This is a genomic window from Pseudomonas sp. GD03862 (assembly GCF_029840855.1).
Taxonomy (GTDB): Bacteria; Pseudomonadota; Gammaproteobacteria; order Pseudomonadales; family Pseudomonadaceae; genus Aquipseudomonas; species Aquipseudomonas alloputida.
Genome location: NZ_JAOCDI010000047.1, coordinates 1 through 46,506 on the forward strand (window position 1 = coordinate 1; position 46,506 = coordinate 46,506).

Consider the following 46,506-nt stretch of genomic DNA (forward strand, 5'->3'; position numbering starts at 1 on the left):
CCTATCCGCTGTTCCTGCCGAGCTCCCCGTAGGAGCGGGTTTACCCGCGAAGAGGCCGGCCCTGCTGGCCATTTACCACCCGCCGTTCACCGTTGCCGCCGCTACCGTATTCGCGGGTAAACCCGCTCCTACCACACTGATCGGTGATGGCCACACAATCAGGGGTTGGCCACAGGCCGCGTGTAGGAGCGGGTTCACCCGCGAAAGGGCCGGGCCTGCTGGCCAATTTCCACCAGGCGTTCACCGTTGCCGCCGCTACCGTATTCGCGGGTAAACCCGCTCCTACGCAGATTGGTGGTGGACATACATCGGAGGTTGGACACGGCCCGCCGTAGGAGCGGGTTTACCCGCGAAGAGGCCCGCCCAGGAAAACACTGACGTCAATTTTTTGTTTTGCCGCTTTTGCCGCCCATCAATTGCCGCTTTTGTCACCTCAGGCGGAAGGCCTTTGCCGCTTTTCTGGCATCAATCTGACAGTACCGCGCCGCAAAACCCCATAAATACGGGCTTTCCAGTGGTTGGCACAGCCCTTGCTATACCTTGCTCAACGAAATTCCGGTCAACCTCTGAAGGTTTCCCTGACATGAGCATCAGCTTCGACAAGGCGCTTGGTATTCACGAAAAGGCACTGGGCTTCCGCGCCCAGCGCGCTGAAGTGCTGGCCAACAACATCGCCAACGCCGACACGCCCAACTACAAGGCCCGTGACATGGACTTCGCCTCGGTGCTCGCAGCCGAAAGCGACAAGCAGCAGAGCGGCGGCCGCTTCAACCTTGACCGGACCAACAGCCGGCACATCGAAGCTGAGGGCCTGGCCATGGCCGATGAAACCCTCAAGTACCGCACGCCGCTGCAGCCGTCGATCGACCAGAACACCGTGGATGCGCAGATCGAGCAATCGAACTACACGGAAAACGCGATTGGCTTCCAGGCCAGCTTCACCTTGCTCAACAGTAAATTCAAAGGGCTGGTTTCCGCCCTGCGGGGAGAATGACCATGTCCCTTTCCAGTGTCTTCAATATTGCCGGTAGCGGCATGAGCGCACAGAACACGCGTCTGAACACCGTGGCGTCCAACATCGCCAACGCCGAGACCGTGTCTTCGAGCATCGACCAGACGTACCGCGCCCGCCACCCGGTGTTCGCCACCACCTTCCAGAATGCGCAGGCCGGCAGCAGCCAGTCGCTGTTCGAAGACCAGGGCGAGGCAGGGCAGGGCGTGCAGGTAAAAGGCATCGTCGAAGACCAGAGCACCCTTGAAGCACGCTACGAGCCGAACCACCCGGCGGCGAACAAGGACGGCTACGTCTACTACCCGAACGTCAATGTGGTCGAGGAGATGGCTGACATGATCTCCGCCAGCCGCGCGTTTCAGACCAACGCTGAACTGATGAACACGGCCAAGAACATGATGCAGAAAGTGCTGACCCTGGGGCAGTGATAGGAAGCCGACATGACCACCACCAATTCCACTACAGACGTCGGCAGCGCATACCTGACCTCGCTGCAGAAGCAGACGTCCAAGACTGACAGCTCTACCGGCGCCGCCGGCAGCGCGCTGGGCAAGGACGCGTTCCTGCAGTTGCTGGTCACCCAGATGCAGAACCAGAACCCGCTCGACCCGCAGGAAAACGGCGAGTTCGTGGCCCAGTTGGCGCAGTTCAGCAGCCTGGAAAGCATGCAGTCGCTGAACGACGCTGTGACCTACATCGCGGCCGGGCTGCAATCTTCCCAGGCCTTGCAGGCCTCCTCGCTGGTCGGGCGCAATGTCATTGTCCAGACCGACAAGGCCGTGGTCGATACCAGCAAGGACATGAAGGGCTCGGTCAACCTGACGTCGTCCAGTACCTCCACCTCGGTGGGGATCTACGACAAGGACGACAAGCTGGTGCGCACCATCGAACTCGGTACCCAGAAGTCTGGCAGCATCGACTTTACCTGGGATGGCCTGAACGATGACGGTGAAGTCGCGGCCGCCGGGACCTACACCTTCAAGGCCACCGCCTCGATCGATGGCAAGGCCACGGCCATGACCACCAACCTGCCGGCCTCGGTTACCAGTGTGACCATGGGTAGCAACGGTTCGGAGATGACGCTCAACCTGGCCGGGCTGGGCAGTGTTGCGCTTTCCAAAATCCAAAGCATCGGCATCTAGGGCCTGAGCAAAACGACAGGAGTTACACATGTCTTTCAATATCGGCCTTAGCGGCCTCTATGCAGCAAACAAGGCCCTGAACGTTACCGGCAACAACATTGCCAACGTTGCCACCACCGGCTTCAAGTCGTCGCGTGCCGAGTTCGCTGACCAGTACTCCAACTCCATTCGCGGCACCAGCGCGGGCAAGACCGTGATCGGCACCGGGGTAAAGACTGCCGCGGTTTCGCAGCTGTTCACGCCAGGCAATATCAACGCCACCGGCCAGGCGCTGGACATGGCTATCGATGGCAACGGCTTCTTTGCCCTGAACGACAACGGCTCGAAGATCTATACCCGTGCGGGCGCTTTCTACAGCGACAAGGCCGGTTATGTGGTGAATGCTTCGGGTGCCAACCTGCAGGGTTATGCGGTCGGCGAGGACGGCAAGATCATCCAGGGTATCCTGACTGACCTGCAGATCGATACTTCCAACCTGACGCCGAAGCCGACCGGCCTCATCACCGAGAAGATCAACCTGAACTCGGCCGCGACCTCCCCGTCGGTGACGCCCTTCGATCCCACCAATGCCAGTTCCTACAACTTCACGTTCAATACCCCGGTGTTCGACAGCCAGGGTAATGAACACCAGATGAACCAGTACTTCATCAAGGACGACGCGACCAATACCTGGTCCATGCACACCACTATCGATGGCCGCAACCCGGCCAATCCGGCTTCCACCACGCCGCTGGTCAACGCCGTGCCGTTCAAGTCCGATGGTACGCTGGACAAGGATGCAATGACTGCGGGTGACGTCGCGGGCGGCCTGAGCATTGGCGAAGACAAGATCTTCCAGCTCAACGACTGGATCCCGGCGCAGAAAAACGCCGCTGGAGAGTGGTCGGCCAATGGCGCCATCGCCAACGCGGACGGTGTGAAGCTGGACATGCTGGGTGCCACCCAATACAACGCGTCGTCCGCAGAAATCGCCAAAACCCAGGATGGCTTCGCCACCGGTGAGCTGTCGGGGCTGAGCATCGACCAGAACGGCTACCTGTTTGCCAGCTTCACCAACGGCAAGGACAAGGTGATCGGCCAGGTGGCGATTGCCAACTTCGCCAACCTGCAGGGCCTGACGCCGATTGGCGGTACCAACTGGAAAGAGTCCTATGCCTCGGGCGTGCCGGTGATCGGCGCTCCGGACACCGGTACCCTCGGCCAGATTTCCGGTGGTGCCCTGGAGGACTCCAACGTCGACCTGACCGGCGAGCTGGTCAACCTGATCAAGGCGCAGAGCAACTACCAGGCCAATGCCAAGACCATTTCCACTGAAAGCACCATCATGCAGACCATCATTCAGATGACCTGATGATTGTTTTTGCTGTGGTGTTTGTAATTGGGGCCGCAAAGCGGCCCCAAGAATGTGAAGGTTCATGCGAATGAAGCGGCTGTCGTTACTGGCCTTGTTCCCCCTGCTGGTGCTGGTTCTGCCGGCCCCCGCTGCCCCCGCCCCGTTCTATCAATGGCAAAGCCTGGTCACCGGCCGCTACCTGTGTTCGGCCCACAACCCGGGCAAAGGCTGGGTGCGCCACTCTGGCCCCTACAACAACGCCGCCTGCCGCGCCCATTGAGCAAGCCCTTGCCGCAGGCGGCAAACATCCGCCGACAAACTGACGGTTATTGCCCCTTGCCGCGCTGAAAGCCCCGTAAACCGGGTGTTTCAGACTTGGTTCAATTATTGCTTGGAACCTGCCCAGTGACAGCGCGGCAGCTACGCGCAGAGGAGAAACTGTGGACAAGTTGCTTTATGTGGCCATGACCGGCGCCAGCCAGAACGCGCTGGCGCAGAAGGCCCACGCCAACAACCTGGCGAACATTTCCACCAACGGTTTTCAGCGCGACCTGGAGCAGGCCCGCTCGATGCCGGTGTTCGGTGACAGCTTTCCGGCGCGTGCATTCGCCATGACCGAGCGCCCGGCCACCGACTTCAGTGAAGGCCCGTTGGTCGAAACTGGCCGCGACCTTGACGTGGCGGTGACCGGCAAAGGCTTTATCGCCGTGCAGGCGCCGGACGGCAGCGAAGCCTATGTGCGTACCGGTAGCCTGAACATCGATGCCCTCGGTGTGCTGCGTGCCGGCAATGGCATGCCGGTGATCGGCAACGGTGGCCCGATCGCCATCCCGCCGGAGCAGAAAGTGGAAGTGGGTGCCGACGGCACCATCAGCATCCGCTCCATGGGTGAAGACCCGCGGGTGATGGCCGAGGTCGACCGCATCAAACTGGTCAACCCGGACACCAAAGGCCTGACGAAGGGCCTGGACGGTCTGATCCATACCACTTCCGGCCAGCCGGCCGATGCCGACGTCAACGTGCGGGTGGTGGCTGGCTTCCTGGAAGGCAGCAATGTCAACGCTGTCGAGGAAATGACCTCGGTGCTGGCGCTGTCCCGCCAGTTCGAACTGCACGTCAAGATGATGAATACGGCCAAGGAAGGCGACGAAGCCATGGCTCGGGTTTTGCAAATCGGCTAATCACTTTTGAACGGGTGCCGTAAAACAGGCGCACGAGGAGAACTCACATGCTTCCGGCTCTTTGGGTCGCTAAAACCGGCCTGTCCGCTCAGGACACCAACCTGACGGTCATTTCCAACAACCTGGCCAACGTCTCGACCACCGGCTTCAAGCGTGATCGCGCCGAATTCGCAGACCTGCTCTACCAGATCAAGCGCCAGCCTGGTGCCCAGTCGACCCAGGACAGCGAGCTGCCCTCGGGCCTGCAGGTCGGTACCGGTGTGCGTATCGTGGGCACCCAGAAAAGCTTCGTCGCCGGCAGCCTGCAAACCACGGAAAACCCGTTGGACATGGCCGTCAACGGTCGCGGTTTCTTCCAGGTCCTGCAGCCGGATGGCACCGTGTCGTACACCCGTGACGGCACCTTCCACCTGAACTCCGATGGCCAGATCGTCACCGCCAACGGCTACGCCCTGGAACCTGCCATTGTCGTGCCTAACGACGCCCAGACCTTCACCGTTGGCCAGGACGGCACCGTGTCGATCACCACCGCCGGCAACCCGGCTGCACAGGTGATCGGCAACATCCAGACCGCCGACTTCATCAACCCGGCCGGCCTGCAGGCGATCGGCGACAACCTGTTCCTCGAGACCGCCGCCAGTGGCGCACCGCAGGTTGGCACCCCAGGCCTGAACGGTTTTGGCACCACCTTGCAGCAGACGCTGGAGAACTCCAACGTCAGCACCGTGGAAGAGCTGGTGAACATGATCACCACTCAGCGTGCCTACGAGATGAACTCCAAAGTCATTTCCACGGCCGACCAGATGCTGTCGTTCGTTACTCAACAGCTCTAAGCCCTGTCACTCAGCTGCGCCCGTGAGGTAAGTGTCATGAATCGTCTGTTGTCCGTTTTCGCCCTGGGGGGGGCGGTGTTGCTGGCAGGTTGCGTCGCACCGACGCCCAAGCCCAACGACCCGTACTATGCGCCGGTGTTGCCGCGCACCCCGTTGCCGGCAGCGGCCAACAACGGTTCGATCTACCAGGCCGGTTTCGAGCAGAACCTGTACAGCGACCGCAAGGCGTTCCGGGTGGGTGACATCATCACCATCACGCTCAATGAGCGCACGTCCGCCAGCAAGAACGCGGGCTCGCAGATCGCCAAGACCAGCAAGACCGACATCGGCCTGACTTCGCTGTTTGGTAGCACGCCCAACACCAATAATCCGTTCGGTGGCGGCGACCTTTCGCTGGAGGCCGGTTATAGCGGCGATCGCGCGACCAAGGGCGACAGCAAGGCCACCCAGGGCAACACGCTGACCGGTTCGATCACCGTCACCGTGGCCGAGGTGCTGCCCAACGGCATCATCGCCGTGCGCGGCGAGAAGTGGCTGACCCTGAACACCGGCGAAGAGCTGGTGCGCATTGCCGGCATGGTTCGCGCTGACGATATCGCCACCGACAACACTGTGCCGTCCACCCGTGTGGCCGACGCGCGCATCACCTACTCCGGTACCGGTTCGTTCGCCGATGCCAGCCAGCCCGGGTGGCTGGACCGCTTCTTCATCAGCCCGCTTTGGCCTTTCTGAGTACGGATGACCATGTTCAACGTGAGGCAGCTGATTGCCACAACCCTGCTTTTGTCCTGCGCCTTCGCTGCCCAGGCCGAGCGCCTGAAGGACATTGCCAGCATCTCTGGCGTACGTTCCAACCAGTTGATTGGTTACGGCCTGGTGGTGGGCCTCAATGGCACGGGTGACCAGACCACCCAGACGCCGTTCACCCTGCAAACCTTCAACAACATGCTGTCGCAATTCGGCATCAAGGTGCCGGCCGGTTCCGGCAACGTGCAGCTGAAGAACGTTGCCGCAGTGTCGGTGCATGCCGACCTGCCACCGTTCGCCAAGCCGGGCCAGGTGGTGGACATCACCGTGTCGTCGATCGGTAACTCGAAGAGCCTGCGCGGCGGCAGCCTGTTGATGACCCCGCTCAAGGGTATCGACGGCAATGTCTACGCCATTGCCCAGGGCAACCTGGTCGTGGGCGGCTTTGATGCCGAAGGTCGTGACGGCTCGAAGATCACTGTCAACGTGCCGTCGGCCGGTCGTATTCCGGGTGGTGCCAGTGTCGAGCGTGCGGTGCCGAGCGGCTTCAACCAGGGCAATACCCTGACCCTTAACCTCAATCGTCCCGACTTCACGACCGCCAAGCGCATCGTGGACAAGGTCAACGACCTGCTCGGCCCTGGCGTGGCCCAGGCCGTGGATGGTGGTTCGGTACGGGTCAGCGCGCCGATGGACCCAAGCCAGCGCGTGGATTATCTGTCGATCCTCGAAAACCTCGAAATCGACCCGGGCCAGGCGGTGGCCAAAGTCATCATCAACTCGCGTACCGGCACCATCGTCATCGGCCAGAACGTCAAGGTGTCGCCGGCAGCGGTAACCCACGGCAGCCTGACCGTGACCATCACCGAAGACCCGATCGTCAGCCAGCCGGGGGCCTTCTCCAATGGCCAGACTGCCGTGGTGCCACGCTCGCGGGTCAATGCCGAGCAGGAAGCCAAGCCGATGTTCAAGTTCGGCCCGGGCACCACGCTGGATGAAATCGTCCGCGCGGTGAACCAGGTGGGCGCAGCGCCCGGCGACCTGATGGCGATCCTCGAAGCCTTGAAGCAGGCCGGCGCCTTGCAGGCCGACCTGATCGTGATCTGAGGACGGCGCGGATGAATATCAAAAGCCAGGTATCCGGTAGTGCCGACAGCGGCGCCTATACCGACCTCAACCGCCTGAGTGCCCTCAAGCACGGCGACCGCGACAGCGAAGCCAATGTGCGCAAGGTGGCCCAGGAATTCGAGTCGCTGTTCATCAGCGAAATGCTCAAGGCCTCGCGCAAGGCCAGTGACGTGCTGGCCGACGACAACCCGATGAACACCGAAACGGTCAAGCAGTACCGCGACATGTACGACCAGCAGTTGGCCGTGAGCATGTCCCGCGAAGGTGGCGGCATCGGCTTGCAGGACGTGCTGGTGCGCCAGCTGACCAAGGGGCGCAGTGCGTCGATCAATACCAGCCCGTTCCCGCGCGTCGATAGCGGTGGCCCGGCATTGTGGGGCAACAAGGTGGCGGAGCCAGCGCATGCCATGGCCTCGTCCGCTACGCGCAACGACGTTGCTGCACTCAACGCGCGGCGCCTGGCCCTGCCCAGCAAACTCACCGACCGCCTGTTGGCCGGTATCGTACCGTCGGCGGAAACTGCCAATAACGCCGCCGTGCCTGCCCGTGACGGTCAGCCAGTCGCCAAGGCCTTCGCCGTGCCGGACAACGGCCTGCGCATTGTCGGCCGTGCCGTGGCCCAGCCACCGCTGGCGCCGAACAAGGCTTTCACCGACAGCGACGCCTTCGTCGCCACCATGCTGCCAATGGCCGAGCAGGCCGCCAGGCGCATTGGTGTCGACCCGCGCTACCTGGTGGCCCAGGCCGCGCTGGAAACCGGTTGGGGCAAGTCGGTGATGCGCAACAGCGACGGCAGCAGCAGCCACAACCTGTTCGGCATCAAAGCCACCGGCAACTGGCAAGGCGAGCAGGCGCGGGCGATCACCAGCGAATTCCGCGATGGCCAGTTCGTCAAGGAAACCGCGGCGTTCCGCAGCTACGACTCCTACCAGGACAGCTTCCACGATCTCGTTACCTTGCTGCAGAGCAATGCTCGCTATCAAGGTGCGCTGGATGCGGCCGATAACCCTGAGCAGTTTGCAAGAGAGCTGCAAAAAGCAGGTTATGCGACCGACCCGGGCTATGCGAAGAAGATCATCAGCATCGCCCAGCAAATGCAGTCAACCCCGCAATACGCCATGGCTGGCAGAACCACGAACTTATAAAAGGACTAAATCATGTCGAGCCTGATTTCCATCGGCCTGAGTGGCCTGAGTGCCAGCCAGGCGGCCTTGTCGGTAACCAGTAACAACATCGCCAACGCCGCGACCAGTGGCTACTCGCGCCAGCAGACGGTTCAGGCGGCGGGGCCTTCGCACAACATAGGCGCAGGGTTCCTGGGTACCGGGACCACGCTGGCGGATGTGCGTCGCATCTACAGCTCCTACCTGGACAACCAGTTGCAGACGGCCACCTCGTTGCAGGCAGACTCGCTGACGTTCCAGGATCAGATCACCAGCGTCGACAAGCTGCTGGCCGACCGTGACACCGGTATCAGTTCGGTCCTTACCGCCTTCTTTTCGGCGCTGCAGACTGCAGCGGCGAAACCGGGTGACGTTGCCTCGCGTCAGCTGCTGCTGACCCAGGCGCAAACCCTGAGCAACCGTTTCAACGCGGTGAGCACCCAGCTGACCCAGCAGAACGCCACGATCAACTCCCAGCTCGACACCATGGCCGGCCAGGTGAACAAGCTCACCGCCAACATTGCCGAGTACAACAAGCAGATCACCGCCGCCAGCGCCTCCGGCAACAGCCCTAACAGCCTGCTGGATGCGCGCAGCGAAGCCGTGCGCCAGCTCAACGAGCTGGTAGGGGTGACGGTGCAGGAGCGTGATGGCAACTACGACGTGTACCTGGGCAGTGGCCAATCGCTGGTCACCGGAACCAAGGCCAACACCTTGTCGGTGGAGCCGGGTGTGGCCGACAAGAGCCAGGTTGCCCTGCGCATCAACTATGACTCGTTCAGCTCGGACGTGACCTCGGTGGTGTCCGGTGGCGCCATTGGCGGCCTGTTGCGTTATCGCCAGGACGTGCTGACGCCGTCGATGAACGAGCTTGGTCGCGTTGCCCTGGTAGTCGCCGACAGCATCAATAGCCAGCTGGGTCAGGGCCTGGATGCCAACGGCCAGTTCGGCAGCTCGCTGTTCTCCAGCATCAACAGCGCCACCGCCATTGCCCAGCGCAGCCTGGCCTCGTCGAACAACAGTGCCGGCTCCGGCAATCTGGATGTCACCATCGCCAACAGCGGTGCGCTGACCACCTACGACTACGAGGTGAAGTTCACCAGCGCCAACCAGTACAGTGTGCGCCGCTCGGACGGCACCGACATGGGCAGCTTCGACCTGAATGCCGACCCGGCACCGGTGATCGATGGTTTCAGCCTGGCGTTGAAAGGCGGCGGCCTGGCGGCCGGCGACAGCTTCAAGGTCATCCCCACCCGTGCAGCTGCCGGGAGCATTACCACGACCTTGACCGATGCCAACAAGCTGGCCTTCGCCGGCCCTGTCAGCGCGACCTCGGGCAGTGGCAACAGCGGTACTGGCACCATCACCCAGCCGACCCTGAGCGAGTCGCTGGACATCTACGGCGGTGCCGATACCGCGCTGATCCAGCAGTCGATTCGCGATTCGATGCCGGTGCGCGTGGTGTTCGATGCTGCCAGTAGAGGCTCCCAGGGCTACAAGCTGTTCGATGCCAAGGGCACCCAGATTGGTACCGGCAGCGTGGTGCCTGGGCAGGACAACAAGTTGTCCATCGCCGTGCCGATGCTGGATGCGGCCGGCGACCCGATTCTGGATGGTAGCGGTAACCCGCGTACCTTTGCCGTCGAGACCACAATCGGTGGCAGCCCTGCGGCCAATGACAGCTTTACCCTGTCGTTCAATGCCGACGGCAAGGCGGACAACCGCAATGCCAACGCGCTGCTGGACCTGCAGACCAAGTCGACCGTGGGCACCAATTCTGGCACCGGGACCAGCTTCACCTCGGCCTACGCCTCGCTGGTCGAGCGGGTAGGGGCCAAGGCCAGCCAGGCCACCATTGACACCACGGCGACCCAGGCAGTGCTCAAGTCTGCGACCGAGAGCCGCAGCGCGGTGTCGGGCGTCAACCTCGATGACGAAGCGGCCAGCCTGGTGAAGTTCCAGCACTACTACACAGCGTCGTCGCAGATCATCAAGGCGGCGCAAGAAACCTTCTCCACCCTGATCAACGCCCTGTAAGGAGTAGCGGACCGTGCGTATTTCAACTGCTCAGTTCTATGAGACCAGCGCCACTAGCTACTCCCAGAACTACTCCAACTTGGCCAAGATTACCGAACAGGTCACCTCCAAATCGCGCATCCAGTCGGCCGGTGACGACCCGGTCGGCGCTGCGCGCTTGCTGGTGCTGCAGCAACAGAGCGCCTTGTTGGAGCAGTACAGCGGCAACATGACCACGGTCAAGAACGCCCTGCTGCAGGAAGAGAGCGTGCTATCGACCATCAACGATGCCCTGCAGCGTGCCAGCGAGCTGGCGATCCAGGCGGGTAACGGGGGCCTGAGCGATGCCGACCGTACCTCGATCGCCAGCGAGATCAAGGAAATCGAAGCCAACGTGTTCGGTCTGCTGAACTCGCGCGATGCCAACGGCGACTACATGTTTGGCGGCTCCAAGTCGTCGACCCCGCCCTATGTGCGCAACGCCGACGGCACCTACAGCTACCAGGGCGACCAGACCCAGCTGAGCCTGCAGGTGTCCGACACCTTGCGCCTGGCGACCAACGACACCGGCTACAGCATTTTCGACCAGGCCACCAATAACAGCCGCACCCAGTCGAGCCTGGTAGCACCGTCGCCGGATGACGGCAAGGTATTGCTGTCTGGCGGCCTGTTGACCTCGGCCACCACCTACGGCAATCAGTTTGCCGCTGGTCAGCCGTATTCTGTCACCTTCACCAGTGCCACCGAGTACAGCGTGAGGGATGCCGCCGGCAATGACATCACCAATGAAACCGCCGGCAAGGGCAAGTTCGACGTCAATACCGAAGGCGGCAAGATGATCTCGCTGCGCGGTGTCGACTTCGAGATCAACCTGAACCTGGCGGAAGGTGACGATGCTGACGCCGTCGTTGCCGGCCATGTGTTCACCCTCGAAGCCAAGCCCGATACCCTCACGGCGACGCGTAGCGCGGGCAACCCGTCGACGGCGCAGGTGACCGGCACCAGCGTTACCGACCCGGAAGCTTACCGTAGCACCTTCCCAAGCAACGGCGCGGTGATCCGCTTCACCAGCGATACCGAGTATTCTCTGTATGCGCAGCCGTACAGTGCCGACAGCAAGCCGATTGGCTCGGGTACAGTAGGGGCGGGCAACGCAGTGACGGTGGCAGGCGTTACCTACCAGTTCGACAGCGCGCCGAAGCAAGGCGACCAGTTCTCGGTCAATGCCAATACCCATCGCACGCAGAACGTACTGGATACCTTGGGTCAGCTACGCAGCGCTCTGGAAAAGCCGCTGGACACGCCCGAGGCGCAGGCTGCACTGAAAACCGCCACCGACTCGGCGATTTCCAACCTGGCCAGTGCCCGGGATCGTATCGACATTACCCGTGGTTCGATCGGTGCGCGGGGCAACTCGCTGGATATTCAGGCGCAGGAAAACGAAAGCCTGGGGCTGGCCAACCAAAGCACACAAAGTGCCATTGGCGATACTGACATGGCCTCGGCCACCATTCAGCTGACCCTGCAGCAGGCCATGCTTGAAGCTTCGCAGTTGGCGTTTGCGCGCATTTCTCAGCTAAGCCTGTTCGACAAGATCTAGTCTGCCTGCCTGATCCTGGGGCTGCTGCGCAGCCCTATCGCGACACAGGGCCCCCCACAGGTCCTCCTCTCTCCTGAGGGTGGCGTATTTGGGCTGCTCCCCAGGGTTGGATTGGTGTCCAGCTTCTTGGGGGCAGTCCAGGTCGTCCTCTCTCCTGAAGGTGGCGTATTTGTGGGAGCGGCCTTGCGTCGCGAAAGGGCCGCGAAGCGGCCCCATCGATATCTGCTGCGAAGCTGATCATTCGGGGTCCAGTGCCCGCCCGGTCATTCCAAAAATTCCCCAGTCCCCACACCCTCGCCACGGCTTTCGTAGCATTTCAATGTGACCAATGAGTCAAAACGCTCATCTTCCCTGTATTCTATGCAGCAGCTGTTGCAGCATTTTGTTACCGGTGCGCAGGCGAGCCCTGGCTACAACCCCTGGCGGTGACCGCTCCGGTATTTGGCGCCCTCAATTCATCGAGTGGTGGTCTTTGGCTGTTTTCATTGGGAAGCCAGAATGATTGGCATCAAAAGCATTGCGAGTTACGTGCCCACCGCTGGCCTGGACAACTACGTTCAGGGTGCGAAGTTCGGCAAGGACGAAGAGTTCATGTTCGGCAAGATCGGTGCGTCGTTCCTGCCGCGCAAGGCCGAAGAGCAAGAAACCTCCGACTTGTGCGTAGAAGCCGCCCAGGCGCTGTTCGCCAGCAACCCCGACCTTGATCCGCAATCGATCGATGCGTTGATCGTGGTCACCCAGAACGGCGACGAAGAAGGCCTGCCGCACACCGCAGCCATCGTCCAGAGCAAACTTGGCCTGTCTACCCGCGTGGCGGCGTTCGACGTGTCGCTGGGCTGCTCCGGCTATGTGTATGGCCTGTATGCGATCAAAGGCTTCATGGAGGCGGCAGGCCTGAAGAACGGCCTGCTGATCACCGCCGACCCGTATTCGAAGATCGTCGACCCGGAAGACCGCAACACCACCATGCTGTTCGGCGACGCCGCCACGGCAACCTGGATGGGTGAAAACGCGGTTTGGAACCTGGGCCAGGCGCGTTTCGGCACTGACGGTTCCGGTGCCGAGCACCTGAAAGTCAGTGACGGCAAATTCTTCATGAATGGCCGCCAGGTATTCAACTTCGCCCTGATCAAAGTGCCAGCGCACCTGCACGAGCTGCTGGATGCCAGCGGCCTGAAGTCGTCGGATATCGACGCCTTCTGCATCCACCAGGGCAGTGCGGCGATTGTCGACGCCGTGGCGCGACGCTTTGAAGAGCAACACCCGGAGAAGTTCGTCAAGGACATGCTGGAAACCGGCAATACGGTGTCCTCCAGTGTTCCGCTGCTGCTGCAGAAGCACATGCTCGATGGCAGCTGGAAGCGCGTGGCGATCAGTGGCTTTGGCGTGGGCCTGTCGTGGGGCTCGGCCATCCTGTACCGCGACTGATCCCAGTCAGCCCCTAAAAGCGCCCGGCGGCCACCGCCCGGCGCTTTTTTTCTGCCGACAATAAACTTCTGCCTAACGCAGCCCATTGTAGGAGCGGGTTCACCCGCGAAGAAGGCAGCTCGGTCTATGGCACCGGCTTCGCCGGTGTTCGCGGGTGAACCCGCTCCTACAGATGGGATGAGGCATTCAGCCCATTCCAAACAGTTTTTGACGCCAATAAACCGCCCTTAACCCCTTGATTTCTCAGGGCTGGCCCCATGCCAGTATTTTTTTTTTGAAAAAACCCTCAAGCAACCCGCATACCCGACGATAACCATTACGAAGGTTCTCTAGGCCACACCCGGCTGTCGCCAGGGCCGGAAGCCGCAGTATCCATACAACGAGGAATTCGTCATGGCTTTGACCGTTAACACTAACATCACCTCCTTGGGCGTTCAGAAGAACCTGAACCGTGCTTCCGACGCGCTGGGCACCTCCATGTCCCGCCTGTCCTCTGGCCTGAAAATCAACAGCGCCAAAGACGACGCCGCTGGCCTGCAGATCGCCAACCGTCTGACCAGCCAGATCAAAGGCCTGAGCGTTGCCGTGAAAAACGCCAACGACGGCATCTCCATCGCTCAGACTGCTGAAGGTGCGATGCAGGAATCGACCAGCATTCTGCAGCGTATGCGCGAACTGGCCCTGCAGTCGGCTAACGGCTCGAACAGCGATGATGACCGTACTTCCCTGCAGCAGGAGTTCACCGCTCTGTCGGGTGAGCTGACTCGTATTGCAAACACCACTACCTTCGGTGGTCGTAACATTCTGGACGGCTCTTTCCAGAACATCGGTTTCCAGATTGGTGCTAGCGCTAACGAAACAATTTCGTTCGGCATGACTGACATCAGTGCAACTGGTCTAAAAGGATCTTACAGCGAGGCAACTGTTGCTGGTAATGAAATGGGGGGGCTGACTGCCACTGCATTGGGTACTAAGCTGACCACTCCAGCGCCGGTGGTGGGTGCGGCGGTCGTGAACAGCACATCAGTACCAGACGAGATTAAGGCTGGTGGAGGCGGCTTCGCTGCGGAATTCGGCTTCGCTATCGGTAATCAATCTGTATTGGTAGAGGTTGGTGACGAAGGTGCAGCTATTGCTACTAAGATGCAAGCCGCTCTGCGAGCTGCGACTGGTGATAATACCGCCACTGTAGGCTTTACTGACGCTGATGGCTTCACCATGTCTGCCTTGGCAGATATAGAAATTTCCGGCGCTGGTGCTTCCGCTGTTGGTCTAGCTACCGGCACCACTAACGCTGTTCGTGCAGGTACTCCAACCCCTGCAACTGGCGCAACTACTCTTGCTGCTGGTGGCACTATCAAGGTCAATGACACTCAGGTTACTTGGGCTGCAGGTGCTGATATTGACTCTGTTCTCACTCAAATCAACGCTATCGGTACTATCGACGCAACCAAAACCAAAATCGATGCTGATGGTCGTTTGAATATCGTTTCGAAAGATGGCAGCGATGTTCGTCTCTCGAATGATCAAAGCGGTTCCTTGGCTCAGTTGGGCCTGACTGCTGGTACTTCTGAAGCTAAAACTACTGAAGATACTTCGATTACTCTGAATGGTGTAGAAGTCAAGTTCGCCAAGGGCTCCAGCGCTCAGAACGTCGTTTCGGCGATCAATAGCGCTAGCACGGGTGTTACTGCCAGTCTGACTGATGATGGTAAGCTGTCGCTGTTCTCCGACAAAGACATTACTGTTGCTGACGGTAGTGCAGGTACTGGTCTCGCCGCTCTCGGTCTAGCCGGCAAAACTGGTGCGACGGCAGTTGCAATGGAAACTACCGTTTCCAACCTCAGCATTACTGACGCTAAGTCGTCGCAGATATCGATCCAAGCATTGGATGCTGCTATCGCCCAAGTCGACAGCCAGCGCGCCCAACTGGGTGCCGTTCAAAACCGCTTCGACAGCACCGTAGCCAACCTGAACAGCATCTCGGAAAACTCCACCGCTGCCCGCAGTCGTGTGCAGGACGCCGACTTTGCTGCTGAAACCGCCGAGCTGACCAAGCAGCAGACCCTGCAACAGGCTTCCACCGCGATCCTGTCCCAGGCCAACCAGCTGCCGTCGTCGGTACTGAAACTGCTGGGCTAATTTCAAAAGCTGAGTAGTTTGACGAAGGGTACGGCGACGTACCCTTTCGTCTTTCCGAGAATAAGAGGTGTAAGACATGGATATGAGCGTGAAACTGGGCCTGTCCTATCCCGCCTCCGCTGCGCCCGACACATCGACGAGCAAGCGGCAAGCAAGCGATCTGGCAGCCAGCGAGTCGGTCGACAAACAACCCAAGCCTGAAGCTCGGCAAGACCTGGAAAGCGCCATCAGTGCCATCCAGGACTTCGTCAAGGCTTCAGAGCGGCAACTCGATTTTTCGATCGATGACTCCACCGGCCAGGTGGTGGTCAAGGTCATAGCCCGCCAAAGCGGCGAAGTCATTCGCCAGTTGCCTTCCGAAGTGGCACTGAAACTGGCGGAAAACCTGAAGGATGCCAATAGCCTGTTGTTCAATGCCCAGGTCTGAGTTGGCACGGCATTTGTTTATTAGCGCACGGATGCCTTTTCGTCGGTAAACCGGCGGCAACGATTAAGGAGATGTGATATGGCGAGCTCAACCATCAATGGGCTTGGCTCTGGCCTCGATATCAGCGGTATCGTGAAGGCGCTGGCAGATGCCGAAAAGGCGCCCAAGCAAACCCAGATCAACAACCAGACCACCACAGCCACCACCTCGCTGTCGGCCATCGGTACTGTGAAAAGCGCACTGGATACCTTTCGTGCAGCCGTTGCCAAGCTAAACACGGCTTCGAGCTTTTCCGGTTTGGCGTCATCGTCGTCCGATGAAGCCATCGCCAAGATCAAGCTGGGCGATGGCGCGTCTTCCGGTGACTATGCTCTCGAAGTTACCCAGTTGGCGACAGCTTCCAAGATCTCGACACAGGTCTACGAGAAGACTTCGACCATCGTCAACGATTCGGGGCAATCGCAAACCCTGACCATTAGCCAGGGCAGTGCTACCCATAGCGTGACCATCGCCAACGGCGCGACCCTGCAGCAGGCTCGTGACACGATCAATGGTCAACTGCAGTCAAAAGGTATCACCGCGAACATCGTCACCGACGCCAGTGGTTCACGCCTGATCTTCTCGTCCACTAAAATGGGTGAGGGCACCGAACTGACGTTGGGCGGCGACGCCAGCATGGCTAGTGATGTGACGACCATCGCCGAGCCACAGAACGCAAAATACACCCTGGACGGTCTTGAGCTGGAATCGGCCTCGAATACTGTAACAGGCGCCATCAGTGGCGTGGATATCACACTGGTCAAGGAAGGCAAGGCCAGCCTAGCGGTATCGAGCAATAACGATACGCTCAAGACCTCGGTGCAGTCGTTCGTCACCGCTTACAATGCGCTGATGACTACTATCAATGCCCAGACCAAGGTCACCACAGGCTCTGATGGCTCTGCCACCGGCTCGGCCGCATTGACCGGTGATGCGACCATGCGCTCGCTGGTCAATTCCATTCGTAGCGAGATCAGTCGCAGCGTTGGCAGTACAGGCCTGCGCACTTTGTCGCAATTAGGCATCAATACCGTCCAGAAAACCGGCCTGTTGGAGCTCAATGACACCAAGTGGGACGCTGCGGTCAAAACGTATGGTGCTGACATCAGCGGTCTGTTCACCGGTAAGGAAGGCCTGCTCACGCGCATGACCTCCGCCACCGAGGAATACGCCAAGACCGGTGGCATCCTGGCCTCTCGTCAGACCAATCTGACTAATCAGCTCAAGCAACTGGAAGAGTCGCAAACCGCCCTGGACCGTCGTATCGAGTCTTTGACCGAAACCCTGACCAAGAAATATAACGCCATGGACACCATGGTCGCCCAGCTCAAGGCTACTAGTGACAGCGTGATGACCACGCTCAACGCGTTGAACAAAGCCAATAGCGACAGCTGATCATTAAAGAAACGCCGGGCCGGGCCGATGTAGTAGACATGCGGCCCACGTCCAGCCCCGTTCAATGAGGATCCCCCATGCACCCGATGAGAGCCCTTCGCCAGTACCAGAAGGTCAATTCCCACGCTCAAATTTCCGAAGCTACCCCGCACCGCTTGGTGCAGTTGCTGATGGAGGGTTCGCTTGACCGCATGGCTCAGGCCAAAGGTGCGATCGCGCGCGGCGATGTGGCGCTGAAGGGTGTGATGCTGGGCAAGGCTATTGACATCATCGGTGGTCTGCGTGAGGGGCTGGATAAGGAAAAGACCGATAACCCAGACGAACTGGACCGCCTCGACAGCCTGTACGACTACATGGCTCGCCGCCTGACTCAGGCCAATCTGCATAGCGACCCGGCCATGATCGACGAAGTCGCGCAATTGATGATCACTGTCAAAAGCGGCTGGGATGCCATCGCCTCCGCCGAGCAATAACACCCTAAGGAGCACCCCCATGAGCGCGCTGCAGCAAATCGAAGACACCCGCCTTGCCCTGAGCGAGGCCCTGCAAGTGCGCGACTGGGCGGCCATTGGTGAGTTGGACTTGGCCTGTCGTGCGCTGATGGATGAATTACTGCAAGAGAATCAGGATGATGAGGCCGCAATCCGGGCCAATCTGGAAGCGTTGATGGCGGTTTATCGTCAGCTGATCGACGTTGCAAGTGACGAGCGTCAATCCTTGGTCGCACAAATGTCGAATATCAACCAAGCGAAACACGCCACAAAGGTATACCATCTGTTCAGCTGAAGCTGGGCAGAGAGCAACGCTTCGGCGCCATAAATTTGACTGCCTTTAAGTTTTTGACTTTACTAGTGGCTGTTTTCGAATTTCAGACGTCCGAACACTGACCATTCAGTCGGAATGATGTCGAGCACGCCCCTGCAGGGCGCCGATATGACTAGGGAAGTTGCTATTGCATGTGGCGTGAAACCAAGATTCTGCTGATCGATGACGACAGCGCGCGCCGCCGCGACCTTGCGGTGGTGCTGAACTTCCTCGGCGAAGAAAACCTCGCGTGTGCCAGCCATGACTGGCAGCAGGCGGTCGAGCCATTGTCCTCGAGCCGCGAAGTGCTGTGCGTGCTCATCGGCACCGTGAATGCTCCGGGCAATCTGCTTGGGCTGCTTAAGACAGTGGCTACCTGGGATGAGTTCCTTCCGGTTCTGCTTTTAGGTGAAATTTCTTCTGCCGAGCTGCCGGAAGACCTTCGCCGCCGGGTGCTGTCCAACCTGGAAATGCCGCCAAGCTACAGCCAGCTGCTGGATTCGCTGCACCGTGCCCAGGTCTACCGCGAAATGTATGACCAGGCGCGCGAGCGCGGTCGCCAGCGCGAGCCCAATCTGTTCCGTAGCCTGGTGGGCACCAGCCGTGCCATTCAGCACGTGCGGCAAATGATGCAGCAAGTGGCGGATACCGACGCCAGCGTGCTGATCCTGGGTGAGTCGGGCACCGGCAAGGAAGTGGTGGCGCGTAACCTGCACTACCATTCCAAGCGCCGCGAAGCGCCGTTCGTGCCGGTCAACTGTGGCGCGATCCCGGCTGAGCTGCTGGAAAGCGAACTGTTCGGCCACGAGAAGGGCGCCTTTACCGGGGCCATCACCAGCCGTGCCGGGCGTTTCGAGCTGGCCAACGGCGGTACCCTGTTCCTCGACGAAATCGGCGACATGCCGTTGCCGATGCAGGTCAAGCTGCTGCGTGTGCTGCAGGAGCGTACCTTCGAGCGCGTGGGCAGCAACAAGACCCAGAGCATCGACGTGCGCATCATCGCTGCGACGCACAAGAACCTCGAAACCATGATCGAGGACGGCACCTTCCGCGAAGACCTGTACTACCGCCTGAACGTGTTCCCTATCGAAATGGCGCCGTTGCGTGAGCGGGTGGAAGACATCCCGTTGCTGATGAACGAGCTGATTTCGCGCATGGAGCACGAGAAGCGCGGTTCCATTCGCTTCAATTCCGCCTCGATCATGTCGCTGTGCCGTCACGGCTGGCCGGGCAACGTGCGCGAGCTGGCCAACCTGGTCGAGCGCATGGCGATCATGCACCCGTACGGGGTCATTGGCGTGTCGGAACTGCCGAAGAAATTCCGCTATGTCGATGACGAAGACGAGCAGATGGTCGACAGCCTGCGCAGCGACCTGGAAGAGCGCGTGGCGATCAATGGCCACACACCAAACTTCAGCAACCACGCCATGCTGCCGCCCGAAGGCCTGGACCTCAAGGACTACCTGGGTAGCCTGGAGCAGGGTCTGATCCAGCAGGCGCTGGACGATGCCAACGGTATCGTTGCGCGCGCGGCTGAACGTTTGCGTATTCGCCGTACCACCCTGGTCGAGAAAATGCGCAAGTACGGCATGAGCCGCCAAGGTGGCGAGGAACAGGCGGAAGATTGAAGCCTGGCGGTTGCCTGTGCCGGCCTCTTCGCGGGCACGCCCGCTCCCACAGGATCGATGCACATCTTCAATTCGGTGATATTCCTGTGGGAGCGGGCTTGCCCGCGAAGAGGCCGGCACAAATCCCTATCTCCGGCACGGCTATTGCTACACCGCTGGCAACACACCGTTTTTATGACGGTCAGCCACGCGAGAGAGCACGATGCCCCAGGCCGCCCACGTATCCCGAGCCCCCGATCAGCAGGGGCAAACCCTGGTCGCGCAGGACAGCGGCCAGGGTATCGCGCAAGCCTTCGCCCTGTTCAATCAGGTGTCCAGCCAGCTGAGTCAGTCCTACAGCCTGCTTGAAGCCCGGGTCAGTGAACTCAAAGGTGAGCTGGCCGTGGTCAGCGCCCAGCGCATCGACGAACTGAGTGAAAAGGAACGCCTGGCCAACCGCCTGCAGAACCTGCTGGACTTGCTACCCGGCGGGGTGATCGTGATCGACGGCCAGGGCCTGGTGCGCGAAGCCAACCCGGCCGCCTGCGAGTTGCTCGGTGAGCCTCTGATCGGCCAATTGTGGCGCCAGGTGATCGCCCGTAGCTTTGCCCCGCGCAAGGACGACGGCCACGAAGTCTCGCTGCGCGACGGTCGCCGCCTGTCGATCGCCACCCGCTCGCTGGATGCCGAGCCTGGCCAATTGGTGCTGCTCAACGACCTGACTGAAACCCGTCGCCTCCAGGACCAGCTGGCTCGCCACGAGCGCCTGTCGTCGTTGGGGCGCATGGTTGCCTCGCTGGCTCACCAGATCCGTACGCCGCTGTCCGCAGCCATGCTGTATGCCAGCCACCTGGCCGATAGCGAGCAAACGCTGAGCGCGGAAACCCGCCTGCGTTTCGCCGCAACCTTGAAGGAACGCCTGCACGAGCTGGAACACCAGGTGCGCGACATGCTGGTGTTTGCCCGTGGCGAGTTGCCGCTGGGGGATCGGGTGACCCCGAAAGCGCTGTTCCAGGCCCTGCAGCAGGCGGCCCAGGCGCATGTGCAGGGGCACGCCGTGCGCTGGCAGTGCGACAGTCATCTGGGTGAGCTGCTGTGCAACCGCGACACCCTGGTCGGCGCCTTGCTCAACCTGATTGAAAATGCCCTGCAGGCCAGCGATGGCCCGGCGCGGCTGAAGGTGCACCTGTACCGCCGCGAACGTAGCTTGCACCTGTGCGTCAGCGATGCCGGCAGCGGCATCGATGCAGGCTTGCTCGGCCGTTTGGGCGAGCCGTTCCTTACCACCAAGGCCACCGGTACCGGCCTGGGCCTGGCCGTGGTCAAGGCGGTGGTGCGTGCGCACCAGGGCACGATCAACCTGCGCTCGAAAGTCGGCCGTGGTACCTGCGTGCGGGTAGAGCTGCCGTTGATCGACGGGCAATTGGCGGAGGGGGTGTAATGGCAATCAAGGTGCTGCTGGTCGAGGATGACCGCGTATTGCGCCAGGCGCTGGGCGATACCCTGGAAATCGGCGGTTTCGCCTATCAGGCAGTGGGCAGTGCCGAAGAAGCGCTGGAGGCCGTACTCGAAGACGCGTTCAGCCTGGTGGTCAGTGACGTCAACATGCCCGGTATGGACGGGCACCAGTTGCTGAGCCAGTTGCGCCGCCAGCAGCCACAGTTGCCGGTGCTGTTGATGACGGCGCATGCCGCCGTCGAGCGTGCAGTCGAGGCCATGCGCCAAGGCGCCGCCGACTACCTGGTCAAACCGTTCGAGCCCAAGGCGCTGCTCAGCCTCGTGGAGCGGCATGCCGCCGGTCGGGTCACCGGCGAAGAAGGGCCGGTGGCCTGCGAGCCGGCCAGTCGCCAGCTGCTGGAGCTGGCGGCCCGTGTGGCGCGCAGTGACTCGACCGTGCTGATTTCCGGCGAGTCCGGTACTGGCAAGGAAGTGCTGGCGCGCTACATTCACCAGCAGTCGCCGCGTGCGGCACAGCCCTTCGTGGCGATCAACTGTGCGGCGATCCCCGACAACATGCTCGAGGCCACCCTCTTTGGCCACGAGAAGGGTGCCTTCACCGGTGCTATCGCGGCTCAGGCAGGCAAGTTCGAGCAGGCCGAAGGCGGCACCCTGCTGCTCGACGAAATCTCGGAAATGCCCATGGCCTTGCAAGCCAAGCTGCTGCGTGTGCTGCAGGAGCGCGAGGTGGAGCGGGTAGGCGGGCGCAAGCCGATCAGCCTGGACATTCGGGTGCTGGCCACCACCAACCGCGACCTGGCCGGCGAGGTGGCGGCCGGGCGCTTCCGCGAAGACCTGTACTACCGCCTGTCGGTGTTCCCGCTGGCCTGGCGCCCGCTGCGTGAGCGGCCGGGCGATATCCTGCAGCTGGCCGAGCGCCTGCTGGCGCGCCATGTGGCCAAGATGAAGCATGCCCCGGTGCGCCTCTCGCCAGCGGCTCGGGCCTGCCTGCAAGCCTATGCCTGGCCGGGCAACGTGCGCGAACTGGACAACGCCTTGCAGCGGGCGTTGATTCTTCAGCAGGGTGGCGTGATCGAGGCGGCGGATTTTTGTCTGGCAGGCGCCATTCCATTGTCGGCTGGCACCGAGCCATCTCTCGAGGTGGTTGCTGATGCCGGCGGCCTGGGGGATGACATGCGCCGCCACGAGTACCAGATGATCATCGACACCCTGCGCGCCGAGCGCGGCCGCCGCAAAGAGGCGGCCGAACGCCTGGGGATCAGTCCGCGGACGTTGCGCTACAAGCTGGCACAGATGCGCGATGCCGGGTTTGACGTCGAGGCCAGCCTGTTCGGCTGACTGGCAAATCATCTGCAACTGGCGCGGACCTCTGTGGGAACGGCCTTGTGTCGCGAATGGGGCGCGAAGCGGTCCCAGGTCTTCAGCTCCGCCGCAAAGATCGCCGGGGCCGCTCTGCGGCCCTATCGCGACGCAAGGCCGCTCCCACAGGAATTGTGTGATCTCTGGGCAAATGAGTTGCGAAGGCTGGCACCTTTGTTGCTTTAGGTAGGTCATTCGCCGCATGACTGTCAAAAAAATGCGGCCGCAGGAGAGAGAAGGGTCATGAGCCAAGGTGTTGAATTCAATCGTCTGATGTTGGACATGCGGGCCATGCAGGCCGATGCCATGTCGTTGCCCAAGGTAACTGCCGCCCCCGAGCTGGCGCCAGGGCAAAGCACCTTCGCCGACATGCTCGGCCAGGCCATCGGCAAGGTGCATGAGACGCAGCAGGCCTCGACCCAATTGGCCAACGCGTTCGAAATCGGCAAGAGCGGCGTCGACCTGACTGACGTGATGATCGCTTCGCAAAAGGCCAGCGTGTCGATGCAAGCCATGACCCAGGTACGCAACAAGCTGGTCCAGGCGTACCAGGACATCATGCAGATGCCGGTTTGAGGACGGATGTAACCCATGGCTGAAGCAGTCGTCGAAAACGCCCCCGCCAAAGCTGGCTCGCCAGCGGCCAAGCCGCCGCTGTTTGGCATGGCGTTTCTGGAAAATATCTCGCAGATGCCCATGCTGCGCCAGATCGGCCTCCTGGTCGGCCTGGCGGCCAGCGTGGCCATCGGCTTTGCCGTGGTGCTGTGGTCGCAACAACCCGATTACCGTCCGTTGTACGGCAGCCTGTCGGGCATGGACACCAAGCAGGTCATGGACACCCTGGCCGCTGCTGACATCCCCTATAACGTGGAGCCCAACTCGGGGGCCCTGCTGGTCAAGGCCGACGACCTCTCCCGTGCGCGCCTGAAACTGGCAGCCGCCGGCGTGGCGCCGAGCGACGGCAATGTCGGCTTCGAACTGCTCGACAAGGAGCAGGGCCTGGGCACCAGCCAGTTCATGGAAGCCACCCGCTACCGCCGCAGCCTGGAAGGCGAACTGGCCCGTACCGTTTCCAGCCTCAACAACGTCAAGGCCGCGCGCGTGCACCTGGCCATCCCGAAAAGTTCGGTGTTCGTGCGTGATGAACGCAAGCCCAGCGCCTCGGTACTGGTCGAGCTGTACCCAGGCCGTGCACTGGAAGCCGGGCAGGTGATGGCCATCGTCAACCTGGTCGCCACCAGCGTGCCGGAACTGGACAAATCCCAGGTCACCGTCGTCGACCAGAAAGGCAACCTGCTGTCCGAGCAGATTCAGGATTCCGCGCTGACCCAGGCCGGCAAGCAGTTCGACTACAGCCGCCGGGTGGAAAGCATGCTCACCCAGCGTGTGCACAACATTCTGCAGCCGGTGTTGGGCAACGACCGCTACAAGGCCGAAGTGTCCGCCGACCTCGACTTCAGCGCGGTCGAGTCCACCTCCGAACAGTTCAACCCCGACCAGCCGGCGTTGCGCAGCGAGCAGTCGGTTGACGAACAACGTGCCAGCAGCCAAGGCCCTCAAGGCGTGCCTGGCGCGCTGAGCAACCAGCCGCCAGGCGCCGCTTCGGCACCGCAGACCACCGGTGGCGCGGCTACCCCGGCTGCCGCCATTCAGCCTGGCCAACCGCTGGTGGATGCCAACGGCCAGCAGATCATGGACCCGGCCACCGGTCAGCCGATGCTCGCGCCGTACCCGTCAGACAAACGTCAGCAGAGCACCAAGAACTTTGAGCTGGATCGTTCCATCAGCCACACTCGCCAGCAGCAGGGGCGCATGACCCGCCTGTCGGTAGCGGTGGTGGTGGACGACCAGGTCAAGATCGACCCGGCCACTGGCGATACCACGCGTGCGCCATGGGGCGCCGAGGACCTGGCGCGCTTTACCCGCCTGGTGCAGGACGCAGTTGGCTTCGATGCCAGTCGTGGCGACAGCGTGACGGTGATCAACGTGCCGTTCGCCGCCGACCGTGGCGAGGAAATCGCCGACATCGCCTTCTACCAGCAGCCGTGGTTCTGGGATATCGTCAAGCAGGTGCTGGGCGTGGTGTTCATCCTGGTGCTGGTGTTCGGCGTGCTGCGGCCAGTGCTGAACAACATTACCGGGGGCGGCAAGCAGGCTGCCCCGGACAGTGACATGGAGCTGGGCGGCATGATGGGTCTGGATGGCGAACTGGCCAACGACCGCGTCAGCCTGGGTGGCCCGACAAGCATTCTGCTGCCTAGCCCGAGCGAGGGTTACGAGGCACAGCTCAACGCAATCAAAGGCCTGGTGGCCGAAGACCCGGGCCGTGTGGCTCAGGTCGTGAAAGACTGGATCAACGCCGATGAGTGATAACCGAGCCGTTACCGCCAAGCTGAGCCGCGTCGACAAGGCGGCGATCCTCCTGCTCTCGCTGGGCGAGACCGATGCGGCCCAGGTGCTGCGGCACATGGGCCCGAAGGAAGTGCAGCGGGTGGGTGTGGCCATGGCGCAGATGGGCAATGTGCACCGTGACCAGGTCGAACAGGTGATGAGCGAGTTCGTCGACATCGTCGGCGACCAGACCAGCCTGGGCGTCGGTTCTGATGCGTACATCCGCAAGATGCTCAACCAGGCCCTGGGCGAGGACAAGGCCAACGGCCTGGTCGACCGCATCCTGCTCGGCGGCAATACCAGCGGACTGGACAGCCTCAAATGGATGGAACCGCGTGCCGTGGCCGACGTGATCCGCTACGAGCACCCGCAGATCCAGGCCATCGTGGTCGCCTACCTCGACCCGGACCAGGCCGGTGAAGTGCTGAGCAACTTCGACCACAAGGTGCGCCTGGACATCGTCCTGCGCGTGTCATCGCTGAACACCGTGCAACCCGCGGCGCTGAAGGAGCTGAACCAGATTCTCGAGAAGCAGTTCTCGGGCAACTCCAACGCCGCGCGCACCACCCTGGGTGGTATCAAGCGTGCTGCCGACATCATGAACTTCCTCGACAGCTCGGTGGAAGGTGCACTGATGGACGCGATCCGCGAAATCGACAGCGACCTGTCGGAGCAGATCGAAGACCTGATGTTCGTCTTCAACAACCTGGCCGACGTCGACGACCGGGGCATCCAGGCGCTGTTGCGCGAAGTGTCCTCCGACGTGTTGGTGGTGTCGCTCAAGGGCGCCGACGAGCGGGTCAAGGACAAGATCTTCAAGAACATGTCCAAACGTGCTTCGGAACTGCTGCGTGACGATCTGGAGGCCAAAGGGCCGGTACGGGTCAGCGACGTGGAAACCGCGCAGAAAGAAATCCTCACCATTGCCCGGCGCATGGCCGAGGCCGGCGAGATCGTGCTCGGCGGCAAGGGCGCCGAGGAAATGATCTAAGGTATTCGCGATCCCATAGCCGACGCCGCCTTTTGTAGGAGCGGGTTTACCCGCGAAGGCGTCGGTCCTGGCAATCGAGGTTGTCGCTGCCGACGCATTCGCGGGTGAACCCGCTCCTACAAGGGACCGTGTCGGCCGAACATGGTTTGAGAACATGACAGCATGCCCACCAAAGAACACCACCCCAGCGACCTGATCCGTGCCCGCGACCTCGAGGGCGTGGATGTGTGGACGCTGCCAAGCTTCGACCCGGAACCGGAGCCCGAACCGGAGCCTGAGCCTGAGCCCGAGGTCATCGAGGAAGTCGAGGAAGTGCCGCTGGAAGAAGTCCAGCCGTTGACCCTGGAAGAGCTCGAAGCCATCCGTCAGGAGGCTTACAACGAGGGCTTCGCAACCGGTGAGCGCGAGGGCTTCCACAGCACCCAGCTCAAGGTTCGCCAGGAGGCCGAAGAGGCCCTGAAAACCAAACTCGACAGCCTCGAGCGGCTGATGGCCAACCTGATGGAGCCGATTGCCGAGCAGGACACGCAGATCGAGAAAAGCCTGGTGCACCTTATCGCGCACATGAGCCGCCAGGTGATCGGCCGCGAGCTGCGCAACGATTCCAGCCAGATCACCCAAGTGCTGCGCGAAGCGCTCAAGCTGCTGCCCATGGGTGCGGACAATATCCGCATCCACCTCAACCCGCAGGATTTCGAGCTGGCCAAGGCCCTGCGCGAACGCCATGAGGAGAACTGGCGGCTGCTGGAAGACAGCGCGCTGCTACCGGGTGGTTGCCGCATCGAGACGGCCCACAGCCGTATCGATGCCACCATGGAAACGCGTATCGAAAAAGCGGTGGCGCAGCTGTTCGACCAGTTGCACGATCATTCCCTGCACCCGGCGGCGCCAGACATGTCGATAGACCTGGACGCGCCGGTCGAGCGTACCGTGGACAGCCCAGATGCGCCTTGAACGCACCAGCTTCGGCAAGCGCCTGGGCACTTACGCTGAGGCCATCGAGCTGCCGGCCCAGCCCATCGTCGAAGGCCGTTTGCTGCGTATGGTCGGCCTCACCCTGGAAGCCGAAGGCCTGCGCGCTGCAGTGGGCAGCCGCTGTCTGGTGATCAACGATGACAGTTATCACCCCGTGCAGGTCGAGGCCGAAGTCATGGGCTTTGCCGGGCCGAAGGTGTTTCTGATGCCGGTGGGCAGCATCGTCGGGATTGCCCCGGGGGCCCGGGTCGTCCCGCTGGATGACGGCGGCCGCCTGCCCATGGGCATGAGCATGCTGGGCCGGGTGCTCGACGGCGCCGGCCGTGCGCTGGATGGCAAGGGCGGGATGAAGGCCGAGGACTGGGTGCCGATGGACGGCCCGGTGATCAACCCGCTCAACCGCGACCCTATCAGCAAGCCGTTGGATGTGGGCATTCGCAGTATCAACGGCCTGCTTACCGTCGGCCGTGGCCAGCGGTTAGGCCTGTTCGCCGGTACCGGTGTGGGTAAATCGGTATTGCTGGGCATGATGACCCGTTTCACCGAAGCCGAAATCATCGTGGTCGGCCTGATCGGGGAGCGGGGGCGCGAGGTGAAGGAATTCATCGAGCACATCCTTGGTGAAGAGGGCCTCAAGCGCTCGGTGGTGGTGGCTTCGCCGGCCGACGATGCGCCGCTGATGCGCCTGCGCGCCGCCATGTATTGCACGCGCATTGCCGAGTACTTCCGCGACAAAGGCAAGAATGTGCTGTTGCTGATGGACTCGTTGACCCGTTTCGCCCAGGCCCAGCGGGAAATTGCCCTGGCCATCGGCGAGCCGCCAGCCACCCGGGGTTACCCGCCCTCTGTGTTCGCCAAGCTGCCCAAGCTGGTGGAGCGGGCAGGCAATGGCGAACCAGGCGGTGGTTCGATCACTGCGTTCTATACCGTGCTGTCTGAAGGCGACGATCAGCAAGACCCGATCGCCGACTCGGCGCGGGGCGTGCTTGACGGCCACTTTGTACTGTCGCGTCGGCTGGCTGAGGAAGGCCATTACCCGGCCATCGACATCGAAGCGTCGATCAGCCGGGTCATGCCCCAAGTGGTCGATGCCGACCACTTGCGCCAGGCGCAGAAGTTCAAGCAACTGTGGTCGCGCCTGTCGCAAAGCCGCGACCTGATCAGCGTGGGTGCCTATGTAGCCGGCGGTGATCCGGAGACTGACCTGGCCATTGCCTTGCAATCGAAGCTGGTTGAGTTTCTGCGCCAGGGCCTGCGCGAGAACGTGGGCATGGCGCAGAGCCGCGAACAGCTGGGGGCGATTTTCACGCCCCCGGCAGGTTGATAAGCCATGGCGCTGCCCGGACGTGCCGCGCGCCTGGCGCCGGTGGTGGACATGGCCGAAGAGGCCGAGCGCAAGGCGGCTCAGCGCCTTGGCCATTTCCAGCAGCAGGTGGCCACGGCCCAGGCCAAGCTGGCCGAGCTGGAGCGCTTTCGCGAGGATTACCAGCTGCAGTGGATCAACCGCGGCGGGCAAGGGGTCAATGGCAGCTGGCTGGTCAATTACCAGCGCTTTCTGGGGCAGCTGGAAACGGCCATGACCCAGCAGCGCCAGAGCCTGGTCTGGCACCAGAACAACCTCAACAACGCCCGTGGTACCTGGCAGCAGGCCTATGCCCGGGTGGAAGGTTTGCGCAAGCTGGTACAGCGCTACCAGGACGAGGCCCGGCGCGCTGAAGACAAGCGCGAGCAGCGCTTGCTGGATGAGCTGTCGCAGCGCCTGCCGCGGCAAAACCATCTATAGGTGTTCTCCGCAGGCCTTGCAGCGGAATAATTGGCCCGAAACAAATGAGAGGTCTTGCCCGCGAATGCGGTGGCGGCTGCGACGGTGTATGACCGGGTATGTTGGCTGGCAGGTCCGGCCTATTCGCTGGTGAACCCGCTCCTACCACGGTATGGGGCGACACCACCGATTGATTGTAGGAGCGGGTTCACCCGCGAAGAGGCCGGTACAGGCCATCAAAGCCATGAGCCTGCATCCGCTTGCCTCCCCCACCATCGCCTGCTAAACCTTAAAGCAGTTGCATCCGCCATCATCGAAGGAATCGCTAGCATGGCAGTCGAGACTGATTTTTCGCAGGACGGGAAAAAGCTGACCATCAAGATCAAGGGGCGCTTCGATTTCGGCAAGCATCAGGAGTTTCGCGACGCCTACGAACGCCAGCCCAGGCGGCCGGATTCGGTGGTCGTCGACCTGAAGGACACCACCTACCTCGACAGCTCCGCGCTTGGCATGCTGCTGTTGCTGCGCGACCACGCGGGCGGCGACGAGTCGGATGTGCGGGTAGTGCATGCCAGCTCCGACGTGCGCAAGATTCTCGCTATCTCCAATTTCGAAAAACTCTTCGATATCAGTTGAGCGCCGACATGCCGGCCGAACAGGCGTTAACCGTGCTGGTCGCCGAAGACAGTGCTGTCGATCGCCTTCTGCTTGCGCAGATCGTGCGCCGCCAGGGGCATCAGGTATTCACCGCTGAGAACGGCGAGCAGGCGGTAGCGCTGTACCTCGAGCGGCGCCCGCAACTGGTGCTGCTGGACGCCCTGATGCCGGTCATGGATGGCTTCGAGGCGGCGCGGCAGATCAAGGCATTGGCTGGCGAAGCGCTGGTGCCGATCATTTTTCTGACGTCGCTGAATGAAGAAGAAGGCCTGGTGCGTTGCCTGGAGGCGGGGGGCGATGATTTCATGGCCAAGCCCTACAGCGCGGTGATCCTGGCTGCCAAGATTCGCGCCATGGACCGCCTGCGTCGCTTGCAGGCAACGGTACTGGAACAGCGTGACCAGATCACCCGGCATCACCATCACCTGCTTAACGAGCAGCGGGTCGCCAAGGCGGTGTTCGACAAGGTAGCCCACTCTGGTTGCCTTTCTGCACCCAACATTCGCTACCTGCAATCGCCTTACGCGCTGTTCAATGGCGACCTGATGCTGGCGGCATTTACCCCGGCCGGCGACATGCGTGTGCTGCTTGGCGATTTCACCGGTCACGGCCTGCCGGCGGCGGTCGGCGCCATGCCGATGGCTGAGGTGTTCTACGGCATGACCGCCAAGGGCTACGGTATGGCGCAGATCCTGCGCGAGATGAATGCCAAGCTCAAGCGCATCCTGCCGGTGGATATGTTCTGCTGTGCGCTGCTGCTCAACCTCAGCATGCAGCGCGGCTCGGTGGAGGTGTGGAATGGCGGTATGCCTGATGGCTATCGCCTGTCGGTGGATGGCCAAGTGCTGTCGGCACTGAGTTCGCGGCACCTGCCGCTGGGCATTCTGGCCGCTGAGCGTTTCGATGACAGCACGGAGGTGTTGCCGCTGGCACCGGGCGAGCGCCTGTTGCTGCTGTCAGACGGTGTGATCGATACCGCCGACGACCAGGAATGCCTGTTTGGCGTACAGCGCCTGCGCGCGGTGCTGGCCGACAACCGCGACCCGGTGAAGTTGTTCGATGAGCTGATGCTGGCCCTGGAGCGTTTTGGTGGGCAGCCACGCGATGACATCAGCTTGTGCGATATTCGCATGTTCACTGCCGAGGAGCGGGTGGCGGCCCCGATGATCTACTCTGATAGTGGCCGCTCCAGCCCGCTGGACTGGTCGCTGAGCTTCGAGGTGCGTGGCGAAAGCCTGAAACGCTTCAACCCTGTGCCGTACCTGGTGCAGTTGTTGCAGGAAATTCATGGCCTGCGCGCACGTACCGGCAACCTGCACAGTGTGCTTAGCGAGTTGTATTCCAATGCGCTGGAGCATGGTGTGCTGGGCCTGGACTCGCAGCTCAAACGCGATGTGCAAGGCTTTACCGACTATTACCAGGAGCGTGCCCGGCGCCTGGGCTCGCTGACCGAAGGCTTTGTAAGCATCGATTTCAAGGTTGAACCGCATGGCGGCGGTGGGCGTCTGATGATCGAAGTGCGCGACAGCGGTGCCGGCTTCGACGTGCAGCGCGTGCTTGCGCGGCCTTCGCCGGACCAGGGGCTGAGCGGCCGCGGTCTGAATCTGGTGCGGCAGTTGGCCAGTGACGCTCGCTGGAGTGAGGGCGGGCGTTGCGCGCATGTGGAGTTCGTATGGTGAGCCACGGGTTGGCTCGGGCATAATCTGGCTTGATCAAGGAGTGAACAAGTGACTGACATGCATATTGACCACAAGGTACTCAGTGACCTGCGTGAGGTCATGGAAGATGGCTACCTGCAGTTGGTGCAGACTTTTCTGGACGACTCGGAGCGGCGTCTTGGGCAGTTGCACGCGGCCAAAAGCGCCGAGGAGCTTGGCGCAGCAGCCCACAGTTTCAAGGGCAGCAGCAGCAATATGGGTGCGGTGGCCTTGGCCAGCCTGTGTCAGCAGCTCGAAGAGCGCGCGCGGCGGCCCCCGTTGTACGGTATTGAAGACTTGATCAGCCGCATCGACATGGAATTCGTCGTAGTGCAGCACTTTTACCGTGGTGAGCAGCAACGTATTTCCGCAGGCTGATACGCGAGTTGGCGCGAGTCTTGCCTGTCTCTGCCTGAATGATTTTTTGTTTCTGGCGCGGAGACCGCTCGATGCCTGTCGCACCCAACCCTTTGCTGCAAGCCAGTGCCATTGCCAAAACCTCGCGTTCGGCCACCGTGCAGGCGGACAAACCGCTGCAGGCGCTGGGTGACAAGGGCGATGCCTTTGGCCAGGTGATGGCCAGGCAGGGCCGCGACAAGGTTGCCGGGCAGGACGACAAGGTCGCTCAGGCCAAGCCCAAGGACAAACCTGATGCGGCAGCTGGCGGCAAGAATCCGGCTGGCAAAGCTGCAGTTGCCGATGACGGCAACAAGTTGCCAGAAGAGGATTCGGCCCAGGCCGAGACGGGTGTGCGTGATGCCAGCCTGGTGGCCGGTCAGGTCACTGATGCCCAGCCTGGCGCACAGCTGATCCAGGCGCAGGCCGAGGCAGTGGCGCCCGTGCTGCAGGCGGCCACGGCGCAAACCCAGGCTGCCGCGGCACTGCCTGAAGAGCCGTCCGCCGAGGAGGCCTTCGATCCGGATGCTGACCCCCTGGCCAACCTGCCGACCCTGCGCCTGGCGCTGGAGCACAGTGCCCAGGCCAAGGGGGGCACCTCGGCACATGCCCTTGATGCTGCCCAGGCTCAGGGCGAGGAAGGGCAGGCAGCCGTCAATACCTTGGCGAATCTGGTCGAGAATACCGATGGCGAAAGCGCCGAATCCGGTGGCAAGGCCTTTGGCGCCTTGCTTGAAGACGGCCTGAAAGACACCAAGAGCGCCAGCGGCGACACCCGCATCGATGATTTTGCCAACCGCCTGGCCAGCCTGACCCAGGCGGCCACGGCCAAGACCGCCAACGCCGTGCCGGCCACTGCGAACCCGCTGCATCAGCCATTGCCGATGAACCAGAACGCTTGGGCCGAGGGCCTGGTCAACCGGGTCATGTACCTGTCCAGCCAGAACCTCAAGTCGGCTGATATCCAGCTGGAGCCAGCAGAACTCGGTCGCCTCGACATTCGCGTCAATGTTGCGGCGGACCAGGCCACCCAGGTCACCTTCATCAGCGGCCACGCCGGCGTACGTGACGCCCTCGACAGCCAGGTGCACCGCCTGCGCGAACTGTTTGCCCAGCAGGGGTTGGCGCAGCCGGATGTCAACGTGGCTGACCAGTCGCGCGGGCAGCAACAACAGCAGGGGCAGGCCCAGGGCAGCAACCTTTCCGGGGTGGCGGCGCGCCGGGCCGAGCAGGGTGGGGCCGAGGCGGTCGATAGCGCCCGGCCTTTGGAGCAGCAGGTGGTTGTCGGCGACAGTGCGGTCGATTACTACGCCTGATAACTGTTGGCCTGGGCTGGCTTCTTCGCGGGCGAGCCCGCTCCCACAGGAATTTCGTTGATTTCGAACCCTGTGCAGTACCTGTGGGAGCGGGCGTGCCCGCGAAGAAGCCAGCACCGCAAAACCTGCTGGAATCCATCCCCTGCAAAATCTGGCATAACACTTGCTCAAGCCAAGCCATTCTCCTTTGAACCCCCGATGGACGACGGATTATTGGCATGGCGAAGAGCGAAGCAGTCAAAGACCCCGCCACTAAAGGCAAACTCAAGCTGATCCTGCTGGCTGTCGTCGGCCTGTTGCTGGCGATCGGCCTTTCGGTGGGCGCTACCTGGTTCATCATGCACAAGAGCGAGCCGGCTCCGGCCGCCGAGGCCACTGCCAGCAACGTCAAGCCAGCGGCGATATACGAGGCGCTGACCCCCGCCTTCGTGGTCAACTTCAACCAGAACGGCCGCCAGCGCTACATGCAGCTGAGCATCACCCTGCAGGCGCGTAACCAGGCCGACCTGGATGCCCTCAAGGTGCACATGCCGGTGATCCGCAACAACCTGGTGATGATGTTCTCCGGGCAAGGGTTCGACACCCTCGCCAGCAGCCCGGTAGGGCAGGAGATGCTGCGCCAGAAGGCCACCGCGGTGGTCCAGGAAGTGGCGCAGAAGGAAGTCGGCAAGCCGGTCATCGACCAGTTGCTGTTCACCAATTTCGTATTGCAGTAGGAGTCCGCAATGGCCGTACAGGACCTGCTGTCCCAGGATGAAATCGATGCCCTGTTGCATGGCGTCGACGACGGGCTGGTGCAGACCGAGAGTGCATCCGAGCCTGGCAGTATCAAAAGCTACGACCTGACCAGTCAGGACCGTATCGTGCGGGGTCGCATGCCGACCCTGGAAATGATCAACGAGCGCTTCGCCCGCTATACCCGTATCAGCATGTTCAACCTGCTGCGCCGCTCCGCTGACGTGGCCGTGGGTGGCGTGCAGGTAATGAAGTTCGGCGAATACGTGCACTCGCTGTACGTGCCCACCAGCCTCAACCTGGTCAAGATCAAGCCGCTGCGCGGCACTTCGCTGTTCATCCTCGACGCCAAGCTGGTGTTCAAGCTGGTGGACAATTTCTTTGGCGGCGATGGACGCCACGCCAAGATCGAAGGGCGTGAGTTCACCCCGACCGAACTGCGTGTGGTGCGCATGGTGCTGGACCAGTGTTTCGTCGACCTCAAGGAAGCCTGGCAGGCGATCATGCCGGTCAGCTTCGAGTACATGAACTCCGAGGTCAACCCGGCCATGGCCAACATTGTCGGCCCCAGCGAAGCGGTGGTGGTGTCCACCTTCCACATCGAACTGGACGGTGGCGGCGGCGATCTGCACGTGACCATGCCGTACTCGATGATCGAGCCGGTGCGGGAAATGCTCGATGCCGGTTTCCAGTCGGACCTGGACGACCAGGACGAGCGCTGGGTCAAGGCCCTGCGCGAGGACGTGCTGGACGTGGCCGTGCCAATGACCGCCACGGTTGCCCGACGCCAGCTGAAGCTGCGCGACATCCTGCACATGCAGCCGGGTGACGTGATCCCGGTGGAGCTGCCCGAACACCTGGTGCTACGCGCTAACGGGGTGCCAGCGTTCAAGGCGCGGCTGGGCTCGCACAAGGGCAACCTGGCCCTGCAGATCATCGACCCGATCGAACGCCGCTGACGGTGTGCCGGTCGCTTACAACGAATTGAATGCCTGTCGAGGAAATCATGGCTAACGAAAACGAGATCACCTCCCCGGAGGATCAGGCACTGGCCGATGAGTGGGCCGCAGCGTTGGAAGAAACCGGTTCTGCCGGCCAGGCCGACATCGATGCGCTGCTGGGCGGGGACACCGGCAGCAGCGGCCCGGGCCGCCTGCCGATGGAAGAATTCGCCAGCTCGCCGAAGCCGAACGAAAATGTCAGCCTCGAAGGCCCGAACCTGGACGTGATCCTGGACATCCCGGTGAACATTTCCATGGAAGTGGGCAGCACCGAGATCAACATCCGCAACCTGCTGCAGCTCAACCAGGGCTCGGTGATCGAGCTCGACCGCCTGGCCGGCGAGCCGCTCGACGTGCTGGTCAACGGCACGCTGATCGCCCATGGCGAAGTGGTCGTGGTCAACGAAAAGTTCGGCATCCGCCTGACCGACGTGATCAGCCCCAGCGAACGTATCAAGAAGCTGCGCTGAGTGAAGGGCACGATGCGCGCCATCGCTGCGGCAGCGGTGCTGTTCGCCAGCCACGCCTGCCTGGCGGCGGCCACGCCAGCAGCCACCCCGGCGGCTCAACCTGGCAGTCTTGGCGGGCAGCTGGCGCAGATGGTCTTGGGCCTGCTGCTGGTGGTGGGCCTGATCTTCTTTCTGGCCTGGCTGCTGCGGCGCCTGCAGAGCACCGCAGTGAAGGGTGGGCAGGTGATCGAGATTGTCGGCAGCCGTGCCATCGGCCCGCGTGACCGCCTGCTGCTGGTGCAGGTGGGCAAGGAGCAGATCCTGATCGGCCATACCCCCGGCAGTATCGAAGCGCTGCACGTACTGGCCGAACCCGTGGAAGTGCCGGCAAGCGTCCGTCAGGCGACGCCGGAGTTTGCCCAGCGGCTGATGGAGCTGATGGGCAAGGACCCTAAGGACAACAAGTGATGAGCGGCGCGCTGCGTACGTTGTTGACTCTGGCGCTGCTGCTGGCTGCGCCGCTGGCCCTGGCCGCCGACCCGCTGTCGATCCCGGCCATCACCCTGTCCAACACCCCGGACGGGCAACAGGAATATTCGGTCAGCCTGCAAATCCTGCTGATCATGACCGCGCTGAGCTTCATCCCGGCGTTCGTCATCCTGATGACCAGCTTTACCCGCATCATCATCGTGTTCTCGATCCTGCGCCAGGCCCTGGGCCTGCAGCAGACGCCGTCCAACCAGTTGCTGACCGGCATGGCGCTGTTCCTGACCATGTTCATCATGGCGCCGGTGTTCGATCGGGTGAACCAGGACGCGCTGCAGCCTTACCTGAAGGAGCAGATGACTGCCCAGCAGGCGATCGACAAGGCCCAGGGGCCGCTCAAGGACTTCATGCTGGCGCAAACCCGGCAAAGCGACCTTGACCTGTTCATGCGCTTGTCCAAGCGTACCGACATCGCCGGCCCCGACCAGGTGCCGCTGACGATCCTGGTGCCGGCGTTCGTCACTTCCGAGTTGAAGACGGCGTTTCAGATCGGTTTCATGATCTTCATCCCGTTCCTGATCATCGACATGGTCGTGGCCAGTGTGCTGATGGCCATGGGTATGATGATGCTGTCGCCGCTGATCATCTCGCTACCGTTCAAGATCATGCTGTTCGTGCTGGTCGACGGTTGGGCGTTGATCATGGGCACCCTGGCCAGCAGTTTCGGCGGTGTCTGACGCCGTCAAGGAGAGCCGCCGATGACACCTGAAGTCGCTGTCGACCTGTTTCGTGATGCCCTGTGGCTGACCACCCTCATGGTCGCCGTGCTGGTGGTGCCGAGCCTGTTGGTGGGCCTGGTGGTGGCGATGTTCCAGGCTGCCACGCAGATCAACGAACAGACCTTGAGCTTTTTGCCGCGCCTGCTGGTGATGCTGATCACGCTGATCATCGCCGGGCCGTGGCTGGTGCAGAAGTTCATGGAGTACTTCACCACGCTCTACACCAACATCCCGCAGCTCATAGGTTGATGCGGCGATGCTGGAACTGACCGACACGCAGATCGGCACCTGGGTCGCCACCTTCATCCTGCCGTTGTTCAGGGTGACTGCGGTGCTGATGACCATGCCGATCTTCGGTACCCGCATGTTGCCGGCGCGGATTCGCCTGTACGTGGCGGTGGCGGTGACCGTGGTGATCGTGCCGGCATTGCCGCCGCTGCCCGAGTTCGACCCGTTGAGCCTGCGCGGTATGCTGCTGTGCGCCGAGCAGATCATCGTTGGTGCGCTGTTTGGCCTGGCCTTGCAGTTGCTGTTTCAGGCTTTCGTGGTTGCCGGGCAAATCGTCGCGGTACAGATGGGTATGGCGTTCGCCTCGATGGTCGACCCCGCCAACGGGGTCAACGTCACGGTAATCAGCCAGTTCATGACCATGCTGGTGAGTGTCTTGTTCCTGTTGATGAACGGCCACTTGGTGGTGTTCGAGGTACTGACCGAAAGTTTTACCACCTTGCCGGTGGGGAGTGCGCTGGTGGTCAATCACTTCTGGGAGCTGGCCGGGCGTATGGGCTGGGTGTTCGGTGCCGGCCTGCTGTTGATTCTGCCGGTGATCGCTGCGCTGCTGGTGGTGAACATTGCCTTTGGCGTAATGACCCGCGCCGCGCCGCAGCTGAACATTTTCTCCATCGGCTTCCCGCTGACCTTGGTCATGGGCATGTTCATCTTCTGGGTCGGCCTGGCCGATGTCCTGTCCCACTATCAGGCATTGGCCAGCGAAACGCTGCAATGGCTGCGTGAGCTGGCGAGGGTGCGCTGAGCATGGCAGAAAGCGAGAGCGGTCAGGACAAGACAGAAGACCCCACCGAAAAGCGCAAGCGCGACGCCCGCGAGAAGGGCGAGGTCGCCCGCTCCAAGGAGCTGAACACGGTGGCGGTGACCCTGGCGGGTGCCGGTGGCCTCCTGGCGTTCGGCGGCCACGTGGCCGAGACATTGCTTGCGTTGATGCGCATGAACTTCAGTTTGACCCGCGACATCATCGTCGATGAACGGGCCATGGGTGCCTTCCTGCTGGCCTCGGGCAAGATGGCCATATGGGCGGTGCAGCCGGTGCTGATCCTGCTGTTCGTGGTTTCCTTCGTGGCGCCCATCGCGCTTAGCGGCTTCCTGTTCTCGGGCAGCTTGCTGCAGCCCAAATTCAGCCGCATGAACCCGCTGGCGGGGATCAAGCGCATGTTCTCGATGCAGGCCCTGACTGAATTGCTCAAGGCGCTGGCCAAGTTCTTCGTGATTCTGGTGGTGGCGGTGGTGGTGCTCTCCGGTGACCGCCAGGCCTTGCTGTCGATTGCCAATGAGCCGCTGGAGCAGGCGATCATCCATAGCTTGCAGGTGGTGGGCTGGAGTGCCTTGTGGATGTCAGCCGGGCTGTTGCTGATTGCCGCGGCAGATGTGCCGTTCCAGCTGTACCAGACGCACAAGAAAATGAAGATGACCAAGCAGGAAGTGCGCGACGAGTACAAGGACAGCGAGGGCAAGCCCGAAGTCAAGCAACGTATTCGCCAACTGCAGCGCGAGGTGTCGCAGCGGCGCATGATGGCGGCGGTACCGGATGCAGACGTGATCATCACCAACCCGACGCATTATGCGGTGGCTTTGCAATACGACCCGGAGAAAGGCGGTGCGGCGCCGTTGCTGCTGGCCAAGGGTAGCGATTTCATGGCGTTGAAGATTCGTGAAATTGGCGTGGAGCACAACATCCAGATCCTCGAATCGCCGGCGCTGGCGCGGGCGATCTATTACTCCACCGAACTTGAGCAGGAGATCCCGGCGGGGCTGTACCTGGCGGTGGCGCAGGTGCTGGCGTATGTGTTCCAGATTCGCCAATACCGCGCCGGCAAGGGCAAGCGCCCAGAGCCGCTGAAGGACGACCTGCCGATCCCGCCGGACCTGCGCCGCGACAGTTGACCTTGTGTCACGGCTTCTGGCCCTTTCGCGGGTAAACCCGCTCCTACCACGGTGGTGGGCGCAGGTCGGTGGCTGGGCACAGGCCGCGTGTAGGAGCGGGTTCACCCGCGAAAGGGCCGGGCCTGCTGGCTAATCTCCACCCGCCGTTCACCGTTGCCGCCGCTACCGTATTCGCGGGTAAACCCGCTCCTACGCCGGATCGGGGGTGGACACAGGTCGGTGGTTGGGCACAGGCCGCGTGTAGGAGCGGGTTCACCCGCGAAAGGGCCGGGCCTGCTGGCCAATTTCCACCCGCCGTTCACCGTTGCCGCCGCTACCGTATTCGCGGGTAAACCCGCTCCTACACCTATCGGGGGTGGGCACACATTGGTGTTTGGGCACAGCCCGTCGTAGGAGCGGGTTTACCCGCGAAAGGGCCGGTACCAGCAACATAAATCTCTCGCCGAGCAAAGTTGGAAAGCTTCTTGCAAAGCCACGCCCAGGCGCCCCCTGGGCGTCAAAGTTTTGCATCAAGAGGACTCGCGGTGGATCGCACTCAGTTAATCAGCAACGCCCGCAACAACCTGGCCGGGCTCGGCCGGGGCAACCTGGGTGTGCCGCTGTTGCTGCTGGTGATGTTGGCAATGATGATGTTGCCGATACCGCCGTTCCTGCTCGACGTGTTCTTCACCTTCAACATCGCCCTGTCGATCGTGGTGCTGCTGGTCTGTGTATACGCCCTGCGCCCGCTCGACTTTGCCGCGTTCCCCACCATCCTGCTGGTGGCCACGTTGTTGCGCCTGGCCCTGAACGTCGCGTCCACCCGTGTGGTCATGCTGCATGGCCAGGAGGGCCATGGCGCTGCCGGTAAAGTGATCCAGGCCTTCGGTGAGGTGGTGATCGGCGGTAACTACGTGGTCGGTGCCGTGGTATTCGCCATCCTCATGATCATCAACTTCGTGGTGGTGACCAAGGGTGCCGGGCGTATCTCGGAAGTGAGTGCGCGTTTCACCCTCGACGCCATGCCTGGCAAGCAGATGGCCATCGACGCCGACCTCAATGCCGGCCTGATCGACCAGGCCCAGGCTAAGCACCGCCGTGCCGAGGTGGCGCAGGAGGCCGAGTTCTACGGTTCGATGGACGGTGCCAGCAAGTTCGTGCGCGGCGACGCCATCGCTGGCTTGCTGATCCTGTTCATCAACCTGATCGGCGGCATATTGATCGGCATGATGCAGCACGGTATGAGTTTCACGGAGGCCGGCAAGGTGTACGCCTTGTTGACCATCGGTGACGGTTTGGTGGCGCAATTGCCATCACTGCTGTTGTCCACTGCCGCCGCGATCATGGTGACCCGCGCGTCGGGTTCCGAGGACATGGGCAAGCTGATCAATCGGCAGATGTTCGATTCGCCCAAGGCCCTGGCGGTGTCTGGCGCGTTGATGATCGTCATGGGGCTGGTGCCGGGCATGCCGCACATTGCCTTCCTCAGCCTCGGCCTGATGGCTGCCGGCGGCGCCTACCTGGTGTGGAAGAAGCAGCAGCAGGCCAAGGTCAAAGCCCAGCAAGAGGCGCAGCGCCAGCAGGACCTGCTGCCCTCGCCACAGCGCGCGCTGGAAACCAAGGAGCTGGGTTGGGACGACGTCACCCCCATCGACATGATCGGCCTAGAGGTCGGCTATCGGCTGATCCCGCTGGTCGATCGCAACCAGGGCGGCCAGCTGCTGGCGCGGATCAAGGGCGTGCGCAAGAAGCTGTCGCAGGACCTGGGTTTCCTGATGCCCACCGTGCACATTCGTGACAACCTCGACCTGCAACCCAGCGCGTACCGCCTGACCCTGATGGGGGTGATTCTGGCCGAGGCGGAGATCTATCCGGACCGCGAACTGGCGATCAACCCTGGGCAGGTGTTTGGCACCCTCAACGGTATTGCCGCGCGCGACCCGGCGTTTGGCCTGGAGGCGGTGTGGATCGACGTCGGCCAGCGCTCACAGGCGCAGTCGCTGGGTTACACCGTGGTCGATGCCAGCACCGTGGTGGCCACCCACCTCAACCAGATCCTGCAGAAGCACTGCCACGAGCTGATCGGCCACGAAGAGGTTCAGCAGCTGCTGCAGGTGCTGGCCAAGGCATCGCCTAAACTTGCAGAAGAGCTGGTGCCGGGCGTCATTTCCTTGTCGGGGCTGCTCAAGGTGCTGCAAGCCCTGTTGTCGGAACAGGTGCCAGTGCGCGATATTCGTAGTATTGCCGAGGCCATCGCGAACAACGCGGGCAAGAGTCAAGATACCGCCGCGCTGGTGGCGGTGGTGCGCGTCGGATTGTGTCGCGCCATCGTGCAAAGCATTGTCGGCGTTGAGTCGGAGCTACCAGTGATTACCCTGGAGCCAAGGTTGGAACAGATTTTGCTGAATAGTCTGCAAAGGGCCGGGCAGGGTCAGGAAGACGGTGTTCTTCTGGAACCTAGCATGGCCGAGAAGCTGCAACGTTCGCTGATCGAGGCGGCCCAGCGCCAGGAAATGCAGGGTCAGCCGGCCATTCTGCTGGTCGCCGGCCCGATCCGCGCCATGTTGTCGCGTTTCGGTCGCCTGGCTGTACCGAATTTGCATGTTCTGGCGTATCAGGAAATACCTGACAACAAGCAAGTCACCATCGTTGCCACCGTGGGCCCTAACGGCTGAGGTAGGGGATAATGCAAGTTAAGCGATTTTTCGCCGCCGATATGCGTCAGGCCATGAAACTGGTCCGTGACGAGCTGGGCGCCGATGCCGCAATCATTGGCAACCGCCGCATTGCCGGTGGTGTCGAGCTGACGGCCGCGCTGGACTACAAGCTGTCCGCCCTGGCCCCGCGTGTGCCCAACGCCGAGCTGGAAGAAGAGCTGCGCAAGACCCATACGCGCATTGCCACTGCCCAGGCCGAGCTGGACCAGCGCCAGGACAGCAGCGACAACAACCGCCAATTGTTCGCCGGGCAATCTTTGACCGCTGCCGAACCGTTGATCGAGCCGCACGTCGAGGCCCCGGAGGCTGCCGCCGTACCGGCTGCTGCGCCGGTTGACCCACGCCTGTTCGATGCCATGCGCTCCGAGCTGTCGGGCCTGCGCGAGCTGCTGGAGGTGCAACTCGGCTCGCTGGCCTGGAATCAGCTGCAGGGCAGCAAGCCGCAGCAGGCCAACCTTTGGCGCCGCCTGCAGCGTATTGGCCTGTCCGGGCCGATCGCCCGCGAGCTGCTGGACCTGACCGCCGAGATCGAAGAGCCGCGCCAGGCCTGGCGCATGCTGTTGGCTCACTTGGCGCGGATGATCGAAGTGCCTGAAGTCGAGCCGATCGAAGAGGGCGGGGTGATCGCCATGGTCGGCCCGGCGGGCATGGGCAAGACCACCACCCTGGCCAAGCTGGCCGCGCGCTACGTGCTCAAGTACGGCGCGCAGAACCTGGCGCTGGTGAGCATGGACAGCTTCCGTATCGGCGCTCAGGAACAGCTCAAGACCCTGGGCCGCATCCTCAACGTGCCGGTGACTTACGTCGACCCGGGCCAGTCGCTGGCAGCAGCGCTGGAACCACTGCTGCGCAAGCGCGTGGTGCTGATCGATACTGCCGGCCTGCAAGCCAGCGACCCTGCGCTGCGCATGCAACTGGAAACCTTGGCCGGGCGTGGCATTGCCGCGAAGAACTACCTGGTGCTGGCCACCACCAGCCAGAAGCAGGTGCTGACCGCCGCCTACCACAGCTACAAGCGCTGTGGCCTGACCGGCTGCATCCTGACCAAACTCGATGAAACGGCGAGCCTTGGCGATGTGTTGAGCCTTGCCATCAGTCATGAACTGCCAGTGGCCTATCTTACCGATGGCCCACGCATTCCTGACGACCTGCACCTGCCGCGGGGCCACCAGTTGGTCACGCGGGCGGTGAATGTGCAGCAGCAGGACGAGCCCAGCGAAGAGGCCATGGCCGACATGTTCGCTGATCTCTATCACAACCCACGGCGAGCGGGTTGACCATGAAGCGTGTGCAAAGTCGCTATGCCAAGGGGCACGCAGAATTGCCCTACGTGTGGCCTGAGTCCCAGCGAGACAAGGTAAAGAACAGACATGGGTAGCATGCATCCCGTACAGGTGATCGCCGTGACCGGTGGCAAAGGTGGCGTCGGCAAGACTAACGTTTCAGTGAACTTGTCCCTGGCGCTGGCCGAGCTTGGCCGCAGGGTCATGCTGCTGGACGCCGACCTGGGCCTGGCCAATGTCGACGTGTTGCTGGGCCTTACCCCCAAACGTACCCTCGCCGATGTGATTGAAGGGCGTTGCGAGCTGCGTGACGTGATGCTGCAGGGCCCCGGCGGTGTGCGTATCGTACCGGCAGCCTCGGGCACCCAGAGCATGGTGCATCTGGCCCCGGCCCAGCATGCCGGGTTGATCCAGGCGTTCAGCGAGATCGGCGACAACCTCGATGTGTTGGTGATCGATACCGCTGCGGGTATCGGTGACTCGGTGGTCAGCTTCGTTCGCGCCGCCCAGGAAGTGCTGCTGGTGGTGTGTGATGAACCTACCTCGATTACCGACGCCTACGCGTTGATCAAGCTGCTCAATCGCGACTATGGCATGAACCGTTTCCGCGTGTTGGCCAACATGGCGCAGAGCCCGCAGGAAGGGCGCAACCTGTTTGCCAAGCTGACCAAGGTCACCGACCGCTTCCTTGACGTTGCCCTGCAGTACGTGGGTGCCGTGCCGTACGACGAGTGCGTGCGCAAGGCGGTGCAGAAGCAGCGTGCCGTCTACGAAGCCTTCCCTCGCTCCAAGTGCGCGCTGGCCTTCAAGGCGATTGCCCAGAAGGTCGACAGCTGGCCGTTGCCGGCCAATCCGCGCGGCCATCTGGAGTTCTTTGTCGAGCGCTTGGTGCAACCCACCAGCGCGGGACCCGTACTATGAACGCCAGCGGCTTCAAGATGTACAGCCGGGCGGCGAAGGACGCCCAGTACGAGCTGATCGAACGCTACGCGCCGCTGGTCAAGCGCATCGCCTACCACCTGTTGGCGCGCTTGCCGGCCAACGTGCAGGTCGAGGACCTGATCCAGGCCGGCATGATCGGCCTGCTGGAAGTGGCCAACAAATACGACGCCAGCAAGGGCGCCAGCTTTGAGACCTACGCCGGCATCCGCATCCGCGGGGCCATGCTGGACGAAGTGCGCAAAGGCGATTGGGCGCCGCGTTCGGTACACCGCAACACCCGTATGGTCAGTGATGCCATGCGTGCGGTTGAAGCCAGAACAGGCCGTGACGCTAAAGATCATGAAGTTGCTGCCGAACTCCAATTGAGTCTCGATGATTACTACGGGATCTTGAACGATACCCTGGGCAGCCGCCTGTTCAGCTTTGACGACCTGTTGCAGGACGGCGAGCACGAAGGGCTGCATGAGGATGGCGCCAGTGGCCAGGTCGAACCTGCGCGCGGCCTGGAGGAGGAGCGCTTCCAGGCTGCCCTGACCGAGGCTATCGCCAACCTGCCGGAGCGTGAGCGCCTGGTGCTGGCGCTGTACTACGACGAAGAGCTGAACCTCAAGGAAATCGGTGAGGTGCTGGGTGTCAGCGAGTCGCGGGTCAGCCAGTTGCACAGCCAATGTGCCGCGCGCCTGCGCAGCCGCCTGGGGGAATGGCGGGCGCGTTAGCCCACTGTCGTTGCAGTCGTTTTCCACGTTGTACCGAATTGAATGAGTGCGTGCTCGGTAGGCCGAGCGCGTTTGAGACTGCTTGGAGGTCTAATTGGACAAGAACATGAAAATCCTCATCGTTGACGACTTTTCGACGATGCGGCGGATCATCAAGAACCTGTTGCGTGACCTGGGTTTCACCAACACCGACGAAGCCGATGACGGCACCACGGCGTTGCCGATGCTGGAAAACGGTCACTACGACTTCCTGGTGACCGACTGGAACATGCCGGGCATGTCCGGCATCGACCTGCTGCGTAAAGTGCGTGCCAGCGACAAGCTGAAAAGCATGCCGGTCTTGATGGTGACCGCTGAAGCCAAGCGCGACCAGATCATTGAAGCGGCCCAGGCCGGCGTCAATGGTTACGTGGTCAAGCCGTTCACCGCTCAGGTGCTCAAAGAGAAGATCGAGAAGATCTTCGAACGCGTCAACGGCTGAGTCACGTCAGGGGGGGGCGCGTCATGGATTCATCACAAACGTCTTTGGGCGAGTTCGAGTCGACCCTGAAGAAGCATGCCCAGGAGTTGGTCGAAAGCCTGGAGCGGGGCCGTTTCGGCGAGGCGGTGCAGTTGATTCACGAACTGAACCAGACCCGCGACCGCGGCCTGTACCAGGAAGTCGGCAAGCTGACTCGCGAGCTGCACAGTGCCATCGTCAGTTTCCAGATCGACCCCACCATGCCGCAGGCAGAAGAGGTGTCGCAGATTACCGACGCCACCGAGCGCCTGTCGTATGTGGTCAAGCTGACCGAGGGCGCGGCCAACCGCACCATGGACCTGGTCGAGGAAAGCACACCGGTGCTCAATGAGCTGGCCAACGAGGCCAAGGCCCTGAGCACCGACTGGCAGCGCTTCATGCGCCGCGAAGTGGCTGCGCCGGAATTTCGTGATCTGGTCAAGCGAGTCGACAGTTTCCTGACGCACAGCGCCGAGGGTAACCGCAAGGTTTCCGGGCACCTCAACGACATTTTGCTGGCCCAGGACTATCAGGACCTGACCGGCCAGGTGATCAAGCGCGTCACCACACTGGTGACCGAGGTGGAAAGCAACCTGCTCAAACTGGTGCTGATGGCCAGCCAGGTCGACCGCTTTGCCGGTATAAAACATGACCACGATCAATTGCGTGCAGAAAAAGATCGAGAAAAACATCCGACTCGGGGTGAAGGTCCGCAGATTCATGCCGATAAGCGTGAAGACGTCGTGTCCGGTCAGGACGATGTCGATGATCTGCTGTCCAGCCTTGGTTTTTAAGGAGCACGTTTGATGAGCTTCGGCGCCGATGAAGAAATCCTCCAGGATTTCCTGGTAGAGGCCGGCGAAATACTTGAGCAATTGTCCGAGCAACTGGTCGAGCTGGAAAGCCGACCTGACGATGCCGACCTGCTCAATGCGATCTTTCGCGGTTTCCACACTGTAAAAGGGGGCGCCGGCTTCCTTCAGCTGAACGAGCTGGTGGAGTGCTGCCATATCGCCGAGAACGTGTTCGACGTCCTGCGCAAAGGTGAGCGCCGGGTCGATGCGGAACTGATGGATGTGGTGCTCGAGGCACTGGATACGGTCAACAGCATGTTCGGCCAGGTGCGCGAGCGTGCCGAAGTGACACCGGCCACCCCCGCACTGCTGGCAGCGCTGTCGCGCCTGGCCGAACCTGGCGCAGCTGAAGCTGTTGCAGCGCCCGCACCGGCACCGGTTGCCGACGTGGTGGCTGCAGCGCCGGCCGAGGCCGAGGAGCAACACCAGGACATCACTGACAGTGAGTTCGAGCAGTTGCTCGATTCGCTCGATGCGATCAAGGCGCAAGCGGCGGCCGACGAGCAGATGCAGGGCGAGACTGTCAGCGGTGCTGGTGATGAAATCACCGACGCCGAGTTCGAATCGCTGCTCGACCAGTTGCACGGCAAGGGCCAGTTCAATGCCGAGGTCGCCGCGCCGCCGGTTGCGATCAGCAGCGAAGCGGTCAGTGATGAGATCACCGACGCCGAATTCGAATCGCTGCTCGACCAGTTGCATGGCAAGGGCACCTTCCAGGCTGGCGCCTTGCCAGCCGCCCAGGCACCAGCGCCTGCCGCACCCGACAACAGTGCCGCCAGCGATGAAATCAGCGAGCACGAGTTCGAAGCCCTGCTGGACCAGTTGCACGGCAAGGGCAAGTTCGGTGGCGATGTTGCCGCTGTAGAAGCCCCGGCTGCTGTCCAGGCGC

The 46,506-nt window shown here is 61.9% G+C and carries 46 protein-coding genes; all 46 read left to right on the forward strand.

All coding sequences use genetic code 11. The features are described 5' to 3' along the window. Positions 1-583: 583 nt before the first annotated feature. Positions 584-994 (forward strand): flagellar basal body rod protein FlgB, encoded by a 411-nt coding sequence (gene flgB / locus N5D53_RS23235; RefSeq protein ID WP_010955103.1) that lies wholly within the window; start codon positions 584-586, stop codon positions 992-994. A gap of 2 nt (positions 995-996) precedes the next feature. Continuing rightward, positions 997-1,440 (forward strand): flagellar basal body rod protein FlgC, encoded by a 444-nt coding sequence (gene flgC, locus N5D53_RS23240; RefSeq protein ID WP_003254469.1) that lies wholly within the window; start codon positions 997-999, stop codon positions 1,438-1,440. A 12-nt stretch (positions 1,441-1,452) separates the two neighbouring features. Next, the gene (gene flgD / locus N5D53_RS23245) at positions 1,453-2,154 is read left to right on the forward strand and encodes a flagellar hook assembly protein FlgD (RefSeq protein WP_003254468.1); all 702 of its coding nucleotides are present in this window, start codon (positions 1,453-1,455) and stop codon (positions 2,152-2,154) included. 28 nt (positions 2,155-2,182) lie between these two features. Further along, on the forward strand, positions 2,183-3,505 hold the full coding sequence (gene flgE, locus N5D53_RS23250; protein ID WP_020189992.1) for a flagellar hook protein FlgE: 1,323 nt from the start codon (positions 2,183-2,185) through the stop codon (positions 3,503-3,505). A gap of 70 nt (positions 3,506-3,575) precedes the next feature. Beyond that, the gene (locus tag N5D53_RS23255; RefSeq protein ID WP_003254464.1) at positions 3,576-3,767 is read left to right on the forward strand and encodes a hypothetical protein; all 192 of its coding nucleotides are present in this window, start codon (positions 3,576-3,578) and stop codon (positions 3,765-3,767) included. 160 nt (positions 3,768-3,927) lie between these two features. Beyond that, entirely contained in the window at positions 3,928-4,668 is a 741-nt protein-coding gene (gene flgF / locus N5D53_RS23260; RefSeq protein WP_010955101.1) for a flagellar basal-body rod protein FlgF, read from the forward strand. A gap of 47 nt (positions 4,669-4,715) precedes the next feature. After that, positions 4,716-5,501: a flagellar basal-body rod protein FlgG gene (flgG, locus tag N5D53_RS23265; protein WP_003254462.1), complete on the forward strand. Its 786-nt coding sequence runs from the start codon at positions 4,716-4,718 to the stop codon at positions 5,499-5,501. A 36-nt stretch (positions 5,502-5,537) separates the two neighbouring features. Beyond that, the gene (flgH, locus tag N5D53_RS23270; protein WP_003254461.1) at positions 5,538-6,233 is read left to right on the forward strand and encodes a flagellar basal body L-ring protein FlgH; all 696 of its coding nucleotides are present in this window, start codon (positions 5,538-5,540) and stop codon (positions 6,231-6,233) included. A 6-nt stretch (positions 6,234-6,239) separates the two neighbouring features. Continuing rightward, on the forward strand, positions 6,240-7,355 hold the full coding sequence (locus N5D53_RS23275; protein WP_003254458.1) for a flagellar basal body P-ring protein FlgI: 1,116 nt from the start codon (positions 6,240-6,242) through the stop codon (positions 7,353-7,355). Between the two features lie 11 nt (positions 7,356-7,366). After that, positions 7,367-8,521 carry a flagellar assembly peptidoglycan hydrolase FlgJ gene (gene flgJ, locus N5D53_RS23280; protein WP_104961043.1) on the forward strand — a complete coding sequence of 385 codons (1,155 nt, stop codon included), beginning with the start codon at positions 7,367-7,369 and terminating at the stop codon, positions 8,519-8,521. Positions 8,522-8,533: 12 nt separating this feature from the next. Continuing rightward, positions 8,534-10,576 (forward strand): flagellar hook-associated protein FlgK, encoded by a 2,043-nt coding sequence (flgK, locus tag N5D53_RS23285; RefSeq protein ID WP_121161230.1) that lies wholly within the window; start codon positions 8,534-8,536, stop codon positions 10,574-10,576. Between the two features lie 13 nt (positions 10,577-10,589). Further along, complete coding sequence (locus N5D53_RS23290) at positions 10,590-12,155, forward strand: flagellar hook-associated protein 3 (protein ID WP_003254454.1); 1,566 nt, start codon at positions 10,590-10,592, stop codon at positions 12,153-12,155. Positions 12,156-12,653: 498 nt separating this feature from the next. Further along, on the forward strand, positions 12,654-13,583 hold the full coding sequence (locus tag N5D53_RS23295) for a ketoacyl-ACP synthase III (protein ID WP_003254453.1): 930 nt from the start codon (positions 12,654-12,656) through the stop codon (positions 13,581-13,583). A 393-nt stretch (positions 13,584-13,976) separates the two neighbouring features. Beyond that, positions 13,977-15,725 carry a flagellin gene (locus tag N5D53_RS23300; RefSeq protein WP_004575774.1) on the forward strand — a complete coding sequence of 583 codons (1,749 nt, stop codon included), beginning with the start codon at positions 13,977-13,979 and terminating at the stop codon, positions 15,723-15,725. Between the two features lie 76 nt (positions 15,726-15,801). Further along, positions 15,802-16,152, forward strand: a complete 351-nt coding sequence (locus N5D53_RS23305) for a flagellar protein FlaG (protein WP_104961047.1) — start codon at positions 15,802-15,804, stop codon at positions 16,150-16,152. Positions 16,153-16,230: 78 nt separating this feature from the next. Next, complete coding sequence (fliD, locus tag N5D53_RS23310; protein WP_104961048.1) at positions 16,231-17,586, forward strand: flagellar filament capping protein FliD; 1,356 nt, start codon at positions 16,231-16,233, stop codon at positions 17,584-17,586. Positions 17,587-17,663: 77 nt separating this feature from the next. Beyond that, positions 17,664-18,059 carry a flagellar export chaperone FliS gene (gene fliS / locus N5D53_RS23315; protein ID WP_003254447.1) on the forward strand — a complete coding sequence of 132 codons (396 nt, stop codon included), beginning with the start codon at positions 17,664-17,666 and terminating at the stop codon, positions 18,057-18,059. Positions 18,060-18,078: 19 nt separating this feature from the next. Continuing rightward, positions 18,079-18,372 (forward strand): hypothetical protein, encoded by a 294-nt coding sequence (locus tag N5D53_RS23320; RefSeq protein ID WP_003254445.1) that lies wholly within the window; start codon positions 18,079-18,081, stop codon positions 18,370-18,372. A 170-nt stretch (positions 18,373-18,542) separates the two neighbouring features. Then, positions 18,543-20,018 carry a transcriptional regulator FleQ gene (fleQ, locus tag N5D53_RS23325; RefSeq protein ID WP_003254443.1) on the forward strand — a complete coding sequence of 492 codons (1,476 nt, stop codon included), beginning with the start codon at positions 18,543-18,545 and terminating at the stop codon, positions 20,016-20,018. Between the two features lie 202 nt (positions 20,019-20,220). Then, entirely contained in the window at positions 20,221-21,438 is a 1,218-nt protein-coding gene (locus tag N5D53_RS23330; protein WP_279840902.1) for an ATP-binding protein, read from the forward strand. Beyond that, entirely contained in the window at positions 21,438-22,793 is a 1,356-nt protein-coding gene (locus tag N5D53_RS23335) for a sigma-54 dependent transcriptional regulator (RefSeq protein ID WP_279840903.1), read from the forward strand. Before N5D53_RS23330 ends, N5D53_RS23335 begins: the two co-directional genes overlap by 1 nt. Positions 22,794-23,057: 264 nt before the next feature. Beyond that, positions 23,058-23,390 carry a flagellar hook-basal body complex protein FliE gene (fliE, locus tag N5D53_RS23340; RefSeq protein ID WP_003254438.1) on the forward strand — a complete coding sequence of 111 codons (333 nt, stop codon included), beginning with the start codon at positions 23,058-23,060 and terminating at the stop codon, positions 23,388-23,390. Positions 23,391-23,405: 15 nt separating this feature from the next. After that, positions 23,406-25,184 (forward strand): flagellar basal-body MS-ring/collar protein FliF, encoded by a 1,779-nt coding sequence (gene fliF / locus N5D53_RS23345; protein ID WP_104961049.1) that lies wholly within the window; start codon positions 23,406-23,408, stop codon positions 25,182-25,184. After that, positions 25,177-26,196: a flagellar motor switch protein FliG gene (gene fliG / locus N5D53_RS23350; protein WP_003254434.1), complete on the forward strand. Its 1,020-nt coding sequence runs from the start codon at positions 25,177-25,179 to the stop codon at positions 26,194-26,196. The genes fliF and fliG overlap by 8 nt, the downstream gene beginning before the upstream one ends. Positions 26,197-26,358: 162 nt before the next feature. Further along, the gene (fliH, locus tag N5D53_RS23355; RefSeq protein WP_064491807.1) at positions 26,359-27,150 is read left to right on the forward strand and encodes a flagellar assembly protein FliH; all 792 of its coding nucleotides are present in this window, start codon (positions 26,359-26,361) and stop codon (positions 27,148-27,150) included. Further along, positions 27,140-28,495, forward strand: coding sequence for a flagellar protein export ATPase FliI (fliI, locus tag N5D53_RS23360; RefSeq protein ID WP_010955088.1), 1,356 nt, complete (start codon positions 27,140-27,142; stop codon positions 28,493-28,495). The genes fliH and fliI overlap by 11 nt, the downstream gene beginning before the upstream one ends. Positions 28,496-28,501: 6 nt before the next feature. Further along, positions 28,502-28,954, forward strand: coding sequence for a flagellar export protein FliJ (gene fliJ / locus N5D53_RS23365; RefSeq protein WP_003254427.1), 453 nt, complete (start codon positions 28,502-28,504; stop codon positions 28,952-28,954). 309 nt (positions 28,955-29,263) lie between these two features. Further along, entirely contained in the window at positions 29,264-29,569 is a 306-nt protein-coding gene (locus N5D53_RS23370; protein WP_003254426.1) for an STAS domain-containing protein, read from the forward strand. Between the two features lie 8 nt (positions 29,570-29,577). Next, on the forward strand, positions 29,578-31,269 hold the full coding sequence (locus tag N5D53_RS23375) for a fused response regulator/phosphatase (protein WP_010955086.1): 1,692 nt from the start codon (positions 29,578-29,580) through the stop codon (positions 31,267-31,269). A 48-nt stretch (positions 31,270-31,317) separates the two neighbouring features. Beyond that, complete coding sequence (locus N5D53_RS23380; protein ID WP_004577674.1) at positions 31,318-31,665, forward strand: Hpt domain-containing protein; 348 nt, start codon at positions 31,318-31,320, stop codon at positions 31,663-31,665. A gap of 71 nt (positions 31,666-31,736) precedes the next feature. After that, the gene (locus N5D53_RS23385) at positions 31,737-32,999 is read left to right on the forward strand and encodes a flagellar hook-length control protein FliK (protein ID WP_279840906.1); all 1,263 of its coding nucleotides are present in this window, start codon (positions 31,737-31,739) and stop codon (positions 32,997-32,999) included. Positions 33,000-33,217: 218 nt separating this feature from the next. Beyond that, positions 33,218-33,715, forward strand: a complete 498-nt coding sequence (fliL, locus tag N5D53_RS23390) for a flagellar basal body-associated protein FliL (protein WP_064491804.1) — start codon at positions 33,218-33,220, stop codon at positions 33,713-33,715. 9 nt (positions 33,716-33,724) lie between these two features. After that, entirely contained in the window at positions 33,725-34,693 is a 969-nt protein-coding gene (gene fliM / locus N5D53_RS23395) for a flagellar motor switch protein FliM (protein WP_003254418.1), read from the forward strand. 47 nt (positions 34,694-34,740) lie between these two features. After that, positions 34,741-35,205, forward strand: coding sequence for a flagellar motor switch protein FliN (fliN, locus tag N5D53_RS23400; protein ID WP_003254417.1), 465 nt, complete (start codon positions 34,741-34,743; stop codon positions 35,203-35,205). A 12-nt stretch (positions 35,206-35,217) separates the two neighbouring features. After that, a complete protein-coding gene (fliO, locus tag N5D53_RS23405) occupies positions 35,218-35,652 on the forward strand; it encodes a flagellar biosynthetic protein FliO (RefSeq protein ID WP_050545952.1) in 435 nt (144 codons plus the stop codon). Continuing rightward, positions 35,652-36,407: a flagellar type III secretion system pore protein FliP gene (fliP, locus tag N5D53_RS23410; protein ID WP_003254415.1), complete on the forward strand. Its 756-nt coding sequence runs from the start codon at positions 35,652-35,654 to the stop codon at positions 36,405-36,407. The genes fliO and fliP overlap by 1 nt, the downstream gene beginning before the upstream one ends. A 21-nt stretch (positions 36,408-36,428) precedes the next feature. Then, positions 36,429-36,698 (forward strand): flagellar biosynthesis protein FliQ, encoded by a 270-nt coding sequence (gene fliQ / locus N5D53_RS23415; RefSeq protein WP_014590156.1) that lies wholly within the window; start codon positions 36,429-36,431, stop codon positions 36,696-36,698. 7 nt (positions 36,699-36,705) lie between these two features. Beyond that, positions 36,706-37,482, forward strand: coding sequence for a flagellar biosynthetic protein FliR (gene fliR / locus N5D53_RS23420; protein WP_010955080.1), 777 nt, complete (start codon positions 36,706-36,708; stop codon positions 37,480-37,482). Between the two features lie 2 nt (positions 37,483-37,484). Continuing rightward, on the forward strand, positions 37,485-38,627 hold the full coding sequence (flhB, locus tag N5D53_RS23425) for a flagellar biosynthesis protein FlhB (RefSeq protein WP_104886512.1): 1,143 nt from the start codon (positions 37,485-37,487) through the stop codon (positions 38,625-38,627). 524 nt (positions 38,628-39,151) lie between these two features. Beyond that, entirely contained in the window at positions 39,152-41,281 is a 2,130-nt protein-coding gene (flhA, locus tag N5D53_RS23430; protein ID WP_104961056.1) for a flagellar biosynthesis protein FlhA, read from the forward strand. Between the two features lie 11 nt (positions 41,282-41,292). Continuing rightward, positions 41,293-42,600 carry a flagellar biosynthesis protein FlhF gene (gene flhF, locus N5D53_RS23435; RefSeq protein WP_104961057.1) on the forward strand — a complete coding sequence of 436 codons (1,308 nt, stop codon included), beginning with the start codon at positions 41,293-41,295 and terminating at the stop codon, positions 42,598-42,600. A 93-nt stretch (positions 42,601-42,693) separates the two neighbouring features. Further along, entirely contained in the window at positions 42,694-43,527 is an 834-nt protein-coding gene (fleN, locus tag N5D53_RS23440; protein ID WP_003254408.1) for a flagellar synthesis regulator FleN, read from the forward strand. Beyond that, a complete protein-coding gene (gene fliA / locus N5D53_RS23445) occupies positions 43,524-44,264 on the forward strand; it encodes an RNA polymerase sigma factor FliA (protein ID WP_003254406.1) in 741 nt (246 codons plus the stop codon). Before fleN ends, fliA begins: the two co-directional genes overlap by 4 nt. 106 nt (positions 44,265-44,370) lie before the next feature. Beyond that, entirely contained in the window at positions 44,371-44,745 is a 375-nt protein-coding gene (locus tag N5D53_RS23450) for a chemotaxis response regulator CheY (protein ID WP_010955070.1), read from the forward strand. A 23-nt stretch (positions 44,746-44,768) separates the two neighbouring features. Then, the gene (locus N5D53_RS23455; RefSeq protein ID WP_010955069.1) at positions 44,769-45,557 is read left to right on the forward strand and encodes a protein phosphatase CheZ; all 789 of its coding nucleotides are present in this window, start codon (positions 44,769-44,771) and stop codon (positions 45,555-45,557) included. Between the two features lie 12 nt (positions 45,558-45,569). Continuing rightward, positions 45,570-46,506: Hpt domain-containing protein (locus N5D53_RS23460; RefSeq protein WP_279840909.1), on the forward strand; the 937-nt coding region annotated here is incomplete at its 3' end.

What these genes read in the sequence shown, in the direction of transcription:
- flgB (WP_010955103.1), top strand. Translation starts at nt 584, where the DNA reads ATGAGCATCAGCTTCGACAAGGCGCTTGGTATTCACGAAAAGGCACTG.
- flgC (WP_003254469.1), top strand. Translation starts at nt 997, where the DNA reads ATGTCCCTTTCCAGTGTCTTCAATATTGCCGGTAGCGGCATGAGCGCA.
- flgD (WP_003254468.1), top strand. Translation starts at nt 1,453, where the DNA reads ATGACCACCACCAATTCCACTACAGACGTCGGCAGCGCATACCTGACC.
- flgE (WP_020189992.1), top strand. Translation starts at nt 2,183, where the DNA reads ATGTCTTTCAATATCGGCCTTAGCGGCCTCTATGCAGCAAACAAGGCC.
- N5D53_RS23255 (WP_003254464.1), top strand. Translation starts at nt 3,576, where the DNA reads ATGAAGCGGCTGTCGTTACTGGCCTTGTTCCCCCTGCTGGTGCTGGTT.
- flgG (WP_003254462.1), top strand. Translation starts at nt 4,716, where the DNA reads ATGCTTCCGGCTCTTTGGGTCGCTAAAACCGGCCTGTCCGCTCAGGAC.
- flgH (WP_003254461.1), top strand. Translation starts at nt 5,538, where the DNA reads ATGAATCGTCTGTTGTCCGTTTTCGCCCTGGGGGGGGCGGTGTTGCTG.
- N5D53_RS23275 (WP_003254458.1), top strand. Translation starts at nt 6,240, where the DNA reads ATGACCATGTTCAACGTGAGGCAGCTGATTGCCACAACCCTGCTTTTG.
- flgJ (WP_104961043.1), top strand. Translation starts at nt 7,367, where the DNA reads ATGAATATCAAAAGCCAGGTATCCGGTAGTGCCGACAGCGGCGCCTAT.
- flgK (WP_121161230.1), top strand. Translation starts at nt 8,534, where the DNA reads ATGTCGAGCCTGATTTCCATCGGCCTGAGTGGCCTGAGTGCCAGCCAG.
- N5D53_RS23295 (WP_003254453.1), top strand. Translation starts at nt 12,654, where the DNA reads ATGATTGGCATCAAAAGCATTGCGAGTTACGTGCCCACCGCTGGCCTG.
- N5D53_RS23300 (WP_004575774.1), top strand. Translation starts at nt 13,977, where the DNA reads ATGGCTTTGACCGTTAACACTAACATCACCTCCTTGGGCGTTCAGAAG.
- N5D53_RS23305 (WP_104961047.1), top strand. Translation starts at nt 15,802, where the DNA reads ATGGATATGAGCGTGAAACTGGGCCTGTCCTATCCCGCCTCCGCTGCG.
- fliD (WP_104961048.1), top strand. Translation starts at nt 16,231, where the DNA reads ATGGCGAGCTCAACCATCAATGGGCTTGGCTCTGGCCTCGATATCAGC.
- fliS (WP_003254447.1), top strand. Translation starts at nt 17,664, where the DNA reads ATGCACCCGATGAGAGCCCTTCGCCAGTACCAGAAGGTCAATTCCCAC.
- N5D53_RS23320 (WP_003254445.1), top strand. Translation starts at nt 18,079, where the DNA reads ATGAGCGCGCTGCAGCAAATCGAAGACACCCGCCTTGCCCTGAGCGAG.
- fleQ (WP_003254443.1), top strand. Translation starts at nt 18,543, where the DNA reads ATGTGGCGTGAAACCAAGATTCTGCTGATCGATGACGACAGCGCGCGC.
- N5D53_RS23330 (WP_279840902.1), top strand. Translation starts at nt 20,221, where the DNA reads ATGCCCCAGGCCGCCCACGTATCCCGAGCCCCCGATCAGCAGGGGCAA.
- N5D53_RS23335 (WP_279840903.1), top strand. Translation starts at nt 21,438, where the DNA reads ATGGCAATCAAGGTGCTGCTGGTCGAGGATGACCGCGTATTGCGCCAG.
- fliE (WP_003254438.1), top strand. Translation starts at nt 23,058, where the DNA reads ATGAGCCAAGGTGTTGAATTCAATCGTCTGATGTTGGACATGCGGGCC.
- fliF (WP_104961049.1), top strand. Translation starts at nt 23,406, where the DNA reads ATGGCTGAAGCAGTCGTCGAAAACGCCCCCGCCAAAGCTGGCTCGCCA.
- fliG (WP_003254434.1), top strand. Translation starts at nt 25,177, where the DNA reads ATGAGTGATAACCGAGCCGTTACCGCCAAGCTGAGCCGCGTCGACAAG.
- fliH (WP_064491807.1), top strand. Translation starts at nt 26,359, where the DNA reads ATGCCCACCAAAGAACACCACCCCAGCGACCTGATCCGTGCCCGCGAC.
- fliI (WP_010955088.1), top strand. Translation starts at nt 27,140, where the DNA reads ATGCGCCTTGAACGCACCAGCTTCGGCAAGCGCCTGGGCACTTACGCT.
- fliJ (WP_003254427.1), top strand. Translation starts at nt 28,502, where the DNA reads ATGGCGCTGCCCGGACGTGCCGCGCGCCTGGCGCCGGTGGTGGACATG.
- N5D53_RS23370 (WP_003254426.1), top strand. Translation starts at nt 29,264, where the DNA reads ATGGCAGTCGAGACTGATTTTTCGCAGGACGGGAAAAAGCTGACCATC.
- N5D53_RS23375 (WP_010955086.1), top strand. Translation starts at nt 29,578, where the DNA reads ATGCCGGCCGAACAGGCGTTAACCGTGCTGGTCGCCGAAGACAGTGCT.
- N5D53_RS23385 (WP_279840906.1), top strand. Translation starts at nt 31,737, where the DNA reads ATGCCTGTCGCACCCAACCCTTTGCTGCAAGCCAGTGCCATTGCCAAA.
- fliL (WP_064491804.1), top strand. Translation starts at nt 33,218, where the DNA reads ATGGCGAAGAGCGAAGCAGTCAAAGACCCCGCCACTAAAGGCAAACTC.
- fliM (WP_003254418.1), top strand. Translation starts at nt 33,725, where the DNA reads ATGGCCGTACAGGACCTGCTGTCCCAGGATGAAATCGATGCCCTGTTG.
- fliN (WP_003254417.1), top strand. Translation starts at nt 34,741, where the DNA reads ATGGCTAACGAAAACGAGATCACCTCCCCGGAGGATCAGGCACTGGCC.
- fliO (WP_050545952.1), top strand. Translation starts at nt 35,218, where the DNA reads ATGCGCGCCATCGCTGCGGCAGCGGTGCTGTTCGCCAGCCACGCCTGC.
- fliP (WP_003254415.1), top strand. Translation starts at nt 35,652, where the DNA reads ATGAGCGGCGCGCTGCGTACGTTGTTGACTCTGGCGCTGCTGCTGGCT.
- fliQ (WP_014590156.1), top strand. Translation starts at nt 36,429, where the DNA reads ATGACACCTGAAGTCGCTGTCGACCTGTTTCGTGATGCCCTGTGGCTG.
- fliR (WP_010955080.1), top strand. Translation starts at nt 36,706, where the DNA reads ATGCTGGAACTGACCGACACGCAGATCGGCACCTGGGTCGCCACCTTC.
- flhB (WP_104886512.1), top strand. Translation starts at nt 37,485, where the DNA reads ATGGCAGAAAGCGAGAGCGGTCAGGACAAGACAGAAGACCCCACCGAA.
- flhF (WP_104961057.1), top strand. Translation starts at nt 41,293, where the DNA reads ATGCAAGTTAAGCGATTTTTCGCCGCCGATATGCGTCAGGCCATGAAA.
- fleN (WP_003254408.1), top strand. Translation starts at nt 42,694, where the DNA reads ATGGGTAGCATGCATCCCGTACAGGTGATCGCCGTGACCGGTGGCAAA.
- fliA (WP_003254406.1), top strand. Translation starts at nt 43,524, where the DNA reads ATGAACGCCAGCGGCTTCAAGATGTACAGCCGGGCGGCGAAGGACGCC.
- N5D53_RS23450 (WP_010955070.1), top strand. Translation starts at nt 44,371, where the DNA reads ATGAAAATCCTCATCGTTGACGACTTTTCGACGATGCGGCGGATCATC.
- N5D53_RS23455 (WP_010955069.1), top strand. Translation starts at nt 44,769, where the DNA reads ATGGATTCATCACAAACGTCTTTGGGCGAGTTCGAGTCGACCCTGAAG.